Source organism: Gallaecimonas zhanjiangensis (assembly GCF_057624825.1).
Map to the genome: position 1 here is coordinate 3,450,474 of NZ_CM172603.1, position 56,178 is coordinate 3,506,651.

The 56,178-nt window shown below is 54.9% G+C and carries 59 protein-coding genes (2 of these 59 running past the window's edge); 33 read left to right on the forward strand and 26 right to left on the reverse strand.

The features are described from left to right. The 5 genes from AC22G1_RS16345 to AC22G1_RS16365 all read left to right on the forward strand — a co-directional run. Positions 1–1,234, forward strand: the 3' portion of a protein-coding gene (locus AC22G1_RS16345; RefSeq protein WP_487314307.1) for an nSTAND3 domain-containing NTPase. It extends 1,043 nt beyond the left edge of the window; 1,234 of the gene's 2,277 nt are visible here — the last part of the coding sequence; its start codon lies off the left edge, out of view; it ends in the stop codon at positions 1,232–1,234. 203 nt (positions 1,235–1,437) lie between these two features. Continuing rightward, a complete protein-coding gene (locus tag AC22G1_RS16350; RefSeq protein WP_487314308.1) occupies positions 1,438–1,755 on the forward strand; it encodes a hypothetical protein in 318 nt (105 codons plus the stop codon). A gap of 274 nt (positions 1,756–2,029) precedes the next feature. Beyond that, positions 2,030–2,299, forward strand: coding sequence for a hypothetical protein (locus tag AC22G1_RS16355; RefSeq protein ID WP_487314309.1), 270 nt, complete (start codon positions 2,030–2,032; stop codon positions 2,297–2,299). Positions 2,300–2,358: 59 nt separating this feature from the next. Beyond that, positions 2,359–2,550, forward strand: coding sequence for a DUF7706 family protein (locus tag AC22G1_RS16360; RefSeq protein WP_487314310.1), 192 nt, complete (start codon positions 2,359–2,361; stop codon positions 2,548–2,550). Between the two features lie 31 nt (positions 2,551–2,581). After that, complete coding sequence (locus tag AC22G1_RS16365; protein ID WP_487314311.1) at positions 2,582–3,064, forward strand: hypothetical protein; 483 nt, start codon at positions 2,582–2,584, stop codon at positions 3,062–3,064. Positions 3,065–3,200: 136 nt separating this feature from the next. Here the strand turns inward: AC22G1_RS16365 and AC22G1_RS16370 are convergent, their stop codons facing one another. Next, positions 3,201–3,359: a hypothetical protein gene (locus AC22G1_RS16370; protein WP_487314312.1), complete on the reverse strand. Its 159-nt coding sequence runs from the start codon at positions 3,357–3,359 to the stop codon at positions 3,201–3,203. Between the two features lie 349 nt (positions 3,360–3,708). Beyond that, the gene (locus AC22G1_RS16375) at positions 3,709–4,578 is read right to left on the reverse strand and encodes a hypothetical protein (protein WP_487314313.1); all 870 of its coding nucleotides are present in this window, start codon (positions 4,576–4,578) and stop codon (positions 3,709–3,711) included. Positions 4,579–4,773: 195 nt separating this feature from the next. Between AC22G1_RS16375 and AC22G1_RS16380 the strand changes: the two genes are divergently transcribed. Beyond that, positions 4,774–8,190, forward strand: coding sequence for a conjugal transfer protein TraG N-terminal domain-containing protein (locus tag AC22G1_RS16380; protein ID WP_487314314.1), 3,417 nt, complete (start codon positions 4,774–4,776; stop codon positions 8,188–8,190). Then, complete coding sequence (locus AC22G1_RS16385; protein WP_464949245.1) at positions 8,187–8,534, forward strand: hypothetical protein; 348 nt, start codon at positions 8,187–8,189, stop codon at positions 8,532–8,534. The genes AC22G1_RS16380 and AC22G1_RS16385 overlap by 4 nt, the downstream gene beginning before the upstream one ends. Here the strand turns inward: AC22G1_RS16385 and AC22G1_RS16390 are convergent. Then, positions 8,531–8,791, reverse strand: a complete 261-nt coding sequence (locus tag AC22G1_RS16390) for a hypothetical protein (RefSeq protein WP_487314315.1) — start codon at positions 8,789–8,791, stop codon at positions 8,531–8,533. The two genes, AC22G1_RS16385 and AC22G1_RS16390, sit on opposite strands and share 4 nt — an antisense overlap. 351 nt (positions 8,792–9,142) lie before the next feature. On the opposite strand from AC22G1_RS16390, the gene AC22G1_RS16395 reads away from it, so the two are divergent. The 9 genes from AC22G1_RS16395 (at position 9,143) to AC22G1_RS16435 (ending at position 18,374) form a co-directional block, all read left to right on the forward strand. Beyond that, complete coding sequence (locus tag AC22G1_RS16395; RefSeq protein ID WP_487314316.1) at positions 9,143–9,682, forward strand: FlhC family transcriptional regulator; 540 nt, start codon at positions 9,143–9,145, stop codon at positions 9,680–9,682. An 87-nt stretch (positions 9,683–9,769) separates the two neighbouring features. Further along, entirely contained in the window at positions 9,770–12,601 is a 2,832-nt protein-coding gene (gene traN, locus AC22G1_RS16400; RefSeq protein ID WP_487314317.1) for a conjugal transfer mating pair stabilization protein TraN, read from the forward strand. A gap of 169 nt (positions 12,602–12,770) precedes the next feature. Then, on the forward strand, positions 12,771–12,980 hold the full coding sequence (locus AC22G1_RS16405) for a helix-turn-helix transcriptional regulator (protein WP_464949252.1): 210 nt from the start codon (positions 12,771–12,773) through the stop codon (positions 12,978–12,980). 212 nt (positions 12,981–13,192) lie between these two features. Continuing rightward, a complete protein-coding gene (locus AC22G1_RS16410) occupies positions 13,193–14,515 on the forward strand; it encodes a replication initiation protein (RefSeq protein ID WP_487314318.1) in 1,323 nt (440 codons plus the stop codon). Beyond that, complete coding sequence (locus AC22G1_RS16415) at positions 14,515–14,736, forward strand: pyocin activator PrtN family protein (protein WP_464949256.1); 222 nt, start codon at positions 14,515–14,517, stop codon at positions 14,734–14,736. Before AC22G1_RS16410 ends, AC22G1_RS16415 begins: the two co-directional genes overlap by 1 nt. Before the next feature lie 115 nt (positions 14,737–14,851). Beyond that, entirely contained in the window at positions 14,852–15,631 is a 780-nt protein-coding gene (locus AC22G1_RS16420; protein WP_487314319.1) for an AHH domain-containing protein, read from the forward strand. Continuing rightward, positions 15,628–16,200 (forward strand): hypothetical protein, encoded by a 573-nt coding sequence (locus AC22G1_RS16425; RefSeq protein WP_487314320.1) that lies wholly within the window; start codon positions 15,628–15,630, stop codon positions 16,198–16,200. Before AC22G1_RS16420 ends, AC22G1_RS16425 begins: the two co-directional genes overlap by 4 nt. Before the next feature lie 123 nt (positions 16,201–16,323). Next, a protein-coding gene (locus AC22G1_RS16430) for an IS3 family transposase (protein ID WP_487314321.1) occupies positions 16,324–17,474 on the forward strand; the annotation gives its coding sequence in 2 pieces (ribosomal slippage) (positions 16,324–16,567 and positions 16,567–17,474; 1,152 coding nt in all). A gap of 522 nt (positions 17,475–17,996) precedes the next feature. Then, positions 17,997–18,374, forward strand: coding sequence for a TnsD family Tn7-like transposition protein (locus AC22G1_RS16435; RefSeq protein ID WP_487314322.1), 378 nt, complete (start codon positions 17,997–17,999; stop codon positions 18,372–18,374). A gap of 228 nt (positions 18,375–18,602) precedes the next feature. Here the strand turns inward: AC22G1_RS16435 and AC22G1_RS16440 are convergent, their stop codons facing one another. Then, a complete protein-coding gene (locus tag AC22G1_RS16440) occupies positions 18,603–19,136 on the reverse strand; it encodes a winged helix-turn-helix transcriptional regulator (RefSeq protein ID WP_487314323.1) in 534 nt (177 codons plus the stop codon). A gap of 91 nt (positions 19,137–19,227) precedes the next feature. Between AC22G1_RS16440 and AC22G1_RS16445 the strand changes: the two genes are divergently transcribed. Continuing rightward, the gene (locus AC22G1_RS16445) at positions 19,228–20,355 is read left to right on the forward strand and encodes an NmrA family NAD(P)-binding protein (protein WP_487314324.1); all 1,128 of its coding nucleotides are present in this window, start codon (positions 19,228–19,230) and stop codon (positions 20,353–20,355) included. Between the two features lie 21 nt (positions 20,356–20,376). Here the strand turns inward: AC22G1_RS16445 and AC22G1_RS16450 are convergent, their stop codons facing one another. The 7 genes from AC22G1_RS16450 to AC22G1_RS16480 all read right to left on the reverse strand — a co-directional run bounded on the left by AC22G1_RS16450 (position 20,377) and on the right by AC22G1_RS16480 (position 26,347). Continuing rightward, positions 20,377–21,471, reverse strand: coding sequence for a threonine aldolase family protein (locus tag AC22G1_RS16450; RefSeq protein WP_487314325.1), 1,095 nt, complete (start codon positions 21,469–21,471; stop codon positions 20,377–20,379). A gap of 24 nt (positions 21,472–21,495) precedes the next feature. Continuing rightward, complete coding sequence (locus AC22G1_RS16455) at positions 21,496–22,311, reverse strand: alpha/beta hydrolase (protein ID WP_487314326.1); 816 nt, start codon at positions 22,309–22,311, stop codon at positions 21,496–21,498. Next, a complete protein-coding gene (locus AC22G1_RS16460) occupies positions 22,311–23,273 on the reverse strand; it encodes a ketopantoate reductase family protein (protein ID WP_487314327.1) in 963 nt (320 codons plus the stop codon). Before AC22G1_RS16460 ends, AC22G1_RS16455 begins: the two co-directional genes overlap by 1 nt. A gap of 33 nt (positions 23,274–23,306) precedes the next feature. Then, entirely contained in the window at positions 23,307–24,461 is a 1,155-nt protein-coding gene (locus tag AC22G1_RS16465; RefSeq protein ID WP_487314328.1) for an MFS transporter, read from the reverse strand. A 119-nt stretch (positions 24,462–24,580) separates the two neighbouring features. After that, the gene (locus AC22G1_RS16470; protein WP_487314329.1) at positions 24,581–25,078 is read right to left on the reverse strand and encodes a MarR family winged helix-turn-helix transcriptional regulator; all 498 of its coding nucleotides are present in this window, start codon (positions 25,076–25,078) and stop codon (positions 24,581–24,583) included. 586 nt (positions 25,079–25,664) lie between these two features. Beyond that, the gene (locus AC22G1_RS16475; protein ID WP_487314330.1) at positions 25,665–25,967 is read right to left on the reverse strand and encodes a DUF1330 domain-containing protein; all 303 of its coding nucleotides are present in this window, start codon (positions 25,965–25,967) and stop codon (positions 25,665–25,667) included. A 29-nt stretch (positions 25,968–25,996) separates the two neighbouring features. After that, entirely contained in the window at positions 25,997–26,347 is a 351-nt protein-coding gene (locus AC22G1_RS16480) for a putative quinol monooxygenase (protein ID WP_487314331.1), read from the reverse strand. A gap of 131 nt (positions 26,348–26,478) precedes the next feature. Between AC22G1_RS16480 and AC22G1_RS16485 the strand changes: the two genes are divergently transcribed. Beyond that, positions 26,479–27,378, forward strand: a complete 900-nt coding sequence (locus AC22G1_RS16485) for a LysR family transcriptional regulator (protein ID WP_487314332.1) — start codon at positions 26,479–26,481, stop codon at positions 27,376–27,378. Between the two features lie 157 nt (positions 27,379–27,535). After that, entirely contained in the window at positions 27,536–28,192 is a 657-nt protein-coding gene (locus AC22G1_RS16490; protein ID WP_487314333.1) for an NAD(P)H-dependent oxidoreductase, read from the forward strand. 60 nt (positions 28,193–28,252) lie between these two features. Here the strand turns inward: AC22G1_RS16490 and AC22G1_RS16495 are convergent, their stop codons facing one another. Then, on the reverse strand, positions 28,253–28,858 hold the full coding sequence (locus tag AC22G1_RS16495) for a TetR/AcrR family transcriptional regulator (RefSeq protein WP_487314334.1): 606 nt from the start codon (positions 28,856–28,858) through the stop codon (positions 28,253–28,255). 101 nt (positions 28,859–28,959) lie between these two features. Here AC22G1_RS16495 and AC22G1_RS16500 point away from each other — a divergent pair, with 101 nt between their 5' ends. The 6 genes from AC22G1_RS16500 (at position 28,960) to AC22G1_RS16525 (ending at position 35,457) form a co-directional block, all read left to right on the forward strand. Next, positions 28,960–30,009, forward strand: coding sequence for an MBL fold metallo-hydrolase (locus AC22G1_RS16500; RefSeq protein WP_487314335.1), 1,050 nt, complete (start codon positions 28,960–28,962; stop codon positions 30,007–30,009). Positions 30,010–30,075: 66 nt separating this feature from the next. Next, positions 30,076–30,324 carry a ParD-like family protein gene (locus AC22G1_RS16505; RefSeq protein WP_487314336.1) on the forward strand — a complete coding sequence of 83 codons (249 nt, stop codon included), beginning with the start codon at positions 30,076–30,078 and terminating at the stop codon, positions 30,322–30,324. After that, complete coding sequence (map, locus tag AC22G1_RS16510; protein ID WP_487314337.1) at positions 30,321–31,112, forward strand: type I methionyl aminopeptidase; 792 nt, start codon at positions 30,321–30,323, stop codon at positions 31,110–31,112. The genes AC22G1_RS16505 and map overlap by 4 nt, the downstream gene beginning before the upstream one ends. A gap of 165 nt (positions 31,113–31,277) precedes the next feature. Then, the gene (locus AC22G1_RS16515; RefSeq protein WP_487314338.1) at positions 31,278–34,532 is read left to right on the forward strand and encodes an nSTAND1 domain-containing NTPase; all 3,255 of its coding nucleotides are present in this window, start codon (positions 31,278–31,280) and stop codon (positions 34,530–34,532) included. A gap of 1 nt (position 34,533) precedes the next feature. After that, complete coding sequence (locus AC22G1_RS16520; protein ID WP_487314339.1) at positions 34,534–34,926, forward strand: DP-EP family protein; 393 nt, start codon at positions 34,534–34,536, stop codon at positions 34,924–34,926. 81 nt (positions 34,927–35,007) lie between these two features. Then, positions 35,008–35,457: a DP-EP family protein gene (locus AC22G1_RS16525; protein ID WP_487314340.1), complete on the forward strand. Its 450-nt coding sequence runs from the start codon at positions 35,008–35,010 to the stop codon at positions 35,455–35,457. 186 nt (positions 35,458–35,643) lie between these two features. Here AC22G1_RS16525 and AC22G1_RS16530 read toward each other — a convergent pair whose 3' ends face one another. Genes AC22G1_RS16530 through AC22G1_RS16550 form a run of 5 tightly spaced genes read right to left on the reverse strand, consistent with a single transcriptional unit; the run spans position 35,644 to position 41,143 of the window. Further along, positions 35,644–36,648: an ABC transporter ATP-binding protein gene (locus AC22G1_RS16530; RefSeq protein ID WP_487314341.1), complete on the reverse strand. Its 1,005-nt coding sequence runs from the start codon at positions 36,646–36,648 to the stop codon at positions 35,644–35,646. Then, the gene (locus tag AC22G1_RS16535) at positions 36,645–37,625 is read right to left on the reverse strand and encodes an ABC transporter ATP-binding protein (RefSeq protein WP_487316743.1); all 981 of its coding nucleotides are present in this window, start codon (positions 37,623–37,625) and stop codon (positions 36,645–36,647) included. The genes AC22G1_RS16530 and AC22G1_RS16535 overlap by 4 nt, the downstream gene beginning before the upstream one ends. 7 nt (positions 37,626–37,632) lie before the next feature. Beyond that, positions 37,633–38,553 (reverse strand): ABC transporter permease subunit, encoded by a 921-nt coding sequence (locus tag AC22G1_RS16540; protein WP_487314342.1) that lies wholly within the window; start codon positions 38,551–38,553, stop codon positions 37,633–37,635. Beyond that, positions 38,550–39,473: an oligopeptide ABC transporter permease OppB gene (gene oppB / locus AC22G1_RS16545; protein WP_487314343.1), complete on the reverse strand. Its 924-nt coding sequence runs from the start codon at positions 39,471–39,473 to the stop codon at positions 38,550–38,552. The genes AC22G1_RS16540 and oppB overlap by 4 nt, the downstream gene beginning before the upstream one ends. Further along, positions 39,470–41,143 (reverse strand): peptide ABC transporter substrate-binding protein, encoded by a 1,674-nt coding sequence (locus AC22G1_RS16550; RefSeq protein WP_487314344.1) that lies wholly within the window; start codon positions 41,141–41,143, stop codon positions 39,470–39,472. The genes oppB and AC22G1_RS16550 overlap by 4 nt, the downstream gene beginning before the upstream one ends. Positions 41,144–41,396: 253 nt before the next feature. Between AC22G1_RS16550 and AC22G1_RS16555 the strand changes: the two genes are divergently transcribed. After that, positions 41,397–41,846: a DP-EP family protein gene (locus AC22G1_RS16555; RefSeq protein ID WP_487314345.1), complete on the forward strand. Its 450-nt coding sequence runs from the start codon at positions 41,397–41,399 to the stop codon at positions 41,844–41,846. Between the two features lie 35 nt (positions 41,847–41,881). Here AC22G1_RS16555 and AC22G1_RS16560 read toward each other — a convergent pair whose 3' ends face one another. Then, positions 41,882–43,948, reverse strand: a complete 2,067-nt coding sequence (locus AC22G1_RS16560) for a TonB-dependent receptor (RefSeq protein ID WP_487314346.1) — start codon at positions 43,946–43,948, stop codon at positions 41,882–41,884. A gap of 260 nt (positions 43,949–44,208) precedes the next feature. Between AC22G1_RS16560 and AC22G1_RS16565 the strand changes: the two genes are divergently transcribed. After that, on the forward strand, positions 44,209–45,162 hold the full coding sequence (locus AC22G1_RS16565) for a GGDEF domain-containing protein (protein ID WP_487314347.1): 954 nt from the start codon (positions 44,209–44,211) through the stop codon (positions 45,160–45,162). Here the strand turns inward: AC22G1_RS16565 and AC22G1_RS16570 are convergent. Together AC22G1_RS16570 and AC22G1_RS16575 are read right to left on the reverse strand one after the other, a co-directional pair. Next, positions 45,146–45,490, reverse strand: a complete 345-nt coding sequence (locus AC22G1_RS16570; protein ID WP_487314348.1) for a hypothetical protein — start codon at positions 45,488–45,490, stop codon at positions 45,146–45,148. The genes AC22G1_RS16565 and AC22G1_RS16570 overlap by 17 nt on opposite strands. Positions 45,491–45,492: 2 nt before the next feature. Then, complete coding sequence (locus tag AC22G1_RS16575; RefSeq protein WP_487314349.1) at positions 45,493–46,491, reverse strand: LLM class flavin-dependent oxidoreductase; 999 nt, start codon at positions 46,489–46,491, stop codon at positions 45,493–45,495. Between the two features lie 217 nt (positions 46,492–46,708). On the opposite strand from AC22G1_RS16575, the gene AC22G1_RS16580 reads away from it, so the two are divergent. After that, positions 46,709–47,131, forward strand: coding sequence for a hypothetical protein (locus AC22G1_RS16580; RefSeq protein WP_487314350.1), 423 nt, complete (start codon positions 46,709–46,711; stop codon positions 47,129–47,131). Positions 47,132–47,158: 27 nt separating this feature from the next. On the opposite strand, the gene dctM is transcribed toward AC22G1_RS16580, so the two are convergent. Genes dctM through AC22G1_RS16595 form a run of 3 tightly spaced genes read right to left on the reverse strand, consistent with a single transcriptional unit; the run spans position 47,159 to position 50,088 of the window. Next, complete coding sequence (dctM, locus tag AC22G1_RS16585; protein WP_050657863.1) at positions 47,159–48,442, reverse strand: C4-dicarboxylate TRAP transporter large permease protein DctM; 1,284 nt, start codon at positions 48,440–48,442, stop codon at positions 47,159–47,161. Then, entirely contained in the window at positions 48,439–49,086 is a 648-nt protein-coding gene (locus AC22G1_RS16590; protein ID WP_050657864.1) for a TRAP transporter small permease, read from the reverse strand. Before AC22G1_RS16590 ends, dctM begins: the two co-directional genes overlap by 4 nt. A gap of 9 nt (positions 49,087–49,095) precedes the next feature. Further along, a complete protein-coding gene (locus AC22G1_RS16595; protein ID WP_487314351.1) occupies positions 49,096–50,088 on the reverse strand; it encodes a TRAP transporter substrate-binding protein in 993 nt (330 codons plus the stop codon). Positions 50,089–50,274: 186 nt separating this feature from the next. Here AC22G1_RS16595 and AC22G1_RS16600 point away from each other — a divergent pair, with 186 nt between their 5' ends. Genes AC22G1_RS16600 through AC22G1_RS16610 form a run of 3 tightly spaced genes read left to right on the forward strand, consistent with a single transcriptional unit; the run spans position 50,275 to position 51,259 of the window. Next, a complete protein-coding gene (locus AC22G1_RS16600; RefSeq protein ID WP_050657866.1) occupies positions 50,275–50,637 on the forward strand; it encodes a winged helix-turn-helix transcriptional regulator in 363 nt (120 codons plus the stop codon). After that, positions 50,637–51,056 (forward strand): secondary thiamine-phosphate synthase enzyme YjbQ, encoded by a 420-nt coding sequence (locus AC22G1_RS16605; protein WP_487314352.1) that lies wholly within the window; start codon positions 50,637–50,639, stop codon positions 51,054–51,056. The genes AC22G1_RS16600 and AC22G1_RS16605 overlap by 1 nt, the downstream gene beginning before the upstream one ends. Before the next feature lie 5 nt (positions 51,057–51,061). After that, on the forward strand, positions 51,062–51,259 hold the full coding sequence (locus AC22G1_RS16610) for a hypothetical protein (protein ID WP_487314353.1): 198 nt from the start codon (positions 51,062–51,064) through the stop codon (positions 51,257–51,259). Here the strand turns inward: AC22G1_RS16610 and AC22G1_RS16615 are convergent. From AC22G1_RS16615 to dnaB, 3 genes are all read right to left on the reverse strand, one after another. Beyond that, positions 51,256–52,062, reverse strand: a complete 807-nt coding sequence (locus tag AC22G1_RS16615; protein WP_487314354.1) for a hypothetical protein — start codon at positions 52,060–52,062, stop codon at positions 51,256–51,258. The two genes, AC22G1_RS16610 and AC22G1_RS16615, sit on opposite strands and share 4 nt — an antisense overlap. Before the next feature lie 125 nt (positions 52,063–52,187). Beyond that, positions 52,188–53,261 (reverse strand): alanine racemase, encoded by a 1,074-nt coding sequence (gene alr, locus AC22G1_RS16620; protein WP_487314355.1) that lies wholly within the window; start codon positions 53,259–53,261, stop codon positions 52,188–52,190. Positions 53,262–53,266: 5 nt separating this feature from the next. Then, the gene (dnaB, locus tag AC22G1_RS16625) at positions 53,267–54,670 is read right to left on the reverse strand and encodes a replicative DNA helicase (RefSeq protein WP_487314356.1); all 1,404 of its coding nucleotides are present in this window, start codon (positions 54,668–54,670) and stop codon (positions 53,267–53,269) included. A 77-nt stretch (positions 54,671–54,747) separates the two neighbouring features. Between dnaB and AC22G1_RS16630 the strand changes: the two genes are divergently transcribed. After that, the gene (locus AC22G1_RS16630; RefSeq protein ID WP_487314357.1) at positions 54,748–55,731 is read left to right on the forward strand and encodes a phospholipase A; all 984 of its coding nucleotides are present in this window, start codon (positions 54,748–54,750) and stop codon (positions 55,729–55,731) included. A 43-nt stretch (positions 55,732–55,774) separates the two neighbouring features. Further along, positions 55,775–56,178 carry the 5' portion of a S46 family peptidase gene (locus tag AC22G1_RS16635; RefSeq protein WP_487314358.1) on the forward strand. It continues 1,759 nt past the right edge of the window, so the window shows 404 of its 2,163 coding nt (coding positions 1–404); it begins with the start codon at positions 55,775–55,777; the stop codon falls past the right edge of the window.

Genomic DNA, 56,178 nt, shown 5'->3' on the forward strand with positions numbered 1-56,178 from the left:
AATTGATCATAAAAATTATAACCCTCGGATTATTTCATCTGTATCAAGTGAATTAATAGAAAATGTTAACAAAGAAGATTACCCTCAATATATCTACAATGCTTTAAACAATCCTAATTTTATATGGGAAAAATCTTTTTTATCGTTATCTATAATGTGCCAAAATTTATTAGCATGCCTATTTTTTAGCAATCAATACTGGGGAGCAAGTATTGAAGAGCTAAGACTTATCTACTCGAAAGCTCATCGTGCAGTTTGTTTACATTACAATCAGTCTTCCATGCCGAATGATTTTGACTCCTCATTAAAAATATTAGAGTCAGGCTTTGTATCAATTTCGGATACTAAGGTAACCTTTGTAAACCCGTCACTCAGAGATTTCCTCAGAAACCACTTAGTAGATATTGAATACCTTTCAATTTTTCCTGAAGTATCAGAGCGACTCGATTGGGCTGAAAATCTTTGGGATCATGTTAAAGAAGTTTGCAAATCAAGAAATGAATTACTAAATGCACATGCATTAAAATATCAAATGATATCTCAAAAAATGCTAACAGTTCCGACATTAAAAATAACTAAAAACAATAACTACATTTCAATGAGTTATAACGATTTAAGCATAATTGAACGCGTGAGGCTTCTCCTTGACTGGTGGGATAAATCACACGACTACAGTTATGTAGATATAGCCATAAAAGCGATGAATTCAGATAAATTAGAAATATACTGGTCAGATGGACAGTCAATACCCGAACTATATTGTCTTATAAGAGATAACGAGTCCTATACAGTTGAATATAAAAACGACCTTCTAATTGCTGTCGAAAAATATTTAATAAGGGTGCTCAATAGCGGTTTAGCAATTGATGAACTAGCATCAATGATTGAAAGCATATACAACTTTGGATTAGAAAAAGAATTACCCAATGTTAAATGTGATTTAGATAGCGTTGTTGATTACGAGTTAGAAGAAACATGGAGTGCCATAAATAGCCTGGATTCTGAAGATGAACTACTAGAGCATTTAGACTATTTAACTAATATAGCAAAATCAACTAAACGAGACATTGAATACTCAAGAGATGTTATTTTTAAGAAAATAGCAGATCTTGAAGATGAATATTACGAAAGAACTTCATTTAGCAACGGAAAGGGTTATAGCAAGAACGAAAAAGATATTTTTGATGATGAGGAAATGAAAAGTCTTTTCTCTAGTTTGATCAAGTCGCCTTAAAAATATCTTAATTATTTCCCAAAAGGGCAATTACAGCGCCTACACTGCCTAGCTCTATCCGCTAAAGTAGCTCCATCTTCAGCCTGTGGCTGAGATGTGCGATAGCTGGTCGCCAAAAACAAACAGCAGACTATCCATCCCGTAGCCGGGGTTCACCGGTTACGCGGTGTACCCCTTCAATGCCAAGTAAATTGGAGGTGTGTATGTACTTTTCTACGTTCATTTTGATCATGTGCGTGACTGTTGGCGTCATTGCTTTAGGTGCTGCTGCAACTGTATGGCTACTCAAGCAAGCTTCACTGGCAGCGTATCGCAATATGAGAAAAATGCGGCCCGTACGGGTCGTCAGTCCACTGGTTAATGCGGACAACTCATTGAGTGGGGAATGGTTGAAAGCCACTTCAAGTGGTCATCAATCTAGTGTATTCGAAGCAGTCGGATGCGTCCCCCTCGAAGGGAAATTGGCTTCTAAGCAAGTTGCCATGGCTTCCCATAAGAAGTTGTTGCCAGCAAGGATCTAAGGAAAGTCTATGTACCGGCTTATCCTGACAAATCCTAAGAAGAACGTCCGACAATACCAGCCAACCGAGGCTGGTTACAGGGCTGCACTAAGAGCTGCTCAAAGATTTTTAGAGCAGTATCCCCAGGGCAATGCAGTGCTTTACGGCCACAGTGTTTGTGAGTCATTCACGAAACAACGCATGCCAGAGCTCTGAATCCTAACCTTAACCAACCCTGCCGGGTGTTTTGCCCGGTTGGGCAGTATCCCGGCGTTTTATCTATTGGAGAATGAAAATGCCGAGAAAAACCAAATCCGAGGTCCATCAATTCGACGTGTGTGGTCGTGTGTATTACCGCGAGGTTAATTACACTGGTAAAGAAGGCGAGTTGGTGGCTGAAACGGTGGAGGCATTATCTCATGACGAGGCGGAAACCGTATTTCGAAATAATCTGGTTGAACACGCTCGCGAATTCAACCTGACCGTGGACCGTGTCGAAATTACGTTCACTATCGATTTGACGATTGCTGAAAGTGATAGCGATGAACCATTTTTAGTCCATTAATCAGAAAACCCTCAGGGGAAGCCCTGAGGGTTTTCCCTCCTGTTGTTGAAGGAGGAAAAATGGAAGACACCATCACAATCACCGCTGCGTTATCTGATCGCCATGCCTGGGCTTTGGTTCAACTCGTTAAACGTATCGGCTGGAACGAAGTTCGGATCAATGCGGCGGATGACGACGATGCGTATCTGATGAGAGAGGCTTTATCTGCATTGCAGAAGAGTCTTGCTGAATTGGGATACGCGCCTCGGTAAAAACTCTACCAGAACGCTGGGATTGTCCAAAATGGGCAGACCCAGCGTCTTTGCAGAGCAACTTAGATTGGTAATATTGAAAAACCTTTCAAAGGAGGATTTAAATATGACATATCACTTACACCTTAACTTTGAAAATAGAGAGTACTTTTTATCAGATGGAGCTTGGTCAACTGAAGAGACCATTCAAGGCGTTCTTCTTCCTATCGCAGCGCATCGTGCTGCTGATGAAAAGGACGCATGGAGCGCTATCGATGAAGTTAAATCTCTGATAGATGACGTACTATGCAAAGTTGACATTGAGTGGAACGATTTGATGACCCAGAAGCCAACAATCCTCTTTAAGGAAGATGTTAAACTTTTGATTTGTAAGCTTAAGCGAGAGTTCTATATTAACTCATTTCATGCTTACCTGAATAATAGGAAGTTTAGCGAAAACCATAAGGAAATGGCTTGTGAAGAATTTTACCAATCATTGCCATGCCTTGAGAATGAAGGCTTTTTCACCTTTTAAAGGTGTAGATAAGAATGACTTTTTGCCTTTGCGGGCATAAGTTAAACGGGTGCTTTAGAACGTTTTACGATACTTTTTGTAGTAGCTTCTTTAGTTTGACCGGAATAATCAAAGGGCCAGCTTGTCTGGCCCTTTGTTATTTCTGAGGTGAGGCGTTTACGGGATTGTCTTCACGCTTCCGTTCTTTTGTAGATTGTTGCTCCAAAGTGGCGAGAATTTCCGATGCCTTTCGTTTGGCCTCGGCCACAACTTCGGGTTTCTCCTGCTCCAGAATCTGCTCGAGTGTTCTTGTCACTGGAATACCTCGTTAGTTTAGTTAAAATCTGATTATAGAACGTTTGCACAGAGGATGAATATCATGGATGCATTTACAATTGCCATGCTGAGTTTGCTCGCATTTTTTACTGTGGTCACTTTTGGAAGTTTGTACCTCTATAACAAATCTCAAAAGTGCAAAAACCATAAAGACTGATGCAGCCGTTACATGTCACAGTATCAAAACCGTGACATGTAAGGGCTCTCTAAAATTAATTTCCAGTCAATGCGTTAGAACTCTCTCTAATCATCAGTCCTATCACAACTGGCCTATTGGTCATCGCCAAAAAACTTTCACATGTGAAAGTTTTCAGTCAAAGGCAGCTCTTTTACTCTGGGGTGATAAAGAGCTCAGCCCTGCCCTGCTCCAGCACAACTGGCGCACTGTATTGCCCTTTAGCCTGGCGCTGTGAGGCCACAAAGATTGCCGCCCACGCTGGAAGTTCCTTGCTAATACTGGCCAGTAAGCTGTTCTTATCCAGTCTCGCCCCTTCGGGAATGGTGACTTTGATACGGGAGTATTCAACATCATCACCGGCGAGAAAGGCATAGCCCTGTTGCTGAGCCATTACAAAATCAGGGATTGCCCTAGGTTGCTCACTGGGTGCATAGACAAGGGTGCTGATAGAGCAGGATTTCTCATAGCTGTGCCCAGAGGCTTCCCAATCTGGACAGCCTTTTTGTGGCGCAACAATGCGAACAGAAGACAAAATGTATTCAGCCATCAATGGCAGATCCTGATGTCGGTTTTTGTTATCAACAACATACTTAACACCAGCGTGTTGCAAAGTCTGTTCAATGCCGGTGAGCAATGTTGCCGACATCAGCTCCCAAGCATGATGGCTATCGCTGGCCTGAGTGGCAGGCATCCAGGCGAAGACGCTGTCGCGCTCCATTACGCCCTTAGGGCTAAATGCCGTTGTAAGAAGCCCCAGCCCAAGAGACTTTCCCCAGTCAAGCCCTATCCCTTGCCGAGCGTTGAAGAGCACTGCATCGCCAGAAACACTCCAGCCTTTCGCCAGTGCGCTGCTCCGCTGCGATGCGGGAACAGCATAATCTTTGGCGCCATAAAGCCCTCCTGCCTTAGCCAAGTTATAGGCACGGCTGTGGCTCGCATCGTATGACGGTGTTTCGGGTGTTGTGGCACAGCCGGAGGTAAATCCAGCAGCGCATAGCGTCAAGGCAAGTTTCTTTTTCATGCGGTTCTCCTTTTGCAATGAAGCAAGGGTGCCACAGGCTTCACGAAATGCAATAACCACATGATTAAAAAGAAAATATGTTCTGACGGGACAAAGTTACCCTAATTAAGCACGATGCCGAAAATGGGCAGTTACAGAGGCGAAATAGTGAGGATGAAACCAATAGCCTGGTCTTAGAAAACAGGAGAGCAGGCTATGTTCACAATTCACTCTATCGGGGATGCCGGTTTCCTCGAACAGATCCTCGTCGCTGTGGCTATGGTGACAGGCACCGGGGACTTCGAAAAAATGATCGGTATCGGGCTTTTGCTTGGCGCTCTGATCGTTTCTTTCCAATCACTTTTTCAAGGGGCTAAGTCCTGGGACTTACACCAGGTCTTTGTCGCGTGGCTTATTTATGGGCTGGCATTTGGTGCCAGTACGACCGTCACCATCGAGGATGCCTATGATGGTGAAGTGCGAGTGGTGGCTAATGTCCCAATTGGCCCGGCAGCAGTTGGTTCGCTTATCTCTGAAGTGGGTTATGGCATTACCAAGTTGTTCGAGGTGGCATATAGCCCAATTGCACCAGGGATAACCGAACATAAGTTCCTCGATAGCCTGGACTTACTGGTAAAGCTTCGCGATACCCAGATGCGCTCGGGTTTGTGGGTGGCTTGGAACAATGCTCTTGGAGGCAGCAAAGTCGATGTGAAAAAAAGCCTGCTCAATTACATCTCTGATTGTACTGCCGTAAAGTTTGCCCGAGGTGAAGCAACAGAAGACCAAATCAACACAGAAAACTGGCAGCAAGCCCTGCGCTTTGAGTCTGCGGTATTTGGCACTGAGCTGTTTCTTTCCCCCTCCGGCTCCACCTATCCAACCTGTACGGCAGGTTGGGTCCAGCTAGCTCAGGCCATTAATTCGGCCTACTCAGCGGGGCTATCCCAACAAACCCTGGGTTACATTCTGGGGAAAACAGATGCCGTAAACGCCACTTCCGACGCCTTGGATAACCTACACGCACAGAGTGTGGCCACTGCGGACTACATTAAAGCTCACATCTTACAGCCCATCGTTTCACGCGGATTTTCCCAATACTACAGCGATGCCCATGACCCCTATGCGCAGGTGATGATGGCTCAAGCTGAGAGGCAACGTAATACCCAGTGGAGTGCCGAACAGAGTTTATGGATGAAGTCCATCAGGCCTTTGATGACCCTGATTGAAGGGCTGGTCTATGCGATAACTCCACTGGCTGCTTTCATCATGGTTACAGGCTCTAAAGGCATTGTATTGGTAGGTAAGTATTTCCAGATGCTGATTTGGATACAGCTTTGGATGCCAGTCATGTCGATCATCAACTTGTACATCTACACCCAGGGGCAAGACGCCCTGAACAACTACCTGTACACCGGGGATCTGACCTCGTTTGAAGGTATCGCCTATGCCAGCGCTGAACTGGAACGCTGGATCTCTATTGGCGGGATGATGGCAGCATCAACACCAGCCATTGCCTTGATGCTGGTTTCAGGCTCAGCCATTGCAATGAACTCACTGGCTCAGCGTGTTAGTGGCGGCGACCACATAGACGAAAAGATCATGTCTCCCGATTTGCTCCACCGTGGGCCTGTTGTGGAACAACAACCTCAGTTCCAACAATCAAGAGCCGGAGGGTCACTGGAGTCAGGAGCCGACTCCTTGCTGGACAAGGTCAATGTTGGTCAAACACTCAGCTCAGCGGTAAGCAGCAGCCATGCCGCCACAGCACAAGCAACCAAAGGTTTCTCAGAACAGCTTTCAAACTCCATTTTCTCCGGTGCATCAGCAGACCAAAGCTTCAGCCGGTTGCAAGGCTTGGGGCAAACCTTAAGAGCGTCGGACTCAAGCCAAGCAAAGGCAATTTATGGACAAGCCCAGGACTACGCTCGGGAGCATGGTTTGGCTGAAAGCCATACCGATGCTATTGCCGGGGCTATCGCCATGCGAGCATCGGGCTCGGTTGATGCAGGTAAGCTGGCAGCAGCACTGGGAGGACCCATAGGCCGCCTAGCATCGTTGTCCGGGGCAACAGGAAAAGATGCGCCAATAAAAATCCAAGGCGACGTATCAGGTTCTGGCGAATCACGGGCTGTTGACCAACGCCAGCAGCTCACTAACGATCTGGACAGACTGAGTAAGAACCTTGGCTTCTCACAAGACGATTCGGCGTCTTTGACTCAGGATCTGGCGCGACAAACCAATACCGAATCGGGTCAACGTTTCACTCACTCTTTGGGTGAGGAGCAGCGCAAGCAACTATCACAGTCCGCTACTCAAGCACTCAGCGCCCAAGACACATATCAGCGCTTGGCAGCAGCCCAAAGCTCTATTGGCACTTCCAGCCAAATGGATATACGCGCTTTGGCAGGTTCTGTGATGAGCAGTTCCACTGCCCAGCATATGCTGCAAAGCGGTATGCGCCTAGCTACACCAGAAACTCGCCAGCTCGCCAATGACAAGGCGCTTTATTACCAAGCATTAGGAATGGATCCCGCACGGGCCCTTGCTGGAGGTCAAATTTATGCACTGCTCAACTCAAGCAAAGGGGCTGAGCAAGCCCTGGCCGCTGAGTCGATCAGTGCTGCCACCGGCGGCGCCATCACTCAAGCACCAGGTCGCTTCAACGAAAACCAAATACTGTTTAACCAAGCCCCAGGTATCACTCCCCCGACAGCCGACCTCAAAGCTCCGGAAGAAATGACAGCACAGCAGCGACGTCAGTCCACTGGCCAAGTGGCAGGAACACAAGCCGTGCATCAGCAACACGCCCAAAATATTGAAGGAGTTAAACGCGCTCATGCAGGCTACCAGCAGTCTTTGCAGGGCGAGCGTCTAGATGCACTTCGCGCCCAAATAATGAATTCCAATGTAACGCCTTCTGTCGCCGCCAACGTCTTTGCTACCGCTGAGGGAGCCGGTCGATTCTTCGACCAAATTGTTGGTGGCGCCGGTGCGGCAATGGACAGCTTTTCCAATGACTTTGCACACTCTATGAGCACGTTGGCCAAGATGACCCCAGAGCAACGCGACAAACTCATTGCTGATACTCACCAAGGAGATGACTACATCAAACAGCAGTACGGCGTGCCAGGCTTTATGGCAACTGGGGCCGCCAACTTAGGTCGCGACATCATGGGGACAGGCGTCGCTGGCTATTACGCCGCCAAGGAATGGCTAACTGGGGAAGCGGACTTGTCTGAGGCAGCTAAAGGTATGTCTATTAGGGAAAAAGGGATGTTCTTTGCATCTGCCTTGGCCAGTGCGAGTGAAGCCGGTGCCGGACAAGCACAAGCTTTTGTTCAGCAGTACGGCAATGAGTTTCGTGATATCGCTGCGCAAACGGCCATGCACGAGCATGGTTTGCACTCTGACGCCGGAGCCAAATTGTTTGCCTCATCCATCATGGGAGCCAGTGATGGGCAAGAAGCAAGATATCGCACCGAGCTTCAGAACGAACTAGGTGACCAAGCACTGGGTAATAAAGCGGCAGATATGATTGAGGCTGCCGCCAGTGCCGGCCGAGAACAAGCCGGTGGCTACCTGTCACCGGTAGCACGTTACCTTGCGGTAAAAGAGGGGAACAGCTTGTGAACCAGCAACTGCTGCAATTAAAGCTCAAAGAACGGCTGCTGACAGACGAATTAGAACAGCTTTGGGAAGAACTGGCTGGGGTTGCCGAAGTACCCGAGATGCCTCTGACCTACCAGCAGGCAGTTAACCAATTGAAGGTGATGATACTGGATGGACAAGGGACTTGGCTGGCAAGTGATGTTGAGCGAGTCGGCGATAAGCTGCAAACCTCAGCAGAGGCGCTAAGACACGCAAGTACAGAAACAGGCCTTAGCTTACATCTGCTCAAAGGCAGCCTGCATCGCCCACAACGCAGCCCTCTGCTAAGGCAAGAGGGGGATACTCTGGTACTGCATCTCGATTAAAAGGGACCACCGGCCCAGCTCTGAAACGCAGGGCCGGTATCACGGGCAAAAAGCACTTTATTCTCCTCTGTAGTTACAGAAGTATCGATGGGCGCTTCCCATTCATTTTCATTAGTCTCCGAAATACTACGATTTCTGAAAGTTGAGACGATTGAAAGCAGGACCGTCAGCGCAATTAATGCCAGTACAACTCCGCCAATTCCAGCAACTTTGTACGGAACGAACAAACTTATAAAAATTAAAATTAGAATACGCATCATAGCCTCAAATCAACCTTACTAAGACCAGTATAAATCATAGTCGGCCATGACGAGCTTGGTTATTTAAAGTATCAAAAAATGAGCCCGTAAAAAAGCAAAGCAATGGCATTGCATATTTCTATTCTCATGGTAGAAAAATATTATTCTCTGTTAGGAAAATCACTATGACTTATATCCAAAAGAAAAAGGTAGTCTGGCTTATTGCCGCTGCCTTCATGTTTTGTATCTCAGTGTTGATAAGCAAAGACGGTGTTGCAAGAGGGGACTGGCTTTATATAGCCGCCTGCCCTGCAATGGTCATAGCCCTCATCCTTCAATTTAGAACCGTATTTAAGAGGTAGCGTTGCCATGGACACACCGCAGCCCCCTAAAACCAGTTGGCTTGGGCGTTGGATCACGGCCCGGCACATGGTGCTGGCTGGATACATCAGCAAGATCATCATGATTGAAACCGGTTTGACCTATAAGCAACTGCGCAGGCTTTACCATGACTTGGAGGGCGATGGCTATTCGATAGAGCGTAAATCTCGGGTATTTAGAGGCGGGGCAACCTTGATTCAAAACCACACTGCCAAGATACAAGCATCTATCCTGATGCAGTTGTACCAGAACCTTGGTGGCGAGAATGTTGCCCGTACTGTCAATGTCTCTGCACTAAACAAGGCCTACCGTATGTACCACGCGATCCGCAAAGAAGTTGGGCTGACTGGGGCTCGATGGCCCCCGTTCGATATCACAGATGCCTGGTGCCTTGCTTCTGAACTGCGTTGTGGAGACGCTATGCTGGAGCTCTGCGATACTTGCCAGTGTACTTACTTTACCTCCGTCAACCAGCGTACCTGCGTAGACTGCCCTTTTTGTGCCGCCGACAAACTGAAAGCAGCGTAATTTCCAGAAATGGGCAGTTAGCCGTAGGAAGTTTCTAAAACCAAATAAATAGCATGGCCTGAAACAGTCGTTGTTGCAGGTCGTACTATGAGAAACCCGATTTTATCAAGATTGGTGGCCTCAGTATTGACGGTCACCATGTCAGTATTGCCACTTAGTGTTTACGCCAACAATACCGCCAGTTCAGATCTTTCCAAGGTAGGAAAAGAAGCCCAGGAATTTGGCCAAGAGCTTGCCAATTCTTTTAGAGTAAACCCTGGCTCGATCCAAGACGGCACCATATCGATGCCGACGCTGAAAGACGGACAATTCCAGATGAATGGTGGCAGCCAGATTGATGTCAAGGCGCTGTTCCCAGGCACAAACGCTAATAGCGATCTGAGCGATTACTTTCCAGACGCAAACCAACCCGACGTTGAAACGCTCCAAGGTGTTTATGACTCCAGCAATAACATGGATAGCCTGGGGAATAGCGCTAAAGGCTCACTCTGGGAAGATGCCAACAGCAGCAATCCGTCCATATCGGGCGCGGCATACAAAGTGTTGCTTGACGCGGCCAATCGCTCTCGCCCGGACTTCACAAACGATCCAGTATTGAACCTCAGTAAGCAGACATACCAAGACATGGACTTGATTGCAGGGAGCTTTGGCGATTGCTCGACCAAAACCAGCATGACAGCCAGCAGCATCAGCGCTCACGTACCTGAATACGAAAGGTGCCAGCGGGTAGTGGACCAAAGCGCGGAATGTGATCTTATCCACGACTACAACGCATCGGTCGTTAAGCATTATGACGGTCCCTACAACCTTAAGTCCTGCGGCGAGGGATGTACCGAGCTTTGGATTGGTAAGGTCGGCAATGATTACTGGTCAGGTAACTGTGGTGTCTTTGAAGAGTCCACCAGTATCGTTGTCTCAAACCCTGACGCGATCACCAAAGCGGTTTTGGAATACGCCAAATGGGATGACTGGATACAGATTTACCTCAACCACGACAAGGTGTTCAGCGGCCCCGTGGCAGGCATGAAAGATGCTGGCACTCAAGGTGATAGGCGCCCGGATAACTACACAGAAACCAGAGCCCTATTCCCACCAGAAACCCTTGGTTCTTGTGAGATGAATACCAGTTGGGCCGTCAATCCAGGAGTGGATGTTACGGCCAATTTAAAACAAGTGGCGCCTGGTACCGTTGTTACTTTCAAACTGCGGGTTTCCGTCACAGATAAGGGCGAAGGTTACGGGCGAATCAAGATTAACTATGACCCGGCTAAAGCCGTCATCAAGGACCTGTGGTCTCCAAAAAGTTGCCTCGATGCTGCTAAAGGCGTAGTGGATGAATTTGCTGCCGGAGAGGTTTCCTGTATCGACGACCCATCAGATAACAACGGCTGCACCGTCGTTAATGGCATCAATGTTTGTGAAAACCAGTTAAATCCAGCCCCACTAAGCGGTATCTCAGCACTTTGCAAAAAGGTTCAGGTGAAAGCGAACTATGACTTTTACAAGGGGGCAATGACATGCTGGACAGACCCACAAGGCACCGTGCATTGCCCTAAGAACACCGGCGAAAATCTCAATACCTGCGCTCGCTTAGAGGCGAATCCACAATGCGGATTCATCAGCTCCACATGCGTTGATGGTGCTCAAGGCAAGTCTGGAACCTGCTATGTCCATGAAGACACCTACGATTGCGGTTCAGACGTTGCGGTCCCAACCTTGGAAAAAGACACCCAGTATCAATGTGGTGGCCCTGTGCGCTGCATGGGAGACGACTGCCTTGATGTAACGAAGACTCAAAGTACCGACTTTGCTCGTGCCACTGCCCTGCTTAACGCAGCACAGTTCATGACTCAGGACATGAGTTGCACCGGCCTTGATGGTAATGACAATCCAACAGGACATGAGGATGTATCATGCACTGCCTTTGCAGGTGAGGCAGGCACCTGCAAAGTTGCCGTGGGAGGGGTTTCCGATTGCTGTGAGAAACCGTCCAACATCTCGCTGGCCGACTACCTCAATTTGATCATGGCAGTACCCAAGCTTGACGGCGCAGTGATGGGCCTCCAAAACGGCAACGCAATAAAAGGGGCTTATCAGATCCTGCGTGAGCCAGCTTTGCAAGGCTGGACTGAAATCACCAAGCCCTTCACCAGTTATGTCGAGAACATCTCTGGCGCCGTTGACTCCTTCTATCAACCGGTCGAGCAGGTTATTGACGAGTTGATGGACCAGCTAACCGAGCAGGTTAAAGAGGTAATGGCTGACGTAATGAAGGGGCTTGGGCAGGATGCAGCAACTCAGGAGGCGGCTGCCGGAGGTGCTGGCAAAATGGCCCAGGAAGGGATGATGGAAAGTGCTACCACCTGGCTGAGTACAGCAATGACCATTTACACCGCGTATGTGGTGGCCATTGTCATGATCCAGATGGTCTACAAGTGTGAAGAAGATGAGTTCACACTCAACGCCAAGCGAGCTTTAAAAAACTGCTCTTATGTGGGCTCTTACTGCAAATCAAAAGTATTGGGTGCCTGTACTGAGAAGCGCGAGTCCTACTGCTGCTTTAATTCTCCCCTGTCTCGTATCATTCAAGAACAAGTGCGCCCTCAATTAGGCTTGAATTTTGGCGACCCCAGCAATCCACAATGTGGTGGGATCCCGCTGGAGCAGATCGCAAATATTGACTGGAGCCAAGTTAATTTGGACGAATGGCTTGGCATTCTGCAACAGAACGGCAAGTTCCCTAACCCAGCATCGCTGAACCTAGAGTCACTTACCGGCTCGGGTAGCGACTTTAATCTGGACGGGAATCGTCACAATGCCGCCGAGCGAGTATTGGAGCGCCTGCAAGGCATTGACGTAGATAAGGCTCGCCGAGAGTCGGCCTCGAAAATTTTCCCTGACTGGAACGGCAAACCTTAGAGCATTGGCCCCAAAAACTTTCACATGTGAAAGTTTTTGGGGCTTAGTCGCAGCGATTTTTGTTTTTTGCACCCTAATTGGGCACTTTGAGCGCTCCTAAGGAACTACAGCACAGATCCAGAATATTCCCATCGTTTCAGATTCATTCACGCCGATGGGGACTGCACCAATGGAAAGCCACGCAAGATTACTCGCCGGGGCCAGCCCGGAACTATTGCTCCTGACCACTCAAGAGGTTACGGAGCTGCTCAAGATCTCCCAGGTAACACTTTATCGCTTGGCAAAAGCCGGTAACTTTCCACGCCCTGTACGTGTAGCCCGAGCGGTTCGTTATCGGGCTTGTGATGTTCATGACTGGATAAAACGTAACCAGCATTAAAAACAACAAACCCGGCACAGGACCGGGTTTGTTGGGCGGTTCGCTGAATGCTCACGAGTTGGCGCTCCACAAAGCATTCAGGGCGTGGCTTGGGAAGCCAAACGCGTACAAATAATGTACGCAATTTATGATTGAACTGCAATTTCCACAGCAGCAGAAACTGCTTGGGTGCGGCTTCCCATTGCTCAAATATCCAGCAAAGGAAGCATCCATTGAATAGTGCAGTATTAAATGAAAGCGCAGAGCGCTATTTTCAGCCAAAAACCGCACTCAGCCGGATCATAGCCGAAGCACCTTATTTTACCCGGTGCAGTGATAACAAAACCGCAGCACGTATACGCCCAAGAGAATTCGCTATTCGCTACCCCTATATGCAGGTCAACCGGACTGGCATGGTTTCGTGGCTAATATTCGATCTTGACCACAATGATCCTTTAGTTTGGGAAAGTGCAGGACTTCCCGCTCCTAACTTGGTCGTAAGCAACCGCCACAACGGCCAATCCCATCTTTTCTACTCCATTATCCCCGTCTGTACTTCTGAGAAAGCGCGTTCCAAACCCATTCGTTACATGAAAGCCATTTACGAGGCTATGGCGACCAAACTGAACGCTGACCCAGCCTATTCAGGCCCGGTAGCCAAGACTCCTGGCCATCCCTGGTGGCGCACTTGGGAAATACACAGTGACGTGTATGAGCTGGGAGAACTAGCAGACTCGCTAGACCTGCCCCTGAAACCTTACTGGGGCCATAAAGAAAATACCGATGCAGTTTCTCATTCAAGGCACTGCCTACTGTTTGAAGAACTGAGGTTCTTTGCTTATTCGATTGTCGCCAAAGAGCGCGAACAGGGCAGCTTCATTAGCTTTTCAAGACAGCTGGAATCATTCGCCCACAGCCACAACGCATTCATCAATCGTGGCTTTGCGGCCAACCTCACCCAATCTCAGGTACTGGCAACGGTCAAAAGCGTAGCTAGATGGACGTGGGATCGCTACACCGGCTCACTGCCTCGCAATAAAGGAGTGATGCGACTGGATAACTCTCTAAGTTTGCGAGAACGCCAGCAAAAGGCAGCTAAGCGCACACACAAGACCAGGCGCCAATCGACCCAAGTACGCATACAGCAAGCTTGCCAGCAGCTTACTCAACAGGGTCTCAAGCTCACCCTGACGGCGGTGGCCAAGCTTGCAGGGCTATCCAGACAGACGGTTGCCAAGTACTGTCATCTACTAAATCGTACCGAGCCGACATCATTGGCCACTCCAGCTACGAAAAGCAGTGTTAAACATGCAGTACATCAGATACCTGCCCCGCAGGATTGTCAGCAAAACTCTGCAATGCCAAAGCCGACCTGTTCAAAGGACAAAGTTTCTTCTTCCTTGCAGAGTTCTTTGACACCGGCAAGATCTTTCACATGTGAAAGTTATGGCTCACAAAAAAACGCTGTTGATGCCCAAATAGGACAGTTGCAGAGCCGAGAAATAGCGGGGAATAACTCGAAAATAGTCCCCATCACAGAACGATGGAGGTCCTGATGAAAACCGTATTTATGCTGCTTGCCCAGTACGAAAAGCCCGTAGTAAAGCTGTCAGAGATCTGCGATGAGTACTTTGGCTTATCCCCCCAAACTGCCAAGCTCAGGGCCAATGCAGGCAGGCTCCCGGTGAAGGCCTTCCGAGCCACTCAGAAGGCTGAGTACCTGGTCCACATAGCCGATCTCGCACAGTACATTGATGAGGTAAGGCAAGCCTCCTAAGGGGTCGTCAGCGATGGCAGCCTTACTTTCATCAACGCTTTATAAGCCATGGCCTGTTGCACCACTTGTACATTAAGGTAAGGTGCAAATACCTCATATGAAGCAAGGATGCATCATGGCTGCTCAATACCAAGCGATACCCCTACCAATACGTCCAGAGAACCCAAGTCCATTGGAGATGGCTATTTATTTGTACGAGAAGAAATGTGCAGAATTCCACTGCAAAAAGCGTGCAACTAAAGTAGCGTCCCTAACACCAGCACAGCAGCAGAAGCATGCTGAAGCTCAGGCTTTAGATTGGAGCCACTTACGAATGCTAAAAGCATCGCTAATGGCGCATACTACGCAAGAGATTAATAAAAAAAGCCTACAAGATTATCGCAATGCAGCCAAAAATGAGCTGAGCCCGTTTGATCTAGCAAAAGAGGACCATCATCCCACCGATATCTTAGAGCGAAATCTCGCTGCTGACGGTGAGGTTAAACCCAGTCATCGACACACCGCTCACCATATCATTATGGGAAAAGGTAGATGGCTTAAAGAAAACATGGCATTAGCACGATTCAATCTTCATCTTCATGGGATTGGAATTAATGACCCATTGAATGGAGTATGGCTTGTTCATAACAGAGTAGATCATGATGTCTGGAGCAGTGAATTTAAGGATGGTGATACGAAGAAACCTCGTCACTGGGCTACACCGGACTCGCCAGTGCATCTACCTATACATACCAAAAATTACGAAACTTGGATAACAGTACACTTTATGTCTGATTATATTCCGGAAGATGTTTTCGTTGATCGGCTAGACAATATAAAAATCAGATTGAAAACGGGTACTTATCCTAGCAAAATAGAAGAAAAATACGATGAGAACTGGGATGGCTTGTCATGATTTATCAATTAAAGACTATACCTGAGAGCTACAAGATTTTGTCTCTTACTCCAATGATCTTACTAAATAAGATAGGTGATGAAAAGTTAGTCATGAGGGTTCATAAACAGCCATCAACAAACGAGTCATTGAAGGACGACTGGAAAGAAATTGATTGTGAAATGCGTGACATGGAAGATAGCGTAAATCCAACTCTTCCCGATATTTCGCTTTGGGCAAACATCCATTTACTTGTGAGTGATAAAGCCCATAAAGTACTTAGAGAGAAACTGGAGTCACACGGCGATTTCCTACCAATAAAAGCAGATGGTCACCAATACTATATATTTACTTGTTTTACATATGGGAAGGAAATCGAGAGTTCCTTGTCCTACGAGTATCACAATGGTAATGCAATAAACTTAACGAGCTTAGAGTTCGATGAGAGTGACGCCAAGGACAAACCCGTTTTCAAATCTAACAGTAAATTATGCGGCAGTATTTTCTGCAATGACGATTTCAAATCAATCTGCGAGAATAATAACCTGCAAGGCTTAAGGTTCGAAGAGGACCTGCTGGCGATTTTTTAGTAAGAGGTATATCTCACCTCACTTTACCTCAAAGTATTTCCATCTACCTTGAGGTAAAGTCTGAATCGCCCCTAGTTTTGTAGACACCTCCAGGCCTCATAATACGGCCCATTAGGAGGTGCCATGAGCAACCCGCGTTATCCCGAAGAATTCAAAATCGAAGCAGTCAAACAAGTGACCGAACGAGGCCTGCCGGTGGCCGAGGTGGCAGCGCGTTTGGGCGTATCTACCCACAGCCTGTATGCCTGGGTGAAGCGTTACAGCAAACCCCAAGAGCAGCGCGCGCAAGAAGACGATCAGCAAGCTGAGCTGCGTCGTCGGCGTGCCGAACTCAAACGCGTAACCGAAGAGCGAGACATCCTAAAAAAGGCCGCCGCGTACTTTGCCAAGGAGTGCGGCTGAAGTACGCCTTCATCAACCAGCTATCCGCTGACTATCCGGTTCGTCGCCTGTGCCTGACGCTGAAAGTACATGCCAGCGGTTACTACGCCTGGCTGGCTGAACCGACGTCGGCACGAGCCAAGGATGATCAGCGCCTGCTTGGTCTGATCAAGCACGCGTGGTTAGAGAGCGGCGGGGTGTACGGCTACCGCAAAATCCACGACGACCTGCGCGAGCTTGGAGAGGCATGTGGCAAGCATCGTGTTGCTCGCCTGATGCGTTTGGAAGGGCTTCGCTCGCAGACAGGCTATCATCGTCGACCAGGCCGCTATGGTGGTAAGTCTCCAGTGATCTCACCGAATCATCTGGAGCGCCGATTTAATGTCACTGAGCCCAACAAGGTCTGGGTCACGGACATTACCTATATACGCACCTATGAGGGCTGGTTGTATTTGGCGGTAGTACTTGATCTATTTTCGCGGCAAGTGATCGGTTGGTCGATGAAACCGCAGATGACCAGCGACCTGGCTATTGATGCATTGTTGATGGCCGTTTGGCGGCGTAAGCCAAAGCAGGAGGTGATGATCCACTCAGATCAGGGTAGCCAGTTCAGCAGCGGCGACTGGCAGAGCTTCCTCAAAGCCAACCACTTGCTTGGCAGCATGAGTCGACGTGGCAACTGCCATGACAACGCCGTAGCGGAAAGCTTCTTCCAGTTGCTGAAACGGGAACGGATCAGGCGACAGATCTACAGCAGTAGGCAGGCTGCTCGCGCTGATGTGTTCGACTACATCGAGATGTTTTACAACCCAAAACGTCGGCATGGTTTCAACAACCAGCTGTCACCGGTAGAGTTTGAGAAGCGACATTTACTGAGCTTGGAAAGTGTCTAGGAAATCCGGGGCGATTCAAAATTCTATAGAAAAAGCTCCCAGCTAAGCTTTGAGTTGGCAGACTATGCAAATAAATTCCTGCTCTCAAACGAGACGAGTTACCCTAAGATAAGTTTTGGTTTCTATAGAGAAAGGCTACGCGAGCTGGGGTACGTAACGAAAAATAATAGATTTAGAAGACGGCTGCTATCTGATGAGTTCTATCGGTTTAGTTTGCTATTGAAATATCCATCTGACTATTTGCTTCCTAAAACGGAGGTTGACCATAAATATTTGTCATACTTGCTCTGCGAAAATGTTTCGCAGCATCCTTTTAAGCATATTCTATTTAATTACTGACTGAATAAGGCTGAGCCGATAAAGTACGGCTGTGAGCCCCCTGAATTTTGCCAAGTAAAACGCAGCGAACAAAAAATAACCGAGTGCTTAACACTGCTGAGAGAAGGTAAATCCATTGCTAGTATTAGCAGGGGAATAGGAAAAAGTCGTTGTTTTGTCAAAGCCGTTGCCCTTCGTGAAAAAGTGAATACACAACTTAAGCCGACCAAGTTAACCCCCTCGGTTTGCCAAATTGCAATTGAGCTCGCTACAAAAGGCTTTCACCGTCAAGAAATTGCTCGGAGATTGTCCATCTCTAGCGGAAGTGTTGAAATGCTAATATCTGCCACAAAAGGTCTAGTGCAATGGCGAAAAAAGTGTAGACAGGACTCTAAAAGGCGACGTTATAAACTCCAGATCCTTCGCTATCGCCAATTCTACCCACAAGCCATCGGGCGAGAAATAAAGTCTGAATGCAATGCGGCCTTCTTTTGGTTGTATATACATGAAAGAGAGTGGCTGGAGGAAAATTTACCCGAGGCCACTCCTCCACACCCATATCCAAGAACCAACAAGCTGTAGCGATAATTCGCCCACTGATACTACTTTACCAAGGCGTTGTTTCCTTGTCGGATTTGGGAAACAACGCCCATCTCGATTGCACCCCAATGAAATGGAATACACGCTATCCAGTACCTGCCGTTCAGAAGTTTCTGCCGGCCTCGATCTGATGGACGTGACGGACGGGGCTGGGACATTGCGGTAGGACAGGGGGGGCGCGACATCGAGCGCGGAAAACGTCAGCTAAGTCTAGCGAGACTGAGCCTGCAGCAGTCCCCTTCGACGAGCACGCTCGGATTCGCCCTGCGATATCCGCCATTTCATGAGATCATCCGCTTCAAGGCCTGCCTCAACTCGGATGGTTGAGGGTACGGTAGCAGCCAGCGTCTCAGCGTCGACCAATGCCAGTCGAATTCTGTGACCGGAAACGCTATCGACGAATTGCAAAGTAGCGCCGCGTTTCTCCTGCTGACGCCATTTGTCGCCTACTTGCACCATTGCCTGCATGACAAGGGCCATATCGCGGCCCTTCTCGGTCGGGACATATTCGTGTCGTTCGGGCCGAGCCTGGTATTGTCTGCGTTCGATCAGCCCCGCTTCTTCCAGATCTTTGAGCCGGCCAGACAAAGTGGCGTTGGTCACACTTGTGGAGCGCCGCAGATCATCATAGCGGGTGAGACCTAGCAGCAGGTCACGCATGATGATCATGCCCCAACGATCGCCTAATGCCGACAACACTTCGGCCATTGAACAGGCCATTCCCTCAAAACTCTTTGATTTCATCGTCTTTCAATACCAATTTCACTTACTCTCATAATAAGAGTTGATTTACTCTCATAATGAGAGTTAGCATGCTCTCATTATGAGAGTAAATATGCAGCAGATCAACTGCTTGGAGTCGGATATGTTGAAAACCTCTATGTTGAAAACCTCCCGAATCTTCGTCGTCGGCGCGACTGGGGCGCAGGGTATTCCCGTTGTGCGTGGCCTGGTCAGCGACGGCCGCTATTCTGTGCTGGCGCTGACGCGCGATGCGGTGTCGGCCCGGGCGCGGGCTCTCGCGGAACTTGGGAATGTCGAGTTTCTGGAAGGTACGTTCGCGGACGAGACTATCCTGCGCCAGGGTATGCGCGCGTGCGATGGTGTCTTCCTTAACATCGACGGCTTCAACACCGGAGAAAAGACCGAGACTTATTGGGCGATCCGCGCCTATGAGATCGCGCTGGAAGAGGGCGTAAAGTTCTTTGTCTACGGTAACCTCGATTACACGCTGAAAAAGGCAGGTTACCGGTCGATGTTCCGCACCGGACATTATGACGGCAAGGGCCGGATCGGCGAGTGGATCCTGAATCAGAACGTCAGCAATGGCGGTCGTATGGGGGCCGCGTTGTTCACCACTGGCCCCTATATGGAAATGGCCTTTTCCGCCCAGACACCGATGACGCCAAGGATCGAGGACGGTGTACTGACTTGGCGCGTGCCGCTCGGACAGGGTGCGGTCGTCCATGTCGCACTCGAGGACTGCGCTTATTATGTCCGCTGGCTCTTCGACCATCCCGAGCGCGCCAACGGCATGGATCTGGAAGTCGCTATCGAGCATATCCGCTACGCCGATCTCGCCGCCGCCTTCACGCGCGTGACCGGGTACCCGGCGCGCTACGTCGATACTGATCTCGATGCCTATTTCGCTCCGCTCGCTGCCATCACGGGCCTTCCCGCTGGCTATAATGCGGACCCAGCCGACAAGAGCACGATGAGCTTCCGAGACAATTTCACTGGCTTCTGGAACCAGTGGAAGCACGACATCATCACACGCGACTATTCGCTGCTTGATGAAATCCATCCCGGACGGATCAGAAGTGCGGAGGAGTGGATTCGGCGCGAGGAAGACCGCGCCAAAGAATCCGGTGGCGAAACGCTATGGGAGCGCGTGCAACCGGAAACCCTCTCGAAGCGCCCCATCCTGAAACTCAGCGAGGATCACCGGCGCGGGACGCTGTGAGAGGACTATGCCCCCGGTCGATCAGTAAGCTGCCCTCCCGACATGCGAAGCGGCAGCTTGGCCTTCCCCCTGTGGTAAAAGGGCGTCGAGCGTCTCACGGACGATCAACAACGCCGCCTCGACATCTGGTACCGTGATGTCGAGATAGAAGACCGCCCGAACCGCGTTTGGGCCGGAGGGAAGCATGTGGAGGCCACGACGATGGGCTTCCTCGACGAAGCTGCCTGCATCGCAATCGCGAAGCTGAAAGCGCACGATGTTCGTCTCAATACTGGCTGGATTGATTATGATCCGCTCAAATTCGGCCAGCCCATCGGCGAAACACCGGGCAAGTGCATGGACCTCGGCCAGTCGCCCGCGATGATGCGTAAGCGCATGAAGCGCGCCCGCAGCGATGATGCCGGCCTGCCGGAAGCCCCCGCCGATCTGCTGCTTGAAGCGGCGGGCGCGGGTAATGAAGTCCTTACCGCCGACCAAGCAGGAGCCGACCGGCGCGCCAAGCGCCTTTGAGAAGCAGACGCTGATCGAATCGAAGGGGGCTGCATAATCGGCTTCGCTGATCCCGGTCGCAGCGGTAGCGTGCCACAGACGGGCACCATCGAGATGCAGGGACAGTTCAAGATCTCGGCCCGCCTTGGTGACGGCATTCAGCTGCTCTATCGGCCAGATAGTGCCGCCACCGATGTTGTGCGTGTTCTCCAGACACAGCAACCGTACGGGCGCCGGGATAGTTGTCGGGAAAAAAGGGTGGACGCTTCCGACGGCAGCCTCCACGTCGGCCGGCGTGAAGATCCCGCGTATACCTGGCAGAAGACGAGGTAACACCCCCGAGAATGCCGCTGGTGCGCCACCTTCGAGGATGTAGACGTGGGCATTCTGATCGAACAACACTGCATCACCCGGTTCGGTATGCGCGCGGATGCCAACCTGATTGGTCATAGTGCCCGTGGGCATATAGACCGCATCTTCCTTACCCAGCAGTTCGGCCGTGGCGCGTTCTAGCGCCTTGACCGTTGGATCGTCGCCATAGACATCGTCGCCGACATCAGCACTGGCCATGACGGCCCGCATCTCGGACGTCGGGCGGCTGCAGGTATCGCTACGCAGATCGATCATACGGAGGCTCCTTGATGTTGGGAGTTATCGCGAGGTGCGGTTGTTATCGAGATGGGCATCCATCCAGTCGGCAATAGCGCCGACAACCTTGGGCTCAATGCCATAATAGCCATGTGGCGACAGTGAACCGCAGTCGTTGCCGTCGCGGTCGAGACCACCCGAGACGAGTAGGATACGGACATCGGGGCTGGCGGTCATCGCCGCGCCGATCTTCGCTGCGTTCGCGGGTGGTGCCACATTGCAGCGGTCATCGCGATTGGCGACGACGAGGGCTGGCACGCGAACGCCGCCGGGATCCGCGTCGAACACGGTTTCGCCGCTGCCACCCATGGCCGACACGGACTCGGTCAACACGACGCCGGCAATGCTGCCGGGTGCGGCGTGCGCTGCACCGTTCATCGCGGCGATCGAACCCTGGCTGGTACCAAGCAGGAAGACCGGTGAGTGGATCTGACCATGCGCAAGTCGGACGAGGTCTTCGACGAGCCGTGCATAGCCCGATGTACTGCGCACGCCCCGCAGGTTCTGATCATCAACAGTATCGGGGATAAGCACCGCGTAACCGCGCGAGTTCCATACGGCCCGCGTGCGAACGACGAAGTTTTGGCCGTGCTTGAGATCGCCATCGCGTTCGATACCGAGATTTCCAGCCCCGCCGGGCAGCATCACGATGGTTCCGCGCGGATTATCGGGCGCACGCCACAACACGCGCTGTTTTATGCCACTGCTCAATTGCAGGTCGATCGCCTGATCCGCCGCGAACGATTGCCCCGGAGCGCCGGCAACGAGCGCGTAGCCGAGCAGGGAAAGGATGAAGTCTTTGGTCGGACGGGGGAACATCACGATCCTTTTCTCGCTGCGGCCGGGGTTTGAGAACGCGCGGCTCCTCTAGCTCTGCGCTGGACTTCGTAGACCGAAAGGCGCGCATAGGCGGCGGACAGCAGCGGATAGGCACTGCGGTTGCTGACGCGTGCCAGTATGTCGCCGATGATCGGCTCATGCTCGACCGGGCGCTGGGCAAGCATGTTGCGATAGAGAGAGGACGTCTGACTGGAAGCGGTATCACTCAGCATTCGCGCCAGACTGTCGAGAACCGCTGGCCTAGGCGGCATGCCGGTCTCGACCAGCGCCCGATGCGCTTCCCCAAGCATTGCCTGGATCGCCCAGGCTCCATCTGGATCGGCGTTGATCTCTCCGACACTTCCACCGAGCAAGCTGTTGGCCGCACCGAGGGCAATCATCATCAGCCACTTTTCGGCAATCTCTTCATGGATGACCGGCGAGATCCTCACCTCCATGCCCTCGATAGCGAGGAAAGACCGGACCGTGTCCAGTCGCCTGTCGCCAACACCGGACCAGGGCCCAATCGCGATCTCTGCAACAGGTGCAAGTTCGACGATCCGTCCCTTATTATCGAGTGCAGTGACACATTTGACGACACTGCCCAGGACTGCATCTCCAAAGGCGTCCCGTAGAACATCAAAGTGGCGCACACCGTTCAGGGACGGGATGATGACGCTGTCCGGCCCGATCGCAGGACGAATTTCGGCGATGGCCTCCGCCACGGCATGGCCCGGCACGGCGAAAAAGACGATGTCAAAGGATGACCGTATGTCGGTTGCAACGATCGCCGACGGCCTGGTCTGCATTTCGCTGCCCTTCCGGACAAGCGTGAGACCGGATTGGTTGATCGCATCACGGCGCACTTCACGAACGACAAGCGTGACATCGCGACCTGCGGCCGACCAAAGCCCTCCGAAATAACCGCCAACGGCACCAGCTCCCACAACTAGAATTCGCAACACTCGTCTCCTCGAAATATGATCAAGCGGCTCTCAGAGCTTTGTCGATTTCCGTTGCCGCAGGGTCAGGATCAGCACGCCAGCTGCGAGTATGCCCATCGCGCCGGCTGCCAGGAAAGCGGGCAGATAGGTCCCGCTCTGCTCGCGGATCACGCCGGCGCCGAAGGCTGCAAAGGCAGCCCCGAGCTGGTGTCCAGTCTGGATCCAACCGAATACAATTGGCGCCTCTTGTTCTCCGAATGCCTCGTTCGCCAGCTTCACAGTGGGCGGCACCGTTGCAATCCAGTCTAATCCGTAGAAAATGGCAAAAACGCCAAGGCTCACGGTGTCGAAGCTCAAAAACGGTAGCGCCATCAGCGAGAGACCGCGCAGGCCGTAATAGACGATCAGCAGCACGCGCGGATTGTAACGGTCGGTCAGCCAACCCGATGCCGTGGTGCCGAATAGATCGAAGAAACCCATGGTCGAGAGCAGACCTGCCGCTGCCACAGGGGCGATGCCATGGTCTCCGCAAAAGGCGATCATATGGGTGCCGACAAGACCATTGGTCGTTAGGCCGCAGACAAAGAAGGTTCCGAAAAGTAGCCAAAAGACGGGTTGCTGCGCAGCGCGAACCAGCACACTGATCGCCAGGCCTGCCTTGCGCGCCTGTTTACTCGGTGCTGGAGGGGCAATATCAGGGCTTTCCCCAAACCGTCGCGTGCCGATGTCACCGGGATGCTCGGGCAGTACCAGCGCAACGATCGGCACGAGGATCAGACAAGCCAGGCTTACCGCCATGACGACCGGCCGCCATGCTCCCTGATTTGACAACCATGCCAGAAAGGGCAGGAAAATGAGGGAGCCTGTTGCGGTGCTGGCACTGAGCAAGCCCATGATCAGACCTTGCCGGGTGGCGAACCAGCGATTGACTACGGCGGCCCCAAGAACAGATGCGACCGCGCCGCTGCCAATGCCGGACACCACACCCCAGCTCAATACATACTGCCAGGGCAGACGCATCCAGAGGCTGGCGAATGTCGATACCGCCATGAGCATAAGGCCGGCCAGCATTGTACGGCGGATGCCAAATGACATCATCAGTGCCGCCGCGAACGGTCCGACGAGGCCATAGAGGAAAATTCCCACCGCAGCAGCGAGCGAAATGGTCGCCCGATCCCATCCGAAGTTGACCTGCAGGGGCATCATCAGAACGCCGGGTGTGGCGCGAAGCCCCGCTGACACAAGCAGCGCCAAGAAGGTGACGGCGACAATCAGGACAATGTGAACGCGCGGTGAAACAAGGCCGGTCCTATGTAATAGGCGGCTCACAGCATCGCTTCCTGCGAAATTGTCACCAGATCCTGAAGTGCGGCCTCCGTAGTGGTCCAACGATCCAAGCCGAACTTTTCGATCAACTGCCGTTGTGCGGCCAACCACGCATCGGTTGAGTTATCGATGGCTTGATGACCAAGGTCGGTCAGGCGCGCATTTTTTGCCCGACCATGACCGTTTTCGAGCACAACCCAGCCATCCCGCTCAAGAGGTTTGAGCGCGCGATAGAGTGTGGTGCGGTCCATCACGAGAATATGAGCAAGATCCATCAAGGGCAGCGGCTCACGCCGGGCGATGTTGAAGAGCACGGCAAACTGGCCAAGCGAAAGGCCTGTGCCTTCCATCACTTCGTCATAGAAGCGTGTCACTGCGCGCGATGCCTTACGCAGCGCGTTGCAGGCGCAGTTTAAGTCGGTGGTGGTAAGTGAATTATGATGCATATGCATCTTTTGCCACGGGTTGCATTGTTTTGTCAACTCAGATTGCGACATCTTTCGTCAGCGCATCGAATGGGAGCAACGGAATTGCCCGATGCCGGAACGATAGGAAAATTTCGATAGCGGCGACATCGACCCGTGGCGGCTGTTGCGGCGGCGTACGGAAAACAGGCGTTTTCCGACGCCCTCAGGCCTTAGCGCATATCTGCGCCCGTTTTTTGACGTTCCCTTGAAGAGGGGCGACATTCCAGGCCGGCTATGAGGCAGCTGAGTGGCATCGAACTAAACCTGACGATAACCAGCTGCCTTTGGTGGTACCGCACGATGTCACCACAGCCCGCGAAACCAAGGGAACGTGGGATGCCCATGGTGATCTACTATTCGGCACAGCTATTTAGGATGTAAAGAGACTGAAGGATGTTCTAACGCTAACACTGCCCCAAAACTGCCCCACAAAAATAAAAAAACAAACATTATCAACTAGATGATGGAAAGATCAGTTCAATCCAGCATGGGGGCAACGGAGAAGGTACGGTCCAGCATGGCGCGCTCACATCAAAAGGGGCGCAAAGTTTACTCAATGGGCGCCCCAGCGGCAAATAGGCTGAGCCGTTTTGCCTGGGGCGCTGGGTATTGGCGCTCAGGTCAGGTCGTCTTTACCTTCAATAAGGTAGTGGTGGCTGATTGACCCTGCGGTCCGCGCTTTAAGGTGCGGCACGTAGCCTGGGTCGCTCATAAAACCCAGGGCCGCTTCCTTGGAGGGCCACTGGATCACGATGCGCAGCGCCGCTTGTTGGGCTTCCCCTTCCAGTTGTTGATGGCTGGTGGTGCGGGCCAAATACTTGCCGCCGTATTGGGCGACCAAGGTATTGGCCGGGCCGATGTAGTCGGCTATCCAAGCGTTGGTGGTGGGGGTGACATCAAGCACGGAGTAATAGGTCATTTGCCTGTCCTCGGTGTTAAGGCGTTGTCTTAGCGGGAGAAGCCGCCGATGAGTTTGAGCAGTTTGGGAGCCAGGGCGGCATGGCGCCGGGTTAGCTCCTCGGGCAGGTTGCCAAGGTGAACCATGCGGGTAGCCGGGGCGGCCGCCAGCCAACGCTCGGCAAAGTGGTCCCAGTTGTCGATGTGGATATGGGCCGATTCGATGGTGGCAAAGCGTTCCCAGATAAGCACGTCGCCGTCATCGGAAACGAAATACTGGTAGTTAAGGGTGCCGCCTTCGTTGCGGGTCTTGGCGACTATCTCGTGCATTACCGCTTCAAACTCGCTGCGCTTACCGTCGCTGATTTTGGCTTCAACAATCCAGCCGATATGTTCAGTCATGCTTTGGTCCTCGTTCGCAATGGCCGGGCCACAATGACCCTGCTAGCGGAACCAAGCCTATTCCCTGGATTTATTTTTGATAATGGACCAACATCCACAATCACTTTCATAAATACATTGATAATGGCGCCATGAATCTTCAGCACCTCAAGCTCTTTGTTCGGGTAGCAGCCCTGCACAACATCAGCCAGGCAGGCAAGGAATTGGGGCTTTCGGCGGCCGTGGCCAGTGCCCAACTCAACAAACTGGAGCAAAGCCTGGGTGTGCGCTTGCTGCACCGCTCCACCCGCCGGGTGGCGCTGACCGATGAAGGTGAAGCCTTTTTACCCCACGCCGAAGACGTGCTGGCCAGTGTGGATGCCGCCAAGGATGTGATAAGCGGTGCTCAGCTCGAACCGGTTGGCACACTGCGAATAGCGGCCTCGGCCTCTTTTGGCCGAATGCACCTTATCCCGGCGCTGGCCGCCTTCAGCGAGCTCTACCCCAAGCTCACTATCGACCTGCGGTTAAGCGACATGGTGGTAGACCTTATCGAAGGCGGCTTTGATATCGCCATTCGCATTGCCGCGCTGCAAGACTCCTCCCTAGTGGCCAGAAAGCTGGCTACTGATAAACGCATCCTGTGCGCCTCTCCGGCCTACCTGGCACGCCATGGCGCGCCGCAATCTGTCGAGCAGCTCAAAGATCACAGCTGTATTACCCTGGCCGGGCTTGAGAATTGGGCCTTTGAGAGCGAAGGCAGCATCAAAACGGTAAAGGTGCAGGGCAGCCTTCGCACCGACAACGGCGAGGCGGTGAGGGATGCCTGCGTAGCCGGTATGGGCATTGCCATGAGTTCAACCTGGTGTGCCTATCACCATGTCAAACGCGGCGAGCTGGTACCCATCCTGACGCAGTACCCGGTGCAGGAGCGCACCGCCATTTGGTCGGTGCGGCCCAACGCTCGGCTGATGCCGCACCGGGTGAGGGTTTTTATCGATTTCCTGATTGAGCGCTTCGGCTCACCGCCGTATTGGGATCTGGGCCATTGAATGTGGCGGTAAAACCGCATTATCAAAAAAACGAAGAAACTCATTCAGGCGCCAGCGTCTTTTTCGCCGGACAAGGCTGCTTACAATGAACGCCAACTTTTGCCCTGCCACACACTGGCAGCGTGTCGGCCCTTGATTAAGCAAGCTGGAGAATGACGTGACTCACCCCATCATCACCGATCTGAACGATCGCTACACCGTGAAAAAATATGACGCCAGTAAGCGCATCAGCGCCGCCGACCTGGCCGTTATCAAAGAGGCGCTGCGCCTCTCTGCGTCCTCTATTAACTCCCAGCCCTGGAAGTTCATCATTATCGAGAGCGACAACGCCAAACAGCGCCTGCACGACAGCTTTGTCAACAAGTACCAGTTCAACCAGCCCCATGCCAAAGAGGCCTCCCACACCATCCTCTTTGCCTATGACCCGCACTTCACCAAAGAAAAATTCAGTAAGCGCGTGGATGCCGAGGTTAGCTCCGGCCACCTGCCAGCAGACATGTACGATGCCTTTATGGGCGCCTATGCCTTTGCCGACGCCAACACCGACGCCAACGGCTATAACGGCGGCTGGACCAAAGCCCAGCTGTATCTGGCCCTTGGCAACACTCTGCACACCCTGGCCCGCCTGGGTATCGACTCCACCCCCATGGAGGGTGTGGATGCCGAGATGCTGACCGAGCTCTTTAAAGAAGAGCTGGACGGCCACATCTGCGAGGTGGCCCTGGCCATGGGCTATCACAAGGATGGAGAAGACTATAACCACGGTCTGCCCAAAGCCCGCCTGGCAATGGATGACGTAATAACCGTGCTCTAAGATGCCAAGACGCAAAAAGGCCAGATGAAGATCTGGCCTTTTTTGTGTCTGCAATACCGCCTAGCTCTGATAGCACGCCAGGAACATATCCAGGGTGCGCTCTACCAGGGCTTTGGCGTCGCTCTCGCCAAGGGGCGGGGCGCCGAGGGTCAGCTGGGGCCAGAAGGCAAAGGCTTTGAGCAGGCCATGGAGCTGCTGGGCGGCGAAGTGGGGGTCAACGGCTTTGAGGCGGCCATCGGCCTGGGCGGCTGCTATCCAGTTGGTAAAGCCCTGCTCGCGCTGGCCGATGCGCTCGACAATAGCCTGGGCCCGCTCCGGGGCGTGAATGCCGGCCGCCACCGCCACCCGAGCCAGCTCCATAAAGTTGCTGTCTTGCATCATCGCCACCTTGGCGCCGAGGATGCCGGCCAGCTGCGCTCGTAGCGGCCGGTTAGGGTCGTAGCGGTTGTCATGGCCGGTCTGGCAGCTTTGCCAGAGGGCGTCGAGGCACTCGGCAAAGAGAATTTCCTTGCTGGAGAAGTGGTTATACACGGTGCGTTTGGAAACCTCGGCCCTGGCCGCCACTTTGTCCATGCTGGTGGACTCAAAGCCGTTGTCGCCAAATTCATTGATGGCGGCAGTGATGATGGCTTCGCGTTTGCGGTCGGTTTGTCGGGTCTTGGTCATATGGGCTCCGGTGCAGGCGGGGCAAGATTACACTAACTAGTTTACTTTCCCAAATCACAAAACTACACTGTGCAGTGTAATTTAAACCTCTGGAGTCTGCCGTGAGTAACAACAGCGCCCTGCCCCGTTATCGCTTCGATGGCAAGCAGTACCGCAACACCCAGCCGTTGCCCAAATCAGGCTTCAAGGAAACGGTCAAAATCTTCTGGGACTTCTTCTTCAATAAGCCCAGCAACACCCAGCCGGCCGCCCCATTCGAGGTGAAAAAGCTCACCCAGGCCGAATTACTGGAAGCCCCTGACAACAGCCTGTGGCGCCTTGGCCATTCCACGCTGCTGCTCAAATTGGCCGGCGAATTTTACCTGACCGACCCGGTGTTCAGTGAGCGGGCATCGCCCTTTCAGTGGATGGGCCCCAAGCGTTTTCACGCCACCCCCATCGGCATCGAGCAGCTGCCCCCCATCAAGGCGGTGATCCTCTCTCACGATCATTACGATCACCTCGACAAGGCCGCCGTCAAAGCCCTGGCAGCCAATACCCAGTACTTCATCACCCCCACCGGGGTGGGCGATTTGCTGGCCAAATGGGGCATCAAGGAAGAGCAGATCCGCCAGCTCGACTGGTGGCAACAAACTGAGCTGGGGGCGCTGACCTTAGTAGCCACCCCCAGCCAGCATTTTTCCGGCCGTGGCCTTGGCGACGGTAACCAGCGGCTATGGTGCTCCTGGGTGATAAAGGCCCCCCAGTGCCGCATTTTCTTTAGCGGCGATTCGGGCTACTTCGACGGCTTTAAAGCCATTGGCGAGCAGTACGGGCCCTTTGACCTCACCCTGATGGAAACCGGCGCCTACGACCCCAAATGGCCCGGCGTACACATGCAGCCCAAAGAGAGCCTGCAAGCCCACCTGGATGTGCAAGGCCAGTGGCTGCTGCCCATCCACAACGGCACCTTTGATTTGGCCATGCACGCCTGGTTTGACCCTTTCGAGCAAATCCTGGCCCTGGCCAACAGCCGCCAGGTGGCCCTTTGTACCCCGGCCATGGCCGAGCGCCTGGACATCACCGCCCCCCATAAAGGCCAGCCCTGGTGGCGGCCCCTGGCCAAAGAGGCTATGGCCCAGAGCGGTATTGTGGCTAACGAACCTTCCTGAGCCTTGCCCGCCATTGGCGATGCCCGTATGATATGAAACATATACACAACGTATAGGTTTTATAGTATGGGCATCGTCAAGATCTCCGACGACATGCACGAGAACCTGCGCTTGGCCAGTGGGGCGCTTTGCCGCTCCATCAACGCCCAGGCCGAGCATTGGATGCGTATCGGCATGCTGGCCGAACTCTACCCCCAGCTCAGCCACAGCGAGATCAGCCAATTGCTGATCCGTGCCGAGCAACAAGGGGGGCTCAGTGTCGACAAACTGGTCAACGCCCCCGCCACCCTCAGTTCCCAGGGAGCCAAGCCATGAGCCGCAGAGTCGTTATTCGCAATAAAGAAGAAATCGCCAAGGCCCGCGAGGCTGGCCGCCTGGCCGCCGACGTGCTGGAAATGATCGCCCCTTACGTGCAGGCCGGGGTCAGCACCGAAGAGCTGGACGCCCGCTGCAACCAGTACATTACCCAGGTGCAAAAGACCATTCCCGCCAACGTTGGCTACCACGGCTTTACCAAAACCGTGTGCAGCTCGGTCAACGAGGTGGTGTGCCACGGCATTCCCTCGCCCAAAGTGGTGTTAAAAGACGGCGACATCATCAATATCGATGTGGCCATCATCAAAGACGGTTGGTACGGCGACACCAGCCGCATGTACTTTGTGGGCACCCCAGCGGCTGAGGCCAAAAAACTGGTCGAGACCACCTACGAGGCCATGTGCGCCGGTATCCGGGCGGTGCGCCCCGACGCCACCCTTGGCGATATCGGCCATGCCATTCAAACCGTGGCCCACCGCGACGGCTTCTCGGTAGTGCGCGAGTACTGCGGCCACGGCATTGGCACCACCTACCATGACGACCCGCAAATTCTCCACTACGGCAACCCGGGCCAGGGCATGCGCCTAAAGCCGGGGATGATCTTCACCATCGAGCCGATGATCAACGCCGGCAAGCCAGGGGTGAAAACCCTCGCCGACGGCTGGACCGTCATCACCCGCGACGCCAGCCTCTCGGCCCAGTGGGAGCATATGGTGGCGGTCACCGAAGACGGTTTTGACGTGCTCACCCGCTGGCCGGACGGCACCGGCCACTACGGCGCCATCTGATAAAAAGCCTCCCTCCGGGAGGCTTTTTTTGTCTTAGCTTGTATTGCCGTAACATAAATCACAAAAACTAGGCATTCCATTAGGTTACCTTAAGATAAATGATCCTTTGGTAACGCCCTTGGAGTAGGCTAGGGCCCAAAAGTAACAACAGGAAGCGGTAACACCATGAGCGGGGCGGTCTTTTTCTTTGGTGACTGGCAGGTGGATCCTAAGGCCAACAGCCTGAGACTGGGGCAGAGGGTCAAGCAAATCGAACCCAAAGCCATGGATGTGCTGCTGGCCCTGTGCGAAGCCAAAGGCGATGTGGTGACCAGCGAAGACCTGCTCAGCCGCTGCTGGCCCAACGCCGAAACCGGCGACAACCCCCTTCATAAAACCATTACCCAACTGCGCGCCGCCCTTGGCGACAAAGCCAGCAGCCCCAGCTTTATCGAAACCATCCGCAAGCGCGGCTACCGCGCCTTGGCCGAGGTGCGTTTCCCGGTGGGCAGCGAGCAGCAAGTAGAAGAAGCGCCCTGGCAAGGGGGCTCGCCCTTCCCTGGCCTTCGCGCCTACAGCAGCGATTACGCCCAGGTCTTTTTTGGCCGCAGCCAGCAAATTGCCACCCTGATGGAGCGCATCAGCCAGCAGCTGCGTTTTGGCCGCGGCTTTTGCCTGGTGCTGGGCCCCAGCGGCAGCGGTAAATCGTCGCTCATCAACGCCGGTATCCTTGCCAACCTCGCCTCGCCCCAGGGCTATAACGGTGTCGGCCTGCCCACTTACACCAGCCTCGATTTAGCCGATGTCACTCAGGGCCGGCTGCTGCTAGACCTTGCCTGCGCCCTGCTGGACTGGGAGCTTGGCGACGCGCCGCTGTTTGACAATGAAAGCGCCGAAACCCTGGCCGAGAAGCTGCAAAACGCCCCGCAAGCCCTGGCGCAAAGCCTTAAAGAAAAGCTGCCTAAAACCGGCTACGCCACGCCCCACTTTGGGCTTTTTATCGATCGCCTGGAAGTGGCCCTGTCCTCACCGCTTTTTAGCCATGACGAGCGCAGCCACTTTATCGCCCTCTTGGAAACCCTGGCGCTCAGCGGCGCGGTGCTGGTGCTGGGAGCGTGCCGCAACGATTTCTACCCGCAGTTGATGAGCTTTGAGAGCCTTAGGGCAGGTAAAGGCAACGGCGCCCATTTTGACCTTGGCGCCCCCAGCCGGGCCGAATTGCTGCAGATGATCCGCCTGCCGGCCCAGGCCGCCGGGCTTAGCTGGGAGACAGACCCCAACACCGCCCAGCCCCTTGATGAAATGCTCTGCGTTGAGACCGCCCGCAACCCCGACGCCCTGCCCATGCTGCAATACATGCTCGAGCAGCTCTACCTTCGCCGGGGCAGCGACGGCACATTGAAAGTCTCGGTTTACCAAAGCCTGGGCGGCATTGAAGGGGCCATCGGCAAGGCCGCCGAAGACGCCATGGCCCAGCTCAGCCCCGCCCAGCAGCAAGCGCTGCCAAGGGTGCTGTCGATGCTGGTTACCCTGCGCGAAGACGAAGAATCCGTTACCAGCCGCAGCGCCCGCTGGGCCGACTTAAGCCATGAAGACGAAAAAGCCCTGGTGCAGGCCATGGTGGATAAACGCCTGTTTGTGTCGCACCTGCAACACGGCGAGGCCAGCTTCTCCATCGCCCACGAAGCGCTGCTGCGCCGCTGGCCCCGGGCCACCGACTGGATAAACGCCCACCAGGACAGCCTGGCCCAAAAAGCCAGGCTCTATTACCAAAGCCAGCGCTGGCTGCACGAAGGCAAGGCCAGCGCCTACCTGCTGGCCCTGGGTAAACCCCTGGATGAAGCCCGACAACTGGCCACCAACCCGCTCTTTACCCTAAGCGATGACGAAGCCAGCTTTGTGCGGGCCTCCCGGCGCCGCGCCTCCTGGCGCCACACCTTGCGAAACGGCACCGTGATGCTGCTGTGCCTGCTTACCCTTACCGCAGTCACCCTTAGCGTAAAAAGCAATCAAGCCGAGAAGCGCGCCACCGAGCAGCGGCTGGCCGCCGAAAACCTGCTGGGTTACATGGTGGGCCAGTTTGCCGACAAACTGCGCGGCATCGGCCGGATGGACTTATTGGACGGCATCTCCAGCAAGGCGCTGGACTACTTTAAATCGGTGTCGGGCAGCGACGAGGACCATATCGGCTTTGACGGCCGCTTCCAGCACGGCCAAACCCTGGAAGCCATCGGCGAGGTAGCCTATTCCCGTGGCAAAACCGATGAAGCCAAAAACGCCCTGCTGGCCGCCCAAAAAGAATTGTTGCCGCTGTTAAAACAGCAGCCCGATAACCTGGAGCTTTTAAAATCCCTGGGCGCCAACGCCTTTTGGCTGGGGCAAATGCGTTATGACCAAGCCGATTGGCCCGGCGCGGAAAAATGGTTTAGCCAATATCTGACCTATAGCCAGGCGATGTATGATAAAAAACCTAACAATAGCGATGTACAGATGGAACTGTCCTACGCTTTAAATAACTTGGGTTCAATTCAATCAAAACAATCTAAATTTTCAGATGCCGAAGAAAAATTCAAAAAGTCTTTAGAACTGAAGAAAAAGATATTTAATAAAAATGAAAAAACAGAAAGACTCAGTGCAGACATTATAAATACTCGTTCTTGGCTAGCATCTTCACTTGCCAGTCAAGGTAAAACAAGAGAAGCTCTTAGTTTCTTTGAGAAAAACACAGTCGAGTTTCCGCCTGAGAACTATATAAAAAATGGATACATGCTAGAAAGAATTGTTTCTTCCTTACAGCAACAATCATATTTATTAAACGCCTTAGGCCGCCCCACTGAAGCACTAGAGAAGTTAGAAAAATCCATATCCGCGAATGAAATGGCTCTTAATCTAGATCCAAATAACCATACATGGATTATGTCAAAAATAAATAACGAAATTTTGAGAATAAAATATTGTTATTACACTAGTCATTGTGGATATAAAGTTTTACAACTCTCGAAAATAGAGAAAGATATAGAATCTATACGGTCAACAATCTCCACCAATCTTTATAAGGAAAGATTAGCTGACTTCAATTTGTATAAGTCAATGATCTTATTAAATGAAGATAGTTACTCATCACAAAAATCAATTGATTTAGCAATTAAATACTATAATGAAATCTTTAATAAAGACAGTCTAAAAATAGTGTCTAAAACTGCTTCTTCATATATTGAGAAAGCTATAATAGAGAAAATCTCTGGAAAGAATAATTATAAACCATGGTGTGAAAAAGCCTTGAGTTTAATTGAATTAAAATTCAGTAATAGCAAGGATTACAGTGTATTAATACCATATGCAAGAGCTTTAGATTGTCTGAAAAAAAAAGATGTACCAACAACCTTCTTGATAAAATCAGAAGGGCTATCAAACTTTACGTTCGATGAAAAAGGAACTTAATATGAATCTAAAAACCGAAAACATAACTGTTACAGTAAATTATGACAAAGAGAATGGTTTCAGTTTTGACTATCAAGATTGTAAAAATGGAACAAAAGTTGTCACAAGAGCTTGCAACCTTGAATATGTTTTAAATGATAATACTGAATTTGAATTATCTTTTGCTGGAGTAGCCTTCAGTGATCCCTTTAACGATGTTATTACTGAAGTTGAAGTAAAAAGAGACTCGGTAATTATGAAAGATCCCTTCAGCGAAATGAAAAGCGTTTCATTCCAGTTTGGCTTTAATATTGGAAAGATGCCAAACGGTAAAAATGCTAGCGGTTTATTGTTATTAAGCGCCGATCCAGAAGTAATAAATAGAGACCAAACCTGCCCCCCTCCGAATTCATAAATCTTAAAAAAGGTGAAAGTAGGCCTATTTTAAATGGGCTACTTTCCAAGTTAAATACTTTACTTGGCAGAAGGACTTTCCATGACCCATCTAAAAACCCTCTTTGGCGCGGCCTTGCTACTAAGCGCACCGGCGATGGCCGAGGATCTGGCGCCTTGTGCGGCGGGTAGCGCCATTGACTTGGCGGTCACCATCGATAGCAGCGGCCAGCCGCAGTTTGGCTATTCCCAGTTTGGGCAGAGCTGCAGCGGCGATGTGGAAGTGAGCGAGGCGGGTACCATCACCTATCGCTTAATCAATCTGGAACAGGCCCCGCAAGGGCTGCGCTTTGTGGGCGCCGGCTTTGCCAACCCCTTTAACGGGGTGGTGGACAAAGTAGAGGTAAGCAGTGATGGCAAGACCTTGCAGCTTTATGATGCCAACCAAGTGGCTGGCCCTGGTAAGTTCCAGTTTATTTTCAGCAGCAGCGAGAATGGGCTGTTATTGCTAAGCCCGGATCCGCAGATCATCAACAAAGGCGATATCAAATAACGTACTTGGATGTCGTGAATGAAAAGGCGCCAATCGGCGCCTTTTTCTTTGCTTAAAAACGATAACGCGCACTGAGATTCAGTGACCGCCCTTCCCCGTTAAGCTGGCCAAAGCCATTGGCGGTGATCGGCGATGCTGACGCCTCTCGGCTGCTGGTAGAGCTTATCCAGAGCGGCCGGATGTTTTTTAGCCAGCGGCCTGGTTTGCCTGGCTAATGGCTTCGACGAAATGGCAGGCCACCTGGCTACCGTCAACCTCACGAAGGGCTGGGCGCTCGGCGGCGCAGCGCTCGGTGGCGTGGGGGCAGCGGGTGCGAAAGGCGCAGCCGGAGGGCGGGTCCAGCGGTGACGGCAGCTCGCCGCGCAGCACGCTCATCTGCCGCTGCCGGGCAATAACCGGGTCGGGAATGGGCACCGCCGAGAGCAGCATTTGGGTATAGGGGTGCAGGGGACGGCTGTAGAGGGCGTCGCGGTCGGCAATTTCCATCACCCGGCCCAGATAAAGCACCAACACCCGGTCGGCAATGTGGCGCACACTGGCCAGGTCGTGGGCGATAAAGACATAGGTGAGGCCCTTTTGGTCGCGAAGGTCCATCAACAGGTTGATAACCTGGGATTTAATGGATACGTCCAGGGCCGATACCGGCTCGTCGCACACCAACAGGGCCGGCTCCACCACCAGGGCGCGGGCGATACCGATACGCTGGGCCTGGCCACCGGAAAACTCATGGGCGTAGCGGTTGATTTGCTCGGCCAGCAAACCCACCTGGGCCATTACCGCCAGTACCTTCTGGCGGCGCTCGGCGGCGCCCAGGCCGGGCTCCAGCGCCTCCAAAGGCTCGCTGATGATCTGCCCCACCGTCATGCGCGGGTCCAGTGAGGCCAGGGGATCTTGAAAGATCATCTGCAAATCGCGGCGCAAAGGGCGCATGGCCTTGGTGTCCAGTTGCTGTAACTCCCGGCCCTGGAATTGCAGGCGGCCACTGGTAACAGGCCCCAGGCGCATCAAGGCCCTGAGCAGGGTGGACTTGCCGCAGCCCGATTCGCCCACTACGCCAAGGGTTTCGCCCCGGCGCACCGCAAAACTGACATCATCAATGGCCTTGAGGGTACGGGTGCGGCCCCACAGGCCTTTGTCGCGCACCGCAAATTGCACCTGTAACTGCTCGACCTGATACAACACATCGCTCATGCGCTGGCCTCCAATAAGGTCAATGGGCCCTGGTGATAGCAGGCAACAAGGTGCCCGGCGTCACGTTGCTGCAGGGCCGGCATGGCCTGGCGGCAGCTGTCCTCGGCGTAGCGGCAGCGCGGCGCAAAGGGGCAGCCGGCGGGGAGATGGGCTAAATCCGGCGGGTGGCCGGGAATGGTGGGCAGGCGCTCGGTGCGCGGCGCGTCCAGCCTTGGCACGGCGCTGAGCAGCCCTTCGGTGTAGGGGTGGCGATAGTGGCCAAAAAGCTGATGCACCTCGGCCTGCTCCACCTGGCGGCCGCCGTACATCACGCTGACCTTGTCGGCGATTTGTGCCACCACCCCCAGGTCGTGGGTAATAAAAACAATGGCGGTGCCAAAGCGGCGGCGCAGCTCATCCAGCAGCGCCAAAATCTGCATCTGCACCGTGACATCCAGCGCCGTGGTGGGCTCGTCGCAAATAAGCAGCTCTGGGTCGGTCAGCAGGGCCATGGCAATCATTACCCGCTGGCGCATGCCCCCGGAAAACTCGTGGGGATACATGGCCAGGCGGCGCTCGGCGCTGCTGATGTGTACCGCTTCCAGGGCGGCGATGGCTTTTTTGACTGCCGCCTTGCGGCCCAGGCCCTGGTGCCATTGCAGGACCTCGGTCATTTGCCGGCCTATGGTCAAAAAGGGGTTCAGGGCGGTCATGGGATCTTGAAAGATCATTGCCATGCGGTTGCCGCGCAGGGCGCTGAGCTGGGGGCCGGGCAGGTTGAGGATGGGCTGGCCGTCTAGCAGCACGTTGCCGCTGGCCTTGCCGTTACGGGCCAGCAGCCCCATCACCGCCAGCCAGCTTTGGCTTTTGCCAGAGCCCGACTCACCGACAATACCCAGCACTTGGCCCTTTTCGACACTAAGGCTGAGGTTGTTGACCGCGCACACTTCGCCATCGTCGGTGGTAAAGCGCACATTGAGGTTTTGAATATCCAGCATGGCCATATCAGCGATCCTTGGGGTCGAGGGCGTCGCGCAGCCCGTCGCCGATGAAGTTGAAGCAGTAAACGATCACCGCCAGGAAGGCCGCCGGGATCACCAGCAGATAAGGGTGCGATTGCAGCACCGCCGCCCCGGCATTGACCAGGCCGCCAAGGGAGGTGAGCGGCGCCTTAACCCCCAGCCCCAAAAAGCTCAAAAAGGCCTCGAACAAAATCACCGACGGAATGGTGAGGGTGACATACACCACCACGATGCCCAGCAAATTGGGCACGATATGGCGGCGGATAATGGTGGCGCGCCCCACCCCGCTGGCCTGGGCCGCCTCTACAAATTCCTTGTTGCGAAGGCTTAAGGTCTGGCCGCGCACGATGCGGGCGATATCCAGCCAGGACACGGCGCCGATGGCGGCAAACACCAGGATAAGCTCGCGGCCAAACAGCACCATCAGGATGATCACGAAGGGAATAAAGGGAATGGAATAGAGGATATCGACAAAGCGCATCATGGCGCTGTCGACCCAGCCGCCCACAAAGCCGGCCGTTGCCCCCCAGGCCACCCCGATCACCAGGGTCACCAGGGTGGCTATCAACCCTACCATCAAGGAAATACGGCAGCCCCACATCACCCGCACCAGCAAATCACGGCCCAGGGCGTCGGTGCCAAAGAGGTGGCCGCCGCTCAAGGTGGGGCCGTGGTAGAGCATGTCCCAGTCGGGCTCGGCATAGCCGTAGGGCCACAGCCAGGGCAGCACGATGGCCGCCAGGGTAATAAGCCCCAGCACCCACAGGCTGGCGATGGCGGCCCGGTTGCGGCGCAGCCTTCGCCAGGCGTTTTGCCACAGGGAGCGGCCGGCCTGGCCTTGGCTCAGGCTTTGGGCCTTGGCCGCAGCGGCGCGGCCCGGAAACCAGTTCAATACACGGCTCATGACAGGCGCACCCTTGGGTCGAGCACGCCGTAGAGAATGTCGGCGAGCAGGTTAAACAGCACGATCAGCGCCCCGTAGAGGATGGTCACCCCCATCACCAGGGTGTAATCACGGTTCATGGCGCCGTTGACGAAGAAACGGCCGATGCCGGGCAGCCCGAAGATCTGTTCGACAACGATGGAGCCGGTCAGGGTAGCCACCGCCGCCGGGCCCAGAAAGGAAATAAGCGGCATCATGGCCGGGCGCAGGGCATGGCGAAAAATCACCACGCGCTCCGGCATGCCCTTGGCCCGGGCGGTGCGGATAAAGGGGCTGTTGAGCACCTCGACCATGGAGCCGCGCATCAGCCTGGCCATGTAGGCCACCAGCGGCAATGCCAGGGACACCACCGGCAAGATGAGGTAGGCCGGGTGGCCGTCGTTCCAGCCCCCCGCGGGCAGCCAGTTGGCCTTGACCGCCAGCACCAGCACCAACAGCGGCGCCACCACAAAGGCGGGAATGGAGATCCCTGCCATGGCGGCGGCCATGGGCACGTAGTCCCAGGCGCTGTTTTGCCTGAGCGCCGCCCGTATCCCGATGGGGATCCCCACCAGCATCGCCAGCAGCAGCGCCAGGCCGCCGATCACCAAGTCCACCGGAAAGCCTTCGTTTATCAGGTCATTAACGCTGGTACCCCGGTACACGAAAGAGGGCCCGAAATTGCCGTGGGCAATGTTGCCCAGGTAGCGGCCATATTGCTCCCACAGGGGTTCGTCCAGGTGGTACATGTGCTCGAGGTTGGCCTTGACCTGGGGCGGCAGGGCCCGCTCGGTGGTAAAGGGGCCGCCAGGGGCGGCGCGCAGCATGAAGAAACTCAGGGTGATGATCACCAGCAGCGTGGGAATGGCCCCCAGCACCCGGCGCAAGATAAACCGCATCATAAGGAGCGCTCCGTATGCTGACGAATGGCGATGTACCGGGCCAGGTGCAAAGCCACCACATTGGCTTTGACCCCTTCCACATAAGGCTTGATAAGCTCCGGCGATTTGTAGAAATACAGCGGGATAAGGGGCGCATCTTGGTTGAGAATGCGCTCGCCGGCGGCGTAATCGCCATAACGGACCGGGGTATCGAGCTCGCCGGCGGCTCTGGCTATCGTCTGCTGGTACTGCGAGTTGTGGTAGCTGCCGTAATTCATGGCGAAGTCTTTGAGAAACTGCTGGGCAAAGGTGTAGGGCTCGGGGTAATCCCCTACCCAGGCGCTCCAAAACAGCTTGGCGTTTTTAAATTGCAGATCCTGGAGCATCACCTTCCACTCTTCGTTGCGCAGCCCAATCTGGCTACCCAGGGCCTGGTTCCACATGGTGGTTACCGCTTCCATGTAGTTTTGGGTGTCTACCCCTTCGGTCATGTACAGCAGGTCAACCTTCAGCGGGTGCGCCTTGGAGTAGCCGGCCTGCTGGTAAAGCCGGCGCGCTTCGGCTAGGCGCTTGCTCATGGGCCAATTGGCCCATTGCGGCAGTTGCTGTGGGTAACCGGGCAGCGGCGGAAACAAGGAGTAGGCCGGTAGCGTCAAGCCGCCACCCAGCTTGTTGGACAACACCTTGCGGTTGAGCACCAGATTGAGGGCCAGGCGCAAGTCACGGTTATCAAAAGGTTTTTTGTTAACCATCATGCCCAGGTAGGCGGTGGCGTAATAGGGGCTGACCTGCACCTGCGAACCCAGGTTTTGCTTTAGCCAGCCGTAGTCGCTGGCGGGAAAGGCCGGGTTGTTGACCAAGTCCAGGTCGCCGGCCAGGTAGCGGTCAAGGGCCGAGGCCTTGTCGGCGATGGGGTATTCAATCTCCTGTTGCAGCGCCACATGGGCCGCGTCCCAGTAGTTGGGGTTTTTAACCAGGGTAAGGTGGCCGTTGATCACCCATTGCTTGAGGCTAAAGGCGCCGTTGCTGACCATGTGCTCGGGGCGGGTCCAGGCGTCACCCCACTTGTCGATGGCCGGTTTATAAAGCGGAAAGAGGTACTGGTTGTAGAGCATGGTCAAAAAGTAAGGGGTGGCCTTGGTGAGCCGCACCTCAAGGGTGTGAGCGTCCAGCGCCGTTACGCCCAGGCTCTTGGCTGGCATCTTGCCGTCGATAATGGCGCTGGCGTTGACAATGGGCGCCAGCGACTCGGCATATTCAGCGCCGGTGGCCGGGTCTACCTCCCGGCGCCAGGCATAGACAAAATCCCCGGCCGTCAGTGGCGCCCCGTTGGACCACTTGGCTTCGGGGCGCAGGTGAAATACGTAGCTTTTGCCGTCGGCGCTGACATCCCAAGACGAGGCAGTGCCCGGCACCAGCTTGCCATCGGGGCTTAACGTCAACAGTCCTTCAAACAAGTCCTGAATAACGTTAAAGGCCGGGATGCCGGTGGCAAGGGAAGGGTCCAGGGTGCGGGGCGACATGGAGATCCCCCGGTGCAGGATCTGCTGGGCGGCCGGCGCCAGTTGGTCTGAGACCTGATACTGGCGTACCGCCACTTGGGCGCTTTTACCCTCATCGCCACAGCCGCCAAGCAGCAGGGCCAGGGGGACAACAAAACCGAGGCCAAGGGCGCTCAAGCGGTGAGTCATGGCAGGTGTTCCTCGAGGTGACAGGTGCTCTGGCTGGGTTTAGAAAAGGCCGACAACAGCGCATTCCCCCTTGGTTTACCGATCAACGAATAACAAGGATGCGACTCGCCAGAAAAGCCAAAGTTCGGAGAAACTGAATTTTTTACTCGTCAACACCTGAGCGTAAAAGGCCAGCAAAGTGAAATAAGCGCTTGTATCAGAACAATAAAGTGCTTAAATGGCCGTTCATCTTTAAGGCTCGAAAAGGACTTCCATGACCCCTTTAAAAACACTGCTTGGCGCGGCTTTGCTGCTAAGCGCACCAGCCATGGCCGAGGGTCTGGCGCCTTGTGCGGCGGGTAGCGCCATTGACTTGGCAGTCACCATCGATAGCAGCGGCCAGCCGCAGTTTGACTATTCCCAGTTTGGGCAAAGCTGTAGCGGCGATGTGGAAGTGAGCGAGGCGGGTACCATCACCTATCGGCTGATTAACCTGGAGCAGGCCCCGCAAGGGCTGCGCTTTGTGGGCGCCGGTTTTGCCAACCCCTTTAACGGGGTGGTGGACAAAGTAGAGGTGAGCAGCGATGGCAAGACCTTGCAGCTTTATGACAGCAAGCAGGTGGCGGGCCCTGGTAAGTTCCAGTTTATTTTCAGCAGCAGCGAGAATGGGCTGTTATTGCTAAGCCCGGACCCTGAAATCATTAACGACAACGATCCAACATGAAGAAGAAAAGGCGCCTAAGGGCGCCTTTTCTTTCCTTAAAAACGATAACGCGCGCTGAGGTTCAGCGACCGCCCTTCCCCGCGAAGCTGGCCAAAGCCATTGGCGGGGTCTTGGCGATAATCGGCGATGCTGACGCCGCCAAGGGGCAGCTGGTAGTTTTTATCCAGCAGGTTGGTGATTGCCAGAGTTAGGGTAAGGGGTTTGAGGTCCCACTGGGAGCTGGCGTTTAACAGGCCATAGCCGGCGGTTTTATTTTCAAGGCGGTTGCTGTCCACCCGGTTTTTATCGCTCCCCCACTGCCATTCCAGTTTGTTGCTGGCCCGGCCCCACTGCTGGCTGAGCGCCAGGCTGCCGTTAAAGGGCATGATTTGGTAAAGCGGGGTGTGGCTGCCGTCGCGCTCGCCATGGGTGTAGCTGGCCTTGGCCGCCAGTTGCCACTGGCCAAAGGCGGTATCGGCCAGCAGCCAGGCGAGCTTGGCATCCACCCCGTAGAGGCGGGCATCAACGTTAGCAAACTCAAGGATATGGCGGGTGGCCGCGCCGCTATTAAAGCTGCCAATCACATCGGCATCGATAAAGTCATGCACCTTGGTGTAGAAGGGGCTGATGCTGCCTTGCAGGCTGTCGCCCAGGTACTGGTATTTGGCGCTTAGGGTGTAGGCGGTTTCGGGCTTGAGGTTGAGGTTGCCCACATAGCCGTTGGCGTCGCCGTTCCAGCCAATCATGGTGGTGGCCATGGTGGTGCGGCCCCAGGAGTAGCGCTCGTAGAGGTTGGGGGCGCGGTTTTTACGGGCCAGGCCAAATTGCAGCTGCTGGCGCTCGTCTAGCTGATAACTGGCGCTGGCGCTGATATCCACCAAGTTGTCGGTTTTGCTGCGGTCACTTTGGTTAAAGGCGGCAGCGGCGGCGTTGTCGGCGGCCATCATCATCGAGCCGTAACCTTGCACGGCGCCGGCGTTGGTGTGCACGCGCTCAAAGCGCAGGCCGTAGTTAAGGTGCCAGGCGCTTAGCTGCTGGTCCATCTCGGCGAAGGCGGCTAGGCGCTGGCGTTTGCCGTCGTTGATATTGATGTAGGTATTGGGCCCCATCATCATCGAGCCGGGCACCGCCGGCCAGCTGTCGTCGAGGCGAAAATCGTACAGCTCCTGGCCCAGTTTCAGGGTATTGCCGGTGCCAAGGGGCTGGCTCCAATGCAGCTGGTAGCTGCGGTCTACCCCTTTGGTGTCCATAGGCATGGTGCCGGCCTTCTCGGCGGTGAAAAAGCCCATTTCATGTTTGACCCGGTGCCAGTTGAGGCGGGCGTCCAGTTGGCCGGCGCTGAACTGGCGCTGGTACTGGGCGTTGACGCCAAAGCTGCGGTTGTCGGTCATGTCCATGTACTGGTTGGGAAAGCCCTGGAAGGGAATGGACTGGTGGGTCAGCTTTACCGCCAGGAGCTGGGTGTCGTCGCGGTAGGCGGCGGTCAGGGCATGGTTTTGGGCGCGGTAGAGGGTGTCTAGCACCTTGTCGCCGTTGCCGTCTTTATAGCTGTTGGCATCTTCATAGGCACCGTCGTATTTGAGGCTCAGCTGCTTGCTGGCAAGCTCGGCGCCAGCGCCGTAGGTTTGCACATTGCCGTTGCTTTTATAGCCGCCCGAGAGATACCCCCCCTGCCAGCCAAGCGCATCACTTTTTGAAAAATGCGGGTCTATGGTGGTGAGGCTTATTACCCCGGCGATGTTGTCGCCGCCCATGCTCACCGGCGTTACCCCGGCCATCACCTCTACCTGGCTGATTTGGTTGCCAGACACATAAGAGAGCGGCGGGTTCATCTCGTTGGCGCAGGCGCTGGAGATGTCGGCGCCGTCAATCAGCACCTTGACCCTGTCGCTCATCATGCCGTTCAAAATCGGTAGCGCCGAGACACCGCCAGCGGCAGAAAAATCCACCCCGCTGTTAGCCAGCAGATCTTCGGTAGAACCGGCAACGCTCTGGGGCAGGCTTTGGCCATGCACCTCTATGACTTCGAGGTTGTCGTCGGCGCGGGCGGTTTGCAGCAGGCTGGCGGCAACGATAATGGCCAGCGGCGAAAGGGGGAGGATACGGGTAGCAAAAGGGCTCACGGCCAGGCTCTCTTTTTGAAATTTGCCGCGAGTATAGAGAGCCGGGCCGAGCCTGCGAATGCGACAAATTGTCGCACCCTGCCCTGCAATAAGCGCTAAAAACACCTAAAGGGCCTTGCTAGAGGGCCCAGAAGGTTAAAACAAAAACCTTTAAATTCAAAATGATGAAAGAGAAGGAAGCCGGAAGGTAACAGTATAAGAAGAAACCTAGAGTTATCCCCATCAACACGGCTTGGGAAGAGCCCAGGGGAGCGAGCCAGATGCCACACTCAACCAAACCACCGGCCACAGTGACCAACGCGGACACCTTCTTTTTGTCCGCCGCCAACGAAGAAGACTTGCTGCGCATGGTCGTGCGCCAAATGCAGGAAGCCACGCTTCAGTTGGATACCGATGGCACCGTACTTTGCGTTAATACCGCAGCAGAGGGGCTGCTGGGAAAAGACGCATCGCACTTTGTTGGCCGGCCTTGGCATCAGTGGCTGAGCTCGCCCTGGAAAGAGCAACTAGAGGCAATCTTTGCCCAGCAAAACAATAAGCTGAACCACCAGATCATCGAACCAACAGAGATGACGGTGACGTTCGGCGACAGGGACATGCTGCCGGTTAATTTGTCGTTGTCTTTTATCCCGGCCAAGACCGCCTGCTTTTTGGTGAATTTGCAGGATCTGAGCCGCCATAAAGACGAGGTCAGCGAGCTGTTTCGCCTGGCCTCAACCGACAGCCTGACCGGCCTTGCCAACCGCCGCACCTTTTTGGACGTATTGGAGCAGCAGTGGCAGAGCTATACCGCCAAACGGCGGCCGGTCAGCGCCATTATGATCGACGTGGATTACTTCAAAACCTTCAACGACTGCTATGGCCATATCAACGGTGACAAGTGCTTGCAACGCATCGCCCGCGAAATAAGCCAAGCGCTGCCGGACAAGGAATGTCTGGCAGCCCGCTACGGCGGGGAAGAATTTGCCGCCCTGCTGCCCGGTTACAACCGCCAGCAGGCAGAAAGCGTGGCCCACCTTATTCGCCAGCGTATCAACGCCCTGGATTTTGCAGCAGCCGGTTTGGGGAGCGATGTGCGGGTAAGCGTCAGCCAGGGTATTGCTACCGAGGTCAACGGCCAGTTCCGTACCGCCGAGGCCCTGCTGTTTGCCGCCGACACCGCCCTGTACCGAGCCAAGGCCGAGGGGCGAGACCGCATCAACCTTTCTTGCTAAGGGCAAGATGCAGCGCCGCCCAGGCGCCAGCCAACACAGCCACTGGCACCAGCGGTTTAAGCCAGGGCCAGGGCAGCTGCCACAGCGCCCAGGCACCTAGCAGCCAAAGTGCCAGCCAGCTAAGGCCGATTTTCCCCAGGTGAGCCACCCCGGCCCCCATGGGCCAAGCCACCAACCCCACCAGGGCCAGGGCATTCATCAGGGCGCCAGCCAGCATCGCCGGCCACCAGGCGCCGCCAAAGGGAGGCAAGGGCCAGAGCCCGGCGCCCAAAAAAGGCACCCATACCAAGGCCAGCCACGACAGGTGTTCCCTCACCTTGTTTGCCAAGCCTACTCCTTAACCGACATCAGGATGGACAGTGCCTTGAGGCGCTGGGCCGGATCGTAGATATCGTTGGTGAACATCAGCTCGTCGACCTGAAGCTCATTAACGATGTTCTCCAACTCGGCCCGGATGGTAGCAGGGCCGCCCATTACCTGGAGCCCCAGCACGGCATTAACCGAGGCCTTCTCTGGCTCGTTCCAGTAGGGCGCCATATCTTCAACCGGCGGGCGCAGCCACAACGGCTCACCCCGGTTGCGGGCCAGCATTCGCCGCTGGGAGCTGGTGGCAATGTAGGCCGCCTGTTCGTCGGTTTCAGCAGCCACCAAGGGCAAACCCAGCATCACATAGGGCTTGGCCAGGGTGGCTGAGGGGCGGAATTGGCTCTTGTATAGGCGGATGGCATCAAACACGAAGCGCGGCGCAAAGTGGCCGGCAAAGGCATAAGGCAAGCCGCGCTGCGCTGCCAGTTCGGCGGCAAAGAGGCTGGAGCCCAGTAGCCAGATAGGTACGTTGGAGTCTTCACCGGGAATGGCTCTGACCCGGGTGCTGTTGTTGTCTCTAGGGCCAAGCAAGCGTTGCAGCTCGGCCACTTCGGCCGGGAAACGCTCGGCCCGCATTGGGTCGCGGCTCAGGGCGCGGCTGGTTTCAGGGTCGGTACCCGGCGCCCGGCCAAGGCCGAGATCGATACGCCCCGGATAGAGGCATTCGAGGGTACCAAACTGCTCGGCCACCACCAGTGGCGGGTGGTTGGGCAGCATGATGCCACCGGACCCCACCCGGATGCGCTCGGTGCCGCCGGCGATATAGCCAATCAGCACTGAGGTGGCGGCGCTGGCGATGCCTTCCATGTTGTGGTGCTCGGCCAGCCAGAAGCGGTTAAAACCGAGGCTGTCGGCCTCGCGGGCGTAATCGAGGCTGTGGCGCAGGGTTTCACCGGCGCCCTGCCCTTCACGCATGGGCGCCAGTTCCAACAGGGAAAAGGGGATTTGGGAAAGCAAAGACATAAGGCCTCCTTTTAACTGAGGCCTCCCAGTCTATGCCCCTGTGCCTGCACAAAACAGTAGGCACCAAGTGGGGAATGGGGCACCAAATGGAAACTCTCTATCTAAGAAGGCCTTAAACAAGAACTACTTACATCAACAGGTTACCGGAAGGCCCTTGGCTGTTACCGAACCTAGAGTAGCTGTTAGCAAATAGCGTCTCTGGTTAAGGAGGGTCAACATGGCAGCGGAAAACGGTTACAACCTCTGCTCCACCCATTTTGCCAACAACGTCTTAAGGACCGACGGCCATATGGTGAATTGCCAATATGGCGCTGGCCCCTGGGAGCGTTGGCAGCTTCTTAACGCCAGCCAGGCTCCGGGCTTTTACCTGCAGTCGATGCAGTTTTTGGGGCGTTACCTGTGCGTGCTGGGGGAGAACCTCGCCATGACCAGCTCTGAGCTGGAAGCCACCGCCTTTACTCTGGTGCGCTGTAACCCGGCCGATGCGTCTTTGGTGGCCTTGCAGGGGCCAAACGGGGATTTTCTGGCCATAACCAGCGGCATGCACGCCCCTTATGGGCCGGGCAGCGGCAAGGTGCAGATGAGCCCCTTTAGCGAGCTGGCGCTGCTCAGATTACAGCTCGCCCAGCCCAGTACATGAAAAAGCCGCCCGAAGGCGGCTTTTTTATCAGGGCATACCCAGGAAGTTGGGTAGCCACAAGGATACGGCGGGGATGTAGGTCACTATCATCAAGAAGCCCAGCAGCAGCAACAACCAGGGCAAGGCGGCCCGGATGGTCTGCCCCAAAGGCATGCCGGTGACCGCCGAGGTCACAAAGAGGTTGAGCCCCACGGGCGGCGTGATAAGGCCTATCTCCATGTTCACCACCATCACCACCCCCAGGTGGATGGGGTCGATGCCGAGGTTAACGGCGATGGGGAACAGGATCGGCGCCAAAATCAGGATGATGGCCGACGGCTCCATGAAGTTACCGGCCAGCAGCAGCACGATGTTGACGATCAGCAGGAACATCCAGGGCGACAGGCCAAGGCCGGTTACCCAGGCCGCGATGGTCTGGGGAATTTGCTCTGTGGTCAGTACGAAGGCAAACACCATAGCGTTGGCGATGATAAACATCAGCATGATGGTGAGTTTGCCAGCGTCCAGCAGTACCCGGGGGCACTCGCTTATTTTCATGTCTTTGTAGACAAAGAGCGCCACAAAACCGGCGTACACCGCCGCCACAGCTGCCGCCTCGGTGGGGGTGAACATACCGGAATAGATGCCGCCGAGGATGATCACCATCAGCAGCAGGCCCCAAATGGACTTGCGGCCACTGGAGAGCCACTCCCGCAAGCTGACCCTCGGCATTGCCGGCAGGTTCTTCTTACGGGCCACCACATAAATGGCCACCATCAGCCCCAGGCCCAGCAGCAGGCCGGGGATAACCCCTGCCATAAAGAGCTTGCCTACCGAGGTTTCGGTAGCGGCTGCGTAAACCACCATCACGATAGACGGCGGAATAAGGATGCCCAGGGTACCGGCGTTACAAACGATACCGGCACCGAACTCTTTGGGGTAACCGGAGCGCACCATGCCGGCAATGGCAATGGAGCCAACCGCCGCTACCGTGGCCGGTGAAGAACCGGACAGCGCCGCAAACAGCATACAGGCCAGCACGGCGGCAATGGCCAGGCCGCCACGAATGTGGCCCACCGAGGCATTGGCAAAATCAATCAGCCTTCTTGCTACGCCGCCGCTGGTCATAAAAGCGCCGGAGAGCAGGAAGAACGGAATGGCCAGCAGGGTGTAATGCTCTGAGGTTTCAAAGAGCTTGATGGTCAAAGACCGTACCGAGTCCTGGCTGAAAAAGAGGATGGTCAGCGCCCCGGACAAACCCAGGGAGATGGCAATAGGTACCCCTATCAGCATCAGCAGGAACAGCATGAAAAAGAGGAACAGGATGGTCATTTGTGCTCCTCCCCGTCGACAACGTGTTTCAGGGCATCGCCGGCCTCATCGGCCAGGCCAAGCCCGGTTTGCAAACCACGGATAATGCGCACCAGCACCTCGGCAAAACGCAGCCATACCAGGGCAAAGCCCACCGGCACCACGGCACCGATATACCAGAGCTTGATGTGGATTTGCTCTAAGTCTTCGGCGTAGAGGTTGGCGTTGAACAGGGTTTTTACCCAGTCAAAGCTGGCGTAAAACATCATGGAGGCGTACAGCAGGCAGGCCAGGGCCGCCACGATGGCCAGCACCTTTTGCACCGGCTTGGAGCACAGCTTCACTACGGCATCCACGCCGATGTGGCCGGCAGTACGTACCCCATAGGCCATGCCCAGGAACAGCAGCCAGGCAAACAGGGCCTTGGTCAGGGCGGTGGACCAGGTCATCTCCTGGGCCAGGCCGATAAAGAAATCGCCGACCTTCAGAAAGAAATCACTGGAGGCGGTCCAGTCCTTATCCGCCAGCCAGTCTGAAAGATCGTAGAACGGGGTGTAGAGGTTATTCAGGACCACATAGACAAATGTCACCAGGGTCATGGATGCCAAAAGGAAGGCGATAGCGCCTTCCTCCAGCTTGGACCAGAACTTATATACAGCAGCCATCAATAGACCTTATTTTGCGTCGTTGGCAGCCAGTGCAGCGTCGATAACATTGCTGCCGATCTCGCCTTCAAACTGCTTCCATACCGGCTTCATGGATTTCACCCACTTGGCGCGTTCTTCTGGAGTCAGTTCAATCACTTCAGAGGTACCGGAATCGATAACCGCCTGTTTGGCTTTTTGGTTCAGAGCCCAGGCCTCGGCGTTTACCTTCTCGGTGACTTCGCCCAGAATTTCGTCCAGCTGGCTGCGGATATCAGCAGGCAGGCCATTCCAGAACTTGGTGTTGGTGATCACCATGTAGTCCAGCACGCCGTGGTTGGACTCGGTGATGTACTTCTGCACCTCGTTGAACTTCTGGGAATAGATGTTGGACCAGGGGTTCTCGGCACCGTTAACCACGCCGGTTTGCAGGCCTTGGTATACCTCGGCAAAGCTCATTTTACGCGGGTTGGCGCGCACGGCTTTGAACTGAGCATCCAGCACGTCAGAAGACTGTACGCGGAATTTCAGGCCACGGGCATCACGGGGCTCACGCAGCGGCTTGTTGGCAGACAGCTGCTTCATGCCGTTGTGCCAGTAGGCCAGACCGGTGATGTTGTTGTTTTCCATGGATTTGAGCAGCTCTTTGCCGGTGGCGCTGTGCTGGAAACGGTCAACCGCATGGATGTCGTTGAACAGGAACGGCAGGTCAAATACCTGGAGTTTCTTGGTGTACTGGCCGAATTTGGCAAGGGAGGGGGCGATCATCTGCACGTCGCCGAGCAGCAGGGCTTCCATTTCCTTACCATCGCCATACAGGGAAGAGTTAGGGTAAACCTGTACTTCCACCTTGCCCTTCAGGCGCTCTTCCACCAGCTTTTTGAACAACAGGGCACCCTGGCCTTTAGGGGTGCTGTCCGCCACCACGTGGGAAAACTTGATGACGATAGGGTCTGCCGAGGCCATACCGGAGATACCGATAGCCAGGGCACACAGCAGTGCTTTAGCAGTGAATTTGAACATGAGGAGTCCTCTCATTGGTATGACCTGTGGGGCCACTTTTTTATCTGCAGGGCAACCAGTAAGTTACTTGGTTAACAAGATGGTAGCAGCACTTGAGAAGAGCGGATATTCGACCTTTGGTTAGCCATTTGCCATCAACGGCCATAAGGGTTTCAATATCATTAAATCCCCGGCTGGCGGCTCCTGATGCCTAAAGAACAACCTTTTGTTTTTATCGAAACCTGCACCCCGCGCCGGGTGCTGGAATTGTTCAGCACCAAGTGGACATCCATGGTGCTTTACGCCCTGAAAGGCGGGCGCCTTCGCACCGGCGAGCTGCAACGTTGTCTGCCCGGCATCAGCAAGAAAATGCTCACCCAGACCCTTCGCGAACTGGAAGCCGACGGCCTTATCGACCGCACCGTCTACCCCGAGGTGCCGCCCAGGGTGGAATATGACCTGACCGACACCGGCCGGCTCTTTATCGAGCCCATCGAAATGCTCTACGACTGGGGCCGGCGCCACGAAGGGCTACTGGGTAGCCTCAAGCTTCGAAGGGGCAAAAGCTGATGTGGCAGCAAAAGACCCTGGCCCTTGCCCCACGCCGACGCGGCTTTCACTTGATAACCGACGACGTCCTGGCCGCCCTGCCAGAGCTTGCCCGGGTCAAAACCGGCCTGTTGCATGTGTTTATCCAGCACACCTCGGCCAGCCTGACCCTCAACGAAAACGCCGACCCAACGGTGCGGGGCGACATGGAGCGGCACATCAACGTGCTGGCCCCGGAGCGCGCCTCCTACTACCAGCACGACTACGAAGGCGACGACGACATGCCCGCCCATATCAAGGCCTCCTTGCTGGGCGCCAGCGTCAGCATTCCGGTGGCCGGTGGCCGCTTGCTACTGGGCACCTGGCAGGGCATTTGGCTTGGGGAACACCGCGACCAGGGCGGTAGCCGCCGCTTGGTGCTGACGCTGCAAGGAGAATAAGCGCCATGGACTTTTCAAATCTCAATAAAAAGACCGCCAAGTCCTTTAATGACCAAAAGGCGCTGATTAAAAAGGTGATGGCGGGGCGCACTGTGCCCTGCCCTGTCTGCAAAGGCCCGCTGGTATTGCATCCACCGGGCAGCGCCACCCCCGGCATCCGCTGCGCCAAGGGCTGCACCGATATTGCGCTGGAGTTTGATTAAATCTCTTTGCCTGCCGAATCGAGGTTGGCTCTGGAGACGTAGTAGAAAGTGCCGTCGGCAATTTTCAGGAACAGCGCCAGGTCGTGGTGTTGTTCAAAACTTGCCACGGCCATTGCGTTACGGCTCTGCAAAACCCCCATCTCGTTATTACCGCCGGAGGCAATAATGGCCCGCACCGCGCCCTCGTCTTTTTTCAAGGCCGAGATACGCAGTTTGGCCATGTCATTGATAAGGGCCAACTGGGCTGGGGTGGCTTGGTCGTCTACCGGCAGATAGGCGTCGCACAGGTTAATGCGGTACTGGCCGCATTGGCGTTTGGAGGTTTGCCCCCTGACAAACCACACATCGTCGATGCGATATTGGTCTGGCAGCCAGCGGGCAATGAGGGTAGCGCTCTGGGCATCAAAATCGCTAAACAGCGCCGTGAGAGCGGCGGCTTGATTGCTGACCCTTTGCTTTTCTGAGTCACTGGTGGAGAAGCTGATAACAGCGGTATTGAGCGTCAATATCTGCTTTCTGGTAAGCCCGTAGGCACCGTTGATAAAGCCGAAGAAGAAGTTGCGCTCGCCATCGGTTACCGGGGTGGTGTTGGACTCCAGATACATGGGCGCATAGGGGCCTTGCAGGGAAGCAAAGTCGGGAAAGCTGAGCTCGTTGGCCATTTGTTCGGCCATGGGCCCCAGCCCCTGGGTGATGCGGCTCATCTCGGCCTTGTCGACCTTTGTGCCCACCTTGTCGCCTGCAGCCTGCACCCCGAGCGACAGCCACAGCAGTGGCAAAGCCCATATCGCCTTGTTACCCATCTCGTTACTCCCTCTTCCTTGAAGACCAAGATTAATATCTTGATTTAGCTTAAAAATAAAGCCGAAAAGCGGTTCTTGGGAGCAGCCTCACGCCATAAAAAAGCCCGCTTTCGCGGGCGTTTTTATTAGACGAATTCGTAGCGCACCCTTTGGGCGATATTGCATAAAAGCTCGTAGCTGATGGTGCCGGCGCACTCGGCCACTTCTTCCACCGGCACTTGCGGCCCCCACAGCTCCACCTCGTCCCCGACTTGGTCTTTGGCGTTAGGGCCCAGGTCGACGGTGACCATGTCCATGGATACCCGGCCCACCAACGGCACCTTGCGGCCACCAACAAAAAGCGGGGTGCCGCTTTTGGCGTGGCGCGGGTAACCGTCGCCATAGCCCATGGCCACCACGCCAATCACGGTGTCTTGCTCGGCTGTCCAGGTGGCGCCGTACCCCACCGGCTCACCGGCCTTGTGACGTTTGACCGAAATCAGGCTTGAGACCAGCCGCATGGCGGGTTTGAGCTGGTAATGGACGGCGCTCTCGCCAGCCATGGGGCTGGCGCCGTAAAGCATCAAGCCGGGGCGCACCCAGTCAAAATGAGCCTGGGGCAGGCTTAAAATGGCGGCGGAAGCGGCCATGGATACCGGCCCCTGCCAGTGGCTGGCCAGCGGCAGGAACTGGTCAATCTGCTGCTGGTTAAGGGGGTGGCCTTTTTCGTCGGCACAGGCGAAATGGCTGATAAGCCCCACCGGCGGCGCCACCTTGCCGGTGGCCAGCAAGGCGTCGAGGTAAGCTGGCACCTCGGCAGGGGCCAGGCCAATGCGGTGCATGCCGCTGTCGACTTTGATCCAGGCGGTAATAGGCCCTGGCATCACCACCGAGCGCAGCATCTCCAATTGGGCCTGGGTATGGAACACCGCTTGCACCCCTTCGCTGGCCATCACCGGCAGATCGGAGGCGTTAAAGCAGCCTTCGAGCATCACCAGCGGCTGGCGAATGCCGGCGGCGCGCAGCGCCAGGGCCTCGTTGAGGCGGGCTACCGCAAAGGCGTCGGCCTGGCCAAGGGCCTTGGCCACTTCCACCTGGTTGTGGCCGTAGCCATTGGCTTTTAGCACTGCCAGCACCCGGGCGTTGGGGGCGTGGCGGCGCACCACGGCAAAATTGTGGCGAAGGGCCTTGGTATCAATAACAGCGGTAGCGACTTTCATGGCGCTTAGTAATCGTCCTCGAAGGCAGGGCCGGCGTAGTTATCAAACCGCGAGAAGTGGCCCTGGAAGGTAAGCCGCACCCGGCCGATGGGGCCGTTCCGCTGCTTACCGATAATGATTTCTGCCGTGCCTTTGTCGGTGGTCTCCGGGTTATAGACCTCATCCCGGTAGATGAACATGATAAGGTCGGCGTCCTGCTCGATAGAGCCCGATTCCCGAAGGTCCGAGTTTACCGGGCGTTTGTCGGCCCGCTGCTCCAAGGAGCGGTTGAGCTGCGACAGGGCGATAACCGGGCACTGCAACTCCTTGGCCAGGGCCTTGAGGGAGCGGGAGATCTCGGCGATCTCCAGGGTCCGGTTGTCCTGCATGCCAGGCACCGTCATCAGCTGCAGGTAGTCCACCATGATAAGAGAAATGCCGCCGTGCTCACGGGCGATACGCCGGGCACGGGAGCGTACCTCGGTGGGGGTCAGACCCGACGAATCGTCGATGTACATGCGGCCCTTTTCCATCAGCAGGCCCATGGTGGAGCTCAGCCGCGCCCAATCGTCGTCGTCCAGCTGGCCGGTACGGATTTTGGTTTGGTCGATGCGGCCCAAGGAGGCCAGCATACGCATCATGATCTGCTCGGAGGGCATCTCCAGGGAGTAGATCAACACCGGTTTGTCCTGGGTCATGGCCGCGTACTCGGCCAGGTTCATGGCAAAGGTGGTTTTACCCATGGACGGACGAGCGGCCACGATGATGAGGTCAGACGGCTGAAGCCCCGCTGTCATTTTGTCGAGATCCTGGAACCCGGACGACACCCCGGTCACGCCGTCGTGGGGCTGGCCGAACAGCTTTTCGATACGGTCGACGGTTTTTTCGAGGATGCGCTTGATGTCCTGGGGACCCTCGTTGGCGTTGGCACGACTCTCGGCAATCTTAAAGACCTTGCTCTCGGCCATGTCCAGCAGCTCTTCGGTGCTGCGGCCCTGGGGGTCGAACCCCGACTCGGCTATCTCGTTGGCAACACCAATCATCTCCCGCACCACCGCCCGCTCACGGACAATCTCGGCGTAGGCGTGGATGTTGGCGGCGCTGGGGGTGTTGCGGGCAATCTCGCCCAGATAGGCAAAACCGCCGGCTTCTTCGAGGACGTTTTCCCGCTCCATTTGCTCGGAGACGGTGATCAAATCCAGCGGCTTGTTCACCGCCATCAACTGCACCATGGCCTTGAAGATGAGCCGGTGAGCACGGGAGTAGAAATCCTGCTCCACCACGGCTTCCGCTACCCTGTCCCAGGCCTGATTGTCCAGCAGCAGGCCGCCCAGCACGCTTTGCTCGGCCTCCAGGGAGTGCGGGGGAACCTTGAGAGCGGCGACCTTGGAGTCACCTTCCTTATTGAAAGCTTTGCGCTTTTCGGCCATGACGTCAGTATCAGTTCAATCAAAGGCCCATTATTATGGGGCTAAAGTTCCTGAACCTAAAGACTCACGGAAGAACCATGATCAAAGCCTGTGTTTTTGCCCTTTTGCTGCCGGTTGCCGCCACCGCCGCCGACAACCCTAAAAACGAAACCCAGACCAAGACTCAAAAGGAACCTGCCACCACCAAACCGGTGGAAAATGAATCCGACATCGCCGTTGAGCCGCCCCAGCCCGAGACCATCGAGGAGCGCGCCAAGAAAGATGACGGCTTGGTGGAGCAGCGGGTCAACCGCGAGAAGAGCACCGCCGAAAACCCCTTTGTGATTACCCCGCACCAGCCCAACTACATGCTGCCGGTGTACTACCGCAAAGACCCCAAGCCCAACTCCTACCCCGGTGAGCTTGAAAACGACGAGAACCTCGACGACGTGGAATTTAAATTCCAGCTCAGCCTGAAGTTTCCGCTGGCTTTCAAGATGTTTGGCGGCGACAACAGCCTGTGGGTGGCCTACACCCAGCAATCTTACTGGCAAGCTTATAACTCCGGGCTCTCCTCACCGTTTCGCGAGACCAACTACGAGCCGGAAATTTTCATGAGCTTTAACGTCTCCGACGACTGGTTCGGCATCAAGCCCAAGTACGTCAATGTTGGCGCCGTGCACCAGTCCAACGGCCACTCCGACCCTTACTCGCGCTCCTGGAACCGCATCTACGCCAGCTTTATCTTCGAGACCGACAACGCCGTGTTCCAGGTTAAACCCTGGTACCGCATCCCCGAGAACCGTGAAGACGACAACAACCCCGATATCGAAAAATACCTGGGCTACGGCGAATTTAGCGGGGTCTACGTGATGGGTAACTACAGTGTCGACTTCATGCTGCGCAACAACCTGCGCGGCAGCGACAACAAAGGGGCCCTGCAACTGGGCTTTACCTTCCCCCTTTGGGGCAAATTGCGGGGCTATGTGCAGTACTTTAATGGCTATGGCGAGTCACTCATCGACTATAACCATGCAACTCAAAGCATTGGCACCGGGATCATGCTGACCAACTGGCTGTAAGCCACTACACTGGCGACATTCTGAATCAGGCAAGGATATCGCCATGAAAACCAAGCTGTTAGCGGCCAGCACCCTGGCTCTTTTCAGCCTTTGCAGCCAGGCCAACGAAGGCCAATGGCAACCGGCCCAACTGGCTCAGCTGGGCCAGCAACTGGATGCGGTGGGCATCCGCCTCGATGCCCAGCAGCTCGCCAATCCCCTGGATTTCCCCCTCAATGCGGTGATCTCCCTAGGCTATTGCTCCGGCGCTTTTGTCTCCCCCAATGGCCTTATCCTCACCAACCACCACTGTGGTTACGGGATGATCCAGCACAACTCCACGGCCACCAACAACCTGATTGAAAAGGGCTTTATTGCCAAAGCCTATGCCGAAGAGCTGCCCGGCGGCCCCCAGGAGCGGATTTATGTGACCCGCGCCATCGACGATGTCACCCAAGCGGTGCTGGC

Bases quoted from the DNA above. Each gene is read 5' to 3' on its own strand.
- AC22G1_RS16395 (WP_487314316.1), top strand. From the start codon at position 9,143: ATGGACACACCGCAGCCCCCTAAAACCAGTTGGCTTGGGCGTTGGATC.
- AC22G1_RS16375 (WP_487314313.1), bottom strand. From the start codon at position 4,578: ATGAAAAAGAAACTTGCCTTGACGCTATGCGCTGCTGGATTTACCTCC.
- AC22G1_RS16540 (WP_487314342.1), bottom strand. From the start codon at position 38,553: ATGAGCCGTGTATTGAACTGGTTTCCGGGCCGCGCCGCTGCGGCCAAG.
- AC22G1_RS16515 (WP_487314338.1), top strand. From the start codon at position 31,278: ATGAGCGGGGCGGTCTTTTTCTTTGGTGACTGGCAGGTGGATCCTAAG.
- AC22G1_RS16575 (WP_487314349.1), bottom strand. From the start codon at position 46,491: ATGTCTTTGCTTTCCCAAATCCCCTTTTCCCTGTTGGAACTGGCGCCC.
- AC22G1_RS16565 (WP_487314347.1), top strand. From the start codon at position 44,209: ATGCCACACTCAACCAAACCACCGGCCACAGTGACCAACGCGGACACC.
- AC22G1_RS16380 (WP_487314314.1), top strand. From the start codon at position 4,774: ATGTTCACAATTCACTCTATCGGGGATGCCGGTTTCCTCGAACAGATC.
- AC22G1_RS16550 (WP_487314344.1), bottom strand. From the start codon at position 41,143: ATGACTCACCGCTTGAGCGCCCTTGGCCTCGGTTTTGTTGTCCCCCTG.
- AC22G1_RS16615 (WP_487314354.1), bottom strand. From the start codon at position 52,062: ATGGGTAACAAGGCGATATGGGCTTTGCCACTGCTGTGGCTGTCGCTC.
- AC22G1_RS16365 (WP_487314311.1), top strand. From the start codon at position 2,582: ATGGGCAGACCCAGCGTCTTTGCAGAGCAACTTAGATTGGTAATATTG.
- AC22G1_RS16525 (WP_487314340.1), top strand. From the start codon at position 35,008: ATGACCCATCTAAAAACCCTCTTTGGCGCGGCCTTGCTACTAAGCGCA.
- AC22G1_RS16590 (WP_050657864.1), bottom strand. From the start codon at position 49,086: ATGGCTGCTGTATATAAGTTCTGGTCCAAGCTGGAGGAAGGCGCTATC.
- AC22G1_RS16450 (WP_487314325.1), bottom strand. From the start codon at position 21,471: ATGATCGATCTGCGTAGCGATACCTGCAGCCGCCCGACGTCCGAGATG.
- AC22G1_RS16455 (WP_487314326.1), bottom strand. From the start codon at position 22,311: ATGTTCCCCCGTCCGACCAAAGACTTCATCCTTTCCCTGCTCGGCTAC.
- AC22G1_RS16360 (WP_487314310.1), top strand. From the start codon at position 2,359: ATGGAAGACACCATCACAATCACCGCTGCGTTATCTGATCGCCATGCC.
- AC22G1_RS16555 (WP_487314345.1), top strand. From the start codon at position 41,397: ATGACCCCTTTAAAAACACTGCTTGGCGCGGCTTTGCTGCTAAGCGCA.
- AC22G1_RS16520 (WP_487314339.1), top strand. From the start codon at position 34,534: ATGAATCTAAAAACCGAAAACATAACTGTTACAGTAAATTATGACAAA.
- AC22G1_RS16610 (WP_487314353.1), top strand. From the start codon at position 51,062: ATGGACTTTTCAAATCTCAATAAAAAGACCGCCAAGTCCTTTAATGAC.
- AC22G1_RS16420 (WP_487314319.1), top strand. From the start codon at position 14,852: ATGGCTGCTCAATACCAAGCGATACCCCTACCAATACGTCCAGAGAAC.
- AC22G1_RS16415 (WP_464949256.1), top strand. From the start codon at position 14,515: ATGAAAACCGTATTTATGCTGCTTGCCCAGTACGAAAAGCCCGTAGTA.
- AC22G1_RS16475 (WP_487314330.1), bottom strand. From the start codon at position 25,967: ATGACCTATTACTCCGTGCTTGATGTCACCCCCACCACCAACGCTTGG.
- oppB (WP_487314343.1), bottom strand. From the start codon at position 39,473: ATGATGCGGTTTATCTTGCGCCGGGTGCTGGGGGCCATTCCCACGCTG.
- AC22G1_RS16350 (WP_487314308.1), top strand. From the start codon at position 1,438: ATGTACTTTTCTACGTTCATTTTGATCATGTGCGTGACTGTTGGCGTC.
- AC22G1_RS16505 (WP_487314336.1), top strand. From the start codon at position 30,076: ATGGGCATCGTCAAGATCTCCGACGACATGCACGAGAACCTGCGCTTG.
- map (WP_487314337.1), top strand. From the start codon at position 30,321: ATGAGCCGCAGAGTCGTTATTCGCAATAAAGAAGAAATCGCCAAGGCC.
- AC22G1_RS16480 (WP_487314331.1), bottom strand. From the start codon at position 26,347: ATGACTGAACATATCGGCTGGATTGTTGAAGCCAAAATCAGCGACGGT.
- AC22G1_RS16580 (WP_487314350.1), top strand. From the start codon at position 46,709: ATGGCAGCGGAAAACGGTTACAACCTCTGCTCCACCCATTTTGCCAAC.
- AC22G1_RS16630 (WP_487314357.1), top strand. From the start codon at position 54,748: ATGATCAAAGCCTGTGTTTTTGCCCTTTTGCTGCCGGTTGCCGCCACC.
- alr (WP_487314355.1), bottom strand. From the start codon at position 53,261: ATGAAAGTCGCTACCGCTGTTATTGATACCAAGGCCCTTCGCCACAAT.
- AC22G1_RS16470 (WP_487314329.1), bottom strand. From the start codon at position 25,078: ATGTCGCAATCTGAGTTGACAAAACAATGCAACCCGTGGCAAAAGATG.
- AC22G1_RS16495 (WP_487314334.1), bottom strand. From the start codon at position 28,858: ATGACCAAGACCCGACAAACCGACCGCAAACGCGAAGCCATCATCACT.
- AC22G1_RS16485 (WP_487314332.1), top strand. From the start codon at position 26,479: ATGAATCTTCAGCACCTCAAGCTCTTTGTTCGGGTAGCAGCCCTGCAC.
- AC22G1_RS16355 (WP_487314309.1), top strand. From the start codon at position 2,030: ATGCCGAGAAAAACCAAATCCGAGGTCCATCAATTCGACGTGTGTGGT.
- AC22G1_RS16535 (WP_487316743.1), bottom strand. From the start codon at position 37,625: ATGCTGGATATTCAAAACCTCAATGTGCGCTTTACCACCGACGATGGC.
- traN (WP_487314317.1), top strand. From the start codon at position 9,770: ATGAGAAACCCGATTTTATCAAGATTGGTGGCCTCAGTATTGACGGTC.
- AC22G1_RS16530 (WP_487314341.1), bottom strand. From the start codon at position 36,648: ATGAGCGATGTGTTGTATCAGGTCGAGCAGTTACAGGTGCAATTTGCG.
- AC22G1_RS16405 (WP_464949252.1), top strand. From the start codon at position 12,771: ATGGAAAGCCACGCAAGATTACTCGCCGGGGCCAGCCCGGAACTATTG.
- AC22G1_RS16465 (WP_487314328.1), bottom strand. From the start codon at position 24,461: ATGATGCCCCTGCAGGTCAACTTCGGATGGGATCGGGCGACCATTTCG.
- AC22G1_RS16595 (WP_487314351.1), bottom strand. From the start codon at position 50,088: ATGTTCAAATTCACTGCTAAAGCACTGCTGTGTGCCCTGGCTATCGGT.
- AC22G1_RS16445 (WP_487314324.1), top strand. From the start codon at position 19,228: ATGCAGCAGATCAACTGCTTGGAGTCGGATATGTTGAAAACCTCTATG.
- AC22G1_RS16605 (WP_487314352.1), top strand. From the start codon at position 50,637: ATGTGGCAGCAAAAGACCCTGGCCCTTGCCCCACGCCGACGCGGCTTT.
- AC22G1_RS16440 (WP_487314323.1), bottom strand. From the start codon at position 19,136: ATGAAATCAAAGAGTTTTGAGGGAATGGCCTGTTCAATGGCCGAAGTG.
- AC22G1_RS16425 (WP_487314320.1), top strand. From the start codon at position 15,628: ATGATTTATCAATTAAAGACTATACCTGAGAGCTACAAGATTTTGTCT.
- AC22G1_RS16600 (WP_050657866.1), top strand. From the start codon at position 50,275: ATGCCTAAAGAACAACCTTTTGTTTTTATCGAAACCTGCACCCCGCGC.
- AC22G1_RS16390 (WP_487314315.1), bottom strand. From the start codon at position 8,791: ATGCGTATTCTAATTTTAATTTTTATAAGTTTGTTCGTTCCGTACAAA.
- dnaB (WP_487314356.1), bottom strand. From the start codon at position 54,670: ATGGCCGAAAAGCGCAAAGCTTTCAATAAGGAAGGTGACTCCAAGGTC.
- dctM (WP_050657863.1), bottom strand. From the start codon at position 48,442: ATGACCATCCTGTTCCTCTTTTTCATGCTGTTCCTGCTGATGCTGATA.